Origin of the sequence: Pseudomonas sp. LAM2023 (assembly GCF_016620375.1) — a bacterium.
GTDB classification, from domain to species: domain Bacteria; phylum Pseudomonadota; class Gammaproteobacteria; order Pseudomonadales; family Pseudomonadaceae; genus Aquipseudomonas; species Aquipseudomonas anuradhapurensis.
The window spans coordinates 57,672-113,737 of sequence record NZ_JAENHV010000017.1 but is presented as its reverse complement, the minus strand read 5'-3'; the positions used below and the strand labels follow the sequence as shown (position 1 = coordinate 113,737).

Here is a 56,066-nt window from a genome sequence, read left to right as displayed (position 1 = left end):
CGCGATGCTGCGTATCAGCCAAGAAGCCCTGACCTTCGACGATATCCTCCTTGTACCTGGCTATTCCGAGGTACTGCCCAATGAAGTCAGTCTCAAGACCCGTTTGACCCGTGGCATCGAGCTGAACATTCCGCTGGTTTCCGCCGCCATGGATACCGTGACCGAAGCGCGCCTGGCCATTGCCATGGCCCAGGAAGGCGGTATCGGCATCATCCACAAGAACATGACCATCGAACAGCAGGCCAGCGAAGTCCGCAAGGTCAAGAAGTTCGAGGCTGGCGTGGTCAAGGACCCGATCACCATCGACGCCGACGCCACCGTGCGCGACCTGTTCGACCTGACCCGCCTGAACAACATCTCTGGTGTTCCGGTGCTGGCCAATGGCGACCTGGTCGGTATCGTCACCTCCCGTGACGTGCGCTTCGAAAGCCGCCTGGACGCCAAGGTGCGCGACGTGATGACCCCGAAAGAGCGTCTGGTCACTGTCCGCGAAGGCGCCGACAAGAACGAAGTCCGCGAGCTGCTGCACAAGCACCGCCTGGAAAAAGTCCTGATCGTCGACGACAAGTTCAACCTCAAGGGCATGATGACCGTCAAGGACATCGAAAAGGCCAAGGCCTACCCGCTGGCCAGCAAGGATGACCAGGGTCGCCTGCGCGTCGGCGCCGCCGTCGGTACCGGCAAGGACACCGGCGAGCGCGTTGCCGCCCTGGTTGCCGCTGGCGTTGACGTGGTGGTTGTCGACACTGCCCACGGCCACTCCAAAGGCGTTATCGACCGCGTTCGCTGGGTGAAGGAGAACTACCCGCAAGTGCAGGTGATCGGCGGCAACATCGCCACCGGCGCTGCGGCCAAGGCCCTGGCCGAAGCCGGTGCCGATGCCGTCAAGGTCGGTATCGGCCCAGGCTCGATCTGCACCACCCGTATCGTTGCCGGTGTCGGCGTGCCGCAAATCAGCGCCATCGCCAACGTTGCCGCAGCACTGGAAGGCACTGGCGTGCCGCTGATCGCCGATGGCGGCATCCGTTTCTCCGGTGACCTGTCCAAGGCCATCGTCGCCGGTGCTTCCTGCGTGATGATGGGTTCGATGTTCGCCGGTACCGAAGAGGCCCCGGGTGAAGTCGAACTGTTCCAGGGCCGTTCCTACAAGGCCTATCGCGGCATGGGCTCGCTGGGTGCCATGGCACAGGCGCAAGGCTCGTCCGACCGCTACTTCCAGGACTCCTCGGCCGGTGCCGAGAAGCTGGTACCGGAAGGCATCGAAGGCCGCGTTCCCTACAAGGGTGCCCTGGCGGCGATCATCCACCAGCTGATGGGCGGCCTGCGTTCGTCCATGGGCTACACCGGCAGCGCGACCATCGAAGAGATGCGTACCAAGCCGGAGTTCGTGCGCATCACCGGTGCCGGCATGGCCGAGTCCCACGTGCATGACGTGCAGATCACCAAAGAAGCCCCTAACTACCGCGTAGGCTGAGGCTTCCGGCAATACCTGTTAGCGGGGCTGTCACGACAGCCCCGCGTCGTTTCCGATTTCCACTGACGAGATTGAGTCATGGCCCTCGACATTCACGCTCACCGCATCCTGATCCTCGATTTCGGTTCCCAGTACACCCAGCTGATCGCCCGCCGCGTGCGCGAGATCGGCGTGTACTGCGAACTGCACCCGTTCGACATGGACGATGAAGCGATCCGTGCATTCAACCCGCGCGGCATCATCCTCGCCGGCGGCCCCGAGTCGGTCCACGAAGCCAACAGCCCACGTGCCCCGCAGGCGGTGTTCGACCTCAACGTACCGGTGCTGGGCATCTGCTACGGCATGCAGACCATGGCCGAGCAGATGGGCGGCAAGGTCGAAGGTTCCGACCTGCGTGAATTCGGTTATGCCCGCGTGGACGTGGTCGGCAAGAGCCGCCTGCTCGATGGCATCGAGGACCACATCGACGCCGACGGCCTGCTGGGCCTGGACGTGTGGATGAGCCACGGCGACAAGGTCACCCAGATGCCGAGCAACTTCCACGTGCTGGCCAGCACCCCGAGCTGCCCGATCGCCGGCATGTTCGACGACGCGCGTGGCTACTACGGCGTGCAGTTCCACCCGGAAGTGACCCACACCAAGCAGGGCGGTCGTATCCTGTCCCGTTTCGTGCAGGACATCTGCGGCTGCGAAGCCCTGTGGACGCCTTCCAACATCGTTGAAGACGCCATCGCCCAGGTACGTGAGCAAGTCGGTTCGGCCAACGTCCTGCTGGGCCTGTCCGGCGGTGTCGACAGCTCGGTGGTTGCCGCACTGCTGCACCGCGCCATCGGCGACCAGCTGACCTGCGTATTCGTCGACAACGGCCTGCTGCGCCTGCACGAAGGCGACCAGGTGATGGCCATGTTCAAGGAGAACATGGGCGTCAAGGTGATCCGCGCCGACGCTGAAAAGCAGTTCCTCGACAACCTGGCCGGCGAAGCCGACCCGGAGAAGAAGCGCAAGATCATCGGTCGCACCTTCATCGACGTGTTCGACGCCGAAGCCAGCAAGCTGGAAAACATCCAGTTCCTGGCCCAGGGCACCATCTACCCGGACGTGATCGAGTCGGCTGGCGCCAAGAGCGGCAAGGCCCACGTGATCAAGTCGCACCACAACGTGGGTGGCCTGCCAGAGGAAATGAACCTCAAGCTGGTCGAGCCCCTGCGTGAACTGTTCAAGGACGAAGTGCGCAAGATCGGCCTGGAGCTGGGCCTGCCGTACGACATGGTCTACCGCCACCCGTTCCCGGGCCCGGGCCTGGGCGTGCGTATCCTCGGTGAAGTGAAGAAGGAATACGCCGACATCCTGCGTCGCGCTGACCACATCTTCATCGAAGAGCTGCGCAAGGCCGACTGGTACCACAAGACCAGCCAGGCCTTCGTGGTGTTCCAGCCGGTCAAGTCGGTGGGTGTCGTCGGCGATGGCCGTCGCTACGCCTGGGTCGTGGCCCTGCGTGCCGTCGAAACCGTGGACTTCATGACCGCGCGCTGGGCGCACCTGCCATACGAGCTGCTGGAAACCGTCAGCGGCCGTATCATCAACGAAATCGACGGTATCTCGCGCGTGACCTACGACGTGTCGAGCAAGCCGCCGGCGACCATCGAGTGGGAATGATCCCGCCTCGCGGTTGAACGAAACGGGCCTGCATTGCAGGCCCGTTTTGTTTTATCCGGCAAACCTACTCGGCCCCGGGCGGATGCCCGAAATACGCCTTGTAGGCATGGCAGAAGTTAGCCGGGTTGGCGTAGCCGACGTGATAGGCAATTTGCGAAACCTGCCAGCGACGTTCCAGCAGCAGGGCACGGGCCAGTTCCAGGCGCTGTTGCCGCACGTATTGCAGGATCGAGCGGCCAAATTCCTGGCTGAATGCGCGGCGCAAGGTGGTCTCGCTCACGCCCAGCTGGCGGGCCAGGGTTGCAGCCGTCGGTGCGGCGCTCAGGTTGGCATCGAGCTGGCGGCGCGCTTCGATGGCCAGGTCGCGCCAACCCCGGTCCCGGGTTTTTCCGCTGAACCGGTGGCCGATGAGCTGGTTGGCCAGCTCCAGCACGATGGCCAGGCTCAAGCTTTCGCAATGCAGGCGCCGGAGCCCGCCGGTGTAGGGCGACAGATACAGCTGCTGGAACAGGCGACTGACCGTTGGCCACTGCGGCAACTGGTCGAAACGCATGCCATCCGCGGACAGCGCCAGCAATGGCTTGAGCTGCAGGTCGTCGCGGACCAGTTCGACCAGGTAATCACCAGCAAGACGGACCCCGGCCATGCGGGCGTGGCTGTTGGCGGGTAACTGGTCCTGCGCTTCCAGGCTTTCACCCAGGCACAGCATGTGCAACCGGCCAGGGGCATAGCTGTTGAGCTGGCCGTCGATCTTGTGCTGCCACGCGCCGTCGAAAACCTGCACGAAACACAGGCTTTGTGGCAGCACCTTGTCGATCCTCAGCGGTTCGGGGAACTGCAGGTTGCAGTCGAAGTACTGCAACCCGCCATGCACCGTCTGCGCCTGATAATGGCCGGTCGCGCTGCCCATCACCCGCGCGCTGCGTGCATCCAGCACCCCGGCCTCGGCAAGTGAGCCGGGGCTGTCGAAGGAAAAGGCGGTGTCGAGGTAAGGGCTGTTCGATCGCATGTGCGCTTCGCATCCTTGGCTGAGGGCGGCATGGCCGCAAATGGTAACGCGTGCACATATTCAGCGACAGCCATTGTGCGCAAGGCGTTGTCTGTTGTGCGAACCGGTCAGCGGGGTTGGCAGCGCGGACAAGGCTTATTTCAATGTGCGTTTGTTCCAATTCAGGATGAAAAGACATGCTCGCTTATCGCAAATTCGCAGCCCTGCTGGTGGCTTCGCTCACCCTGTGGCTGGGCCAGGCTCACGCTGAACAACGGCCGCAAGTGGCCGACCAGGTAGTGGCTTACACGAGCACGCAAGGGGCCAAGGTATGGACGCTGCGCATTGGTGAACGCGCCGCCAACGAGGCGCTGGTACAGGTTGAAGGCGTCGACCACGACTGGAACATGCGCATTCAGAAAATGCAGGTGGAGAAGACCAGCCGGGATACCCGTTATTCCACCACCGTGGATGGCAAGAAATTCGTCGTGCTGATCGTCCAGGGCAGCTGGGGTGGCGAACTCTACCTGCCGGGCGAGGCGCAAGCGCTGCAAGTCGGCTATTCGCAAGAGCTGTCGCAGCAGGGTAATGCGCAGGCATTCCTTACCGATTACCTGGCGGCACAGAACCAGGAGGGGCAATGACCATGGGCGAATTCACCGACCCGATGTCTGACCTGTCCGGTTCGCTCGGCCAGGACTACGAGCATAGCCGTGCCGCCCAGCGCGACCGGGTGATCGCCGAGCTCAAGCAAGTGATCGAGCGCGTGCCCGAGCAGAGCGAGTTCACCAACTCCCGACGTTACCGGGTGTGGGGGCCGATACTGTTGCTGGGGGCCCTGATTATCACGGCCGTCACCTTCAACCCAGAGCGCTTGGGGGCGGTGGCAGCGGGGGTCTTCATCACCCTGATTGCTGCAGCGGTAACCTGGCAACACCGCAATGCCGGCACCCAGGTATTCATGCGCCTGACCCGCCGGCAGTTGTTCGTCGATACGCTGGATGCGCCGGTAGACCTGGCGGAAGTGGAAGATGTTTCGGTCAAGGATGAAGGGCTGGTCACGGTGCAGACGCTGGAGATGAGCAGCGAAGCCGCCCTGCCGAAGCATCATGTGGTGAAACTGCAGTTCTTCGGCAACCAGGCCATGGTGCTGAAAAAACCGCGCCCGCAGATCCGCATCATGTCCGCAGGCCTGGCCAGCAACGGGCGCAAGCTGGACAACGAGGAAGTGCTTGCGGTGCTGGCGGCCTATCGCGATGCGGCACATGCACAACGGCAACTGGAGCTGCTGCAGGCTGATGGATAACGACGAACGCGAAGCTCACCTGACGTACCTGCAGGCGCAGGCCGACGGCCCCACCGACAGCTTCGAACTGCTGGAACACTCGCTCGGCAAGGCGCTGGCCTGCGCCGTGATTGGCCTGTTGCTCGGCGGACTGGGGGCCTGGCTGGTCGCCCTGGCGGTGCAGTTCAGTGCCAATGCCAGCCGCGGTGCCATCTGGCTGCTGGCTGGTTTCGGCCTCGCCTTGGTCGGTGCCGGGGTGGCGGCGCTGGCCTGCGCCGCCGTGCTCTACCGCCGGCACGGCAAGCGGGTGCTGAGCGTGACGCCCGATACGCTGTGCTTTGCCAACGCACAGGCACCGACACCCCTGCATGACTTTGACGGCTTCGAGGTCGAGCAGGGTTATTTCACCACCCGGCTGATCTTTACCGTGTCGGCGTTCAGCCACGCGCCCGCCCTGGCGCCGGCCTGTTTCAAGGCATTGGCCTCGCCTGACGCGGTGGCCATCGCGGGCGGCTTGCGGGTCAGGCTGTGGTTGTGCACGCCCGTGGTGGGCGGGCGCCGCCTGAGCCTGCAGGAACTGGTGGATTTGCTTTATGCCTATGTGCAGGCGGCCCAGGCCAGGCGGAGCTTGGCGCAGCTGTTTCCGGGCGTGGCGCGCCTGGGCGAAACGGCCAGATGAGCCGGGTCGGGACTAGCGGCGTGTGCTGGCGATGAGGCGCCTGGGTTGGGGCCTGGCCCTGCTGTTGCTGCCACTGGCGCTGTTCGGCTGGGGGCAGCTGCAACATTGGCGCGCCGACACGGCGCAGGAGCAGGCACGGATCATCCGCCAATGGCTGGCTGCACCCAGCGATGCCTTGCTGCAAAGCCTGCCTTGGGCCGCGCGCAAGCAGCTCAACGGGCGCCTCGACAGGCGCGAAGCGCTGCAGGCGCAGTTAGCCGTGCTCGACGCCGACCGTCACTGGCTGGGCGTGCGTAAATGGATGGCCAGCCTCAGCGGCTGGTTGGCACTGGGGGCTTTGTTCACCGGTATCGGCGCCTGGCTCAGGCTGAGGATCGACGCCTGGCGAGCGCTACGCTCAGCGCAGTACCTGCACGGCCACATGACCGCCAACTGGCTGGTGCTGGGCCGCTGGCTGAGTGCCTACCTGGTCCTGCTCGCCGGCTCGCTGAGCCTGTCATTGCTCTATGAGACCAGCCTCGGGCTGAGCCAAGCCGCGCAGGGCGGCCTGACCGTTCTGATCGTGGTGCTGCCGCTGACGTCTGTGCTCTTCGTCTGCATGCGCACCCTCTGGCGCTTGCGCCAACAGTGGCCGGGCATGGGCGCGCCGAGTGCGAGCTTTCTTGGCCGGCCACTCCACAGGCAGGCGGCGCCAGCGCTGTGGCGCTGGGTCGAGGGCCTGGCTGCGCAACTGCATGCGCCTGTGCCCGACCATATCGTGGTCGGGCTTGATCAAGGCTTTTTCGTCACCAGCGTGCCTGTCGTGCTGCAGCCCAGCGGCAGCCAGCTCAGCGGGCGGACCCTGTATCTGCCGCTGCCTTGCCTGACGGCCATGAGCCAGGCGGAGGCGGCTGCGCTGATCGGCCATGAGCTGGGCCATTTCCGCCGCCGTGACACTGAGCGAGGGAGTGAGATCTGCGCGCGTTTCAGCCTGATGTATGCGCACTATCAGGCCATGCTCGGCGCCGACAGCGCCCCGCCTTGGGCGGTGCGCCCGATCCTGTGGATGGCCGGGCAGTTCCTGCATCACTTCCAGGTTGCGGTGCACCATTGGGGGCGGGCGCAGGAATTGCTGGCCGACCGGGCGGGTGCCGAGGTCGGTGGGCCGAAGCTGTTCATCCAGGCGTTGCTGCGGGCGATTGCCCTGGGCCGGGTGATCGATGGGTTACTGCATGCTCGCGGTGGCGAAGGCCTGCCGCAGGCGTTGGCGTTGCACTTGCAACGCGCCCCGTTGCAACTGGGTGAAGAGGCGCTGGCGCTGACCATTACCCATCCGTTCGATACCCACCCCGACACCGCCACGCGCTTGCAGAACCTGAACGTCCTGCTCGACCCGCAATTGCTGCAGGCGGCCTTGCGCGCGCCGTCCAGCGATGACCAGCGGTGGTTCAACGAGCTTTGCCTGGCCCCCGATGGCAGTGCCGATGGCAAGGCTGCGGGCGGGGTTGCCAGAGACTTCACTTAATCTTTCCCATTTGCAGGTGTATCGTATTCGCCCTTCATCGCCAGCCATGCTGGCAGCTTGATTGCGCAGAACATGAGGTACCCGCACCGATGTCCTTCACCCGTCGACAAATGCTCAAAGGCCTGACCGGCCTGGTTGTGGTTGGCCTGGGCGCCGGTGGCGCGGCGCGTTACTGGCTGGGCCGGGTCGAGGACGACAATGCCGGGCATGATTACGAATTGATCGCCGCGCCGCTGGATGTCGAGCTGGTACCGGGGTTCAAGACCGAGGCCTGGGCGTTTGGCCCCTCGGCCCCGGGCACCGAGCTGCGGGTGCGCCAGGGTACCTGGCTGCGGGTGCGCTTCATCAACCACCTGCCGGTGGAAACCACCATCCATTGGCACGGCATTCGCCTGCCGCTGGAAATGGACGGCGTGCCTTATGTGTCGCAGCTGCCGGTCAAGCCGGGCGAGTACTTCGACTACAAGTTCCGCGTGCCGGATGCCGGCAGCTACTGGTACCACCCGCATGTCAGCAGCTCCGAGGAGCTGGGTCGCGGCCTGGTCGGCCCGCTGATCGTCGAGGAGCGCGAACCCACCGGGTTCCGCCATGAACGTACCCTGAGCCTGAAGAACTGGCACGTGGACGAGCAGGGCGCCTGGCTGCCGTTCAGCATCCCCCGCGAGGCCGCGCGCAACGGCACCGCCGGGCGGTTGATCACCATCAATGGCCAGGCCGATTCGGTCACCGAGCTGCCGGCCGGGCAAGTGGTGCGTGTGCGCCTGTTGAACCTGGACAACACCTGGACCTACCGCATCAACCTCAAGGGCAATTGTGAGGCAATGATCTATGCCCTGGACGGCAACCCGGTGACGCCACGGCCGCTGGACGACGACTACTGGCTTGGCCCAGGCATGCGGATCTGCCTGGCCATCCGCATTCCCCAGGCAGGCGAGGAGATCTCCCTGCGTGACGGCTTTGTCCGCCTGGGCACGCTGCGTTCGCTGCCCAGCAGCGATGCACCAAGCGACTGGCCGCCGGCGCTGCCGCCCAACCCGATTGCCGAACCGGATCTGGAGAACGCCGAAAAGCTCAACTTCAATTTCGAATGGGCGGCCAAGGTTTCTGTCAGCACAGACCAGGACAAACCCTCGAGCATGTGGCAGATCAACGGCCAGGCCTGGGACATCACCGACAAGACCTGCGCCGACCGGCCGATCGCCACGTTGAAGAAGGGCAAGAGCTACATCTTCGAGCTGAAGAACATGACCCAGTACCAGCACCCGATCCACCTGCATGGCATGAGTTTCAAGGTGATTGCCTCGAACCGCCACGACATCAAGGAGCCGTGGTTCACCGACACCTACCTGCTGGGCCGTAACGAGCGCGCCCAGGTGGCGCTGGTGGCGGATAACCCGGGCACCTGGATGTTCCACTGCCACGTCATCGACCACATGGAAACCGGCCTGATGGCCGCGATCGCGGTGGTCTGATGCGCCCGCAGATCATCGACCGCAGCCGCGATCAGGAATTCATGCGCCTGGCCCTGGCCCTGGCCGCCGAGGGCGCGGCCCTGGGCGAAGTGCCGGTGGGCGCGGTACTGGTACAGCATGGCCAGGTGATCGGCCAGGGTTTCAACCGGCCGATCATCGACAGTGACCCCAGCGCGCATGCCGAGATGGTGGCGATCAGGGCGGCGGCCAGGTCGGCCAGCAATTACCGCCTGCCTGGCAGCACCCTGTACGTGACCCTGGAACCCTGCAGCATGTGTGCAGGGCTGATCGTGCATTCGCGGGTCATGCGGGTGGTGTATGGCGCGCTGGAACCCAAGGCGGGGATCGTGCAAAGCCAGGGGCAGTTCTTCGGGCAGGGTTTTCTCAACCACCGGGTGATGGTGGAGGGCGGGGTGCTGGCCGAGGAGTGCGGGCAGATCCTGACTGAGTTCTTCAGGGCGCGCCGGGCAAAGGGCTGACCTGCACCGGCCGCTACAGGAATACCCTTCGTTGGGGCCTGTGGCTGCACCTGTGGGAGCGGGCACGCCCGCGAAAAGACCAGTACAGGCCTACATCGGTGGCGACTGTTCCGCCGGCTTGTCCTTGTTCACCCCCGGCACATGCAGGTTGCCCTCGGCCATCTGGCCTTCGAGCTGCGGCTGGGTCACCCAGGTGAGAATGTCGTAGTAACGGCGGATGTTGGCCACGAAATGCACCGGTTCGCCGCCACGGGCATAGCCGTACTTGGTCTGCCGATACCACTGCTTCTGCGACAGGCGCGGCAGCATCTTCTTCACGTCCAGCCACTTGTTCGGGTTGAGCTTCTCGCGCTTGGCCAGGGTGCGCGCGTCTTCCAGGTGGCCGGTGCCGACGTTGTAGGCGGCCAGGGCGAACCAGGTGCGGTCCGGCTCCTGGATGCTGTCGTCGAGTTCTTCCTTGATCTTCATGAAGTACTTAGCGCCGCCCTGGATGCTCTGCTTCGGGTCCAGGCGGTTGGACACGCCCATCGCCTGGGCGGTGCGCTGGGTCAGCATCATCAGGCCGCGTACGCCGGTCTTGGAGGTGACTTCCGGCTGCCACATCGACTCCTGGTAGCCGATGGCCGCGAGCAGGCGCCAGTCCACCTGCTCGACCTTGGCGTAGCTCTTGAAGTGCTTCTCGTACTTGGGCAGGCGCTGCTGCAGGTGCTGGGCGAAGGTGTAGGCGCCGACATAGCCCAGTACATCGACATGGCCGTAGTAGCGGTCTTTCAGGCGCTGCAGGGTGCCGTTCTTCTGCGCCTTGTCGAGGAATTCGTTGATCTCGTTGAGCAGGCTGTTGTCTTCGCCGGCGGCGACTGCCCAGCGCTGGTCGCGGGTGTCGCCCAGGTCGAAGGCCACCCGCACGTTGGGGAAGTACACCTGGTTCATTGCCAGCTCGTTGGAGTCGACCAGGGTCAGATCGATCTGCCCTTCGTCGACCATGCGCAGCAGGTCGACCACCTCGACGGCGTCGGATTCTTCGTATTCCAGGGCCGGATACTGCTTTTTCAGCTCGGCCAGCTGGTCGGCATGGCTGCTGCCCTTGAGTACCATGATCTTCTTGCCGATCAGGCCGTTGGCGTCGGTAGGGCGGGGGCGGCCGTTGCGGTAGATGACCTGGGGGGTCACGTCCAGGTAAGGGTGGGAATACCTGACCTGGGCCTTGCGCCGTTCGCTGCTGACCAGGCCGGCCGCCGCCAGCACCGGGCCGGAGGGCTTGCCGAGGGCGTCGTACAGTTCGTCTAGGTTGTCGGCGGTCTCGATCTGCAGCTTCACGCCGAGATCGTCGGCGAAGTGCTGGACCAGCTCATACTCGAAGCCGGTTTCGCCGTTGCGGTCCTGGAAGTAGGTGGCCGGGCTGTTGCGGGTGATCACGCGCAGCACGCCATCCTCCTTCACGCGCTCGAGGGTGCTGGGTTTTTCAACGCAGGCACCGAGCAGCAGAAAGAGTCCGGTTGCGAAAAGCCATCTGGCGCAACGCTGGCGCAAAGCAGTGTGGGCGAACATAGGTTGCAGTATACGCAAAGGACTGGCCCAACCATATCTCGACAACTGTTAGCTTGTCTGGTAGCGCATTGTGTGCTGCGGGTGTCGGCCTGAAGATGTGGAGTGCCGGTGAGATCGAGCGCCGCCCGCGCGGCGCTTCGCGAGCTGCGCGTGCGGCGCTCGATCTCACAGGCGCTGAATCTGTCATGCCGGGCCCCCTGGAAATCTGACCCCGAAGTCCGGTTCCACCGCCCGGCAGTCGTGGCTTAGAGCGGGTGCCGAAACCCTTCGAATTAGGCTAGAATGCACGGCCTCTAAGCACACCCCTTCCTGAGGCTGTCCCGACGATGTTGATCCTGCGCGGCGCTCCTGCCCTTTCTGCCTTTCGCCACGGTAAATTACTCGAGCAACTGAGCCAGAAAGTCCCCGCTGTTACTGGTTTGTATGCCGAATTCGCCCACTTCGCCGATGTTGACGGCGAGCTGACCGCCGACCAGCAGCAGGTGCTGGGCCGTCTGCTCAAGTACGGCCCGAGCGTGCCGGTACAGGAGCCGAGCGGCCGCCTGTTCCTGGTCGTACCGCGCCTGGGCACCATTTCGCCGTGGGCCAGCAAGGCCAGCGACATCGCCCACAACTGCGGCCTGCAGGCCATCCAGCGCCTGGAGCGCGGTATCGCCTACTACGTCGCCGGCGACCTGAGCGCCGCCGATGCCGAGCTGATCGCTGCCGAACTGCACGACCGCATGACCCAGCGCGTGCTCGGCCAGCTGGAGCAGGCCGCTGACATGTTCAGCCACGCCCAGCCCAAGCCGATGACCTCGGTGGACATCCTGGCCGGCGGCCGTGACGCCCTGGCCAAGGCCAACATCGACCTGGGCTTGGCCCTGGCCGAAGACGAGATCGACTACCTGGTCAACGCCTTCCAGGGCCTCAAGCGCAACCCGAACGACATCGAACTGATGATGTTCGCCCAGGCCAACTCCGAGCACTGCCGCCACAAGATCTTCAACGCCAGTTGGGACATCGACGGCCAGGCCCAGGAAAAAAGCCTGTTCGGCATGATCAAGAACACCTACCAGATGCACAGCGAAGGCGTGCTGTCTGCGTACAAGGACAACGCCTCGGTGATCGTCGGCAACGTGGCCGGCCGCTTCTTCCCGAACCCTGAAACCCGCCAGTACGGCGCGGTGCAGGAGCCGGTGCACATCCTGATGAAGGTGGAAACCCACAACCACCCGACCGCCATCGCGCCGTTCTCCGGTGCGTCCACCGGCTCGGGCGGCGAAATCCGCGACGAAGGCGCCACCGGCCGTGGTGCCAAGCCCAAGGCTGGCCTGACCGGTTTCACCGTGTCCAACCTGCGCATCCCGGGCTTCGAACAGCCGTGGGAGCAGAACTACGGCAAGCCCGGCCGCATTGTCGACGCCCTCGACATCATGGTCGAAGGCCCACTGGGTGGCGCCGCGTTCAACAACGAATTCGGTCGCCCGGCCCTGACCGGCTACTTCCGTACCTTCGAGCAGGCCATCAACACCCCGCGCGGTGAAGAAGTACGCGGCTACCACAAGCCGATCATGCTCGCCGGCGGCATGGGCAACATCCGTGAAGACCACGTTCAGAAGGGCGAGATCACCGTCGGCGCCAAGCTGATCGTGCTCGGTGGCCCGGCCATGCTGATCGGCCTGGGCGGCGGTGCCGCTTCGTCGGTGGCCACCGGTGCCAGCTCGGCCGATCTCGACTTCGCTTCGGTACAGCGCGAAAACCCTGAAATGGAACGCCGCTGCCAGGAGGTCATCGACCGTTGCTGGCAGCTGGGCGACAAGAACCCGATCGCCTTCATCCATGACGTTGGCGCTGGCGGTATCTCCAACGCCTTCCCCGAGCTGGTCAACGACGGTGGCCGTGGCGGCCGCTTCGAACTGCGCAACGTGCCCAATGACGAGCCGGGCATGGCCCCGCACGAAATCTGGAGCAACGAGTCGCAGGAACGTTACGTGCTGGCCGTCAGCGCCGAGGACTTCGAGCGCTTCCAGGCCATCTGCGAGCGCGAGCGCTGCCCGTTCGCGGTAGTCGGCGAAGCCACTGCAGAACCGCACCTGACCGTTACCGACAGCCACTTCGGCAACACCCCGGTGGACATGCCGCTGGACGTGCTGCTGGGCAAGCCGCCGCGCATGCACCGTTCGGTTACCCGCGAAGCCGAGCTGGGCGATGATTTCGACCCGAGCCAGCTGGACCTGGACACAGCCGTACAGCGCGTGCTCAGCCACCCGGCTGTGGCCAGCAAGAGCTTCCTGATCACCATCGGCGACCGCACCATCACCGGCCTGGTGGCCCGCGACCAGATGGTCGGCCCGTGGCAGGTACCGGTGGCCGACTGCGCCGTCACCGCCACCAGCTTCGACGTCTACACCGGTGAAGCCATGGCCATGGGCGAACGTACCCCGCTGGCCCTGCTGGACGCCCCGGCGTCGGGCCGCATGGCCATCGGCGAGGTGCTGACCAACCTGGCCGGCGCGCGTATCGAGAAACTTTCCGACATCAAGCTGTCGGCCAACTGGATGTCCGCTGCCGGCCACCCCGGTGAAGATGCCCGCCTGTACGACACCGTCAAGGCCGTCGGCATGGAGCTGTGCCCGGAGCTGGGCCTGACCATTCCGGTCGGCAAGGACTCCATGTCGATGAAGACCAAGTGGAGCGAGGACGGTGTCGAGAAGAGCGTCACCGCGCCGATGTCGCTGATCGTCAGCGGCTTCGCCCCGGTGGTCGACATCCGCAGCACCCTGACCCCGCAACTGCGCATGGACAAGGGCGAGACCGACCTGATCCTGATCGACCTGGGCCGCGGCAAGAACCGCATGGGCGCCTCGATCCTGGCCCAGACCTACGGCAAGCTCGGCGCCGAGGCTCCGGACGTCGACGATGCCGAAGACCTGAAGGCATTCTTCGCCGTGATCCAGGGCCTGAACGCCGACGGTCACCTGCTGGCCTACCACGACCGTTCCGATGGTGGCCTGATCACCACCGTGCTGGAAATGGCTTTCGCCGGCCACTGCGGCCTCGACCTGCACCTGGACCCGCTGACCGACAGCAAGGCCGACGTGGCGGCCATCCTCTTCAACGAAGAGCTGGGCGCGGTCATCCAGGTTCGCCAGGATGCCACCCCGGACGTGCTGGCACAGTTCAGCGCCGCTGGCCTGGGCGAAGAATGCGTTGCCGTGATCGGCAAGCCGGTCAACAACGGTGAGGTGTCCATCAGCCTGAACGGCGAAGTGCTGTTCGACGACGACCGCCGCATGCTGCAGCGCCAGTGGGCTGAAACCAGCTACCAGATCCAGCGCCTGCGCGACAACGCCGACTGCGCCGACCAGGAATTCGACCTGCTGCTCGAGGAAGACAACCCGGGCCTGTCGGTCAAGCTGGGCTTCGACGTCAACGACGACATCGCCGCACCGTACATCAAGAAAGGCATTCGCCCGCAAGTGGCGATCCTGCGCGAGCAGGGCGTCAACGGCCAGGTCGAGATGGCTGCCGCCTTCGACCGCGCCGGTTTCGCTGCCATCGACGTGCACATGAGCGACATCCTCGCTGGCCGGGTCGACTTCGAGGCGTTCAAGGGCCTGGTCGCCTGCGGCGGCTTCTCTTACGGCGACGTGCTGGGTGCCGGTGAAGGCTGGGCCAAGTCGGCGCTGTTCAACAGCCGCGCCCGCGATGCCTTCCAGGCCTTCTTCGCGCGTACCGACAGCTTTGCCCTGGGCGTGTGCAACGGTTGCCAGATGATGTCCAACCTGCACGAGCTGATCCCGGGCACCGAGCACTGGCCGCACTTCGTGCGCAACCGCTCGGAGCAGTTCGAGGCGCGTGTGGCCATGGTCGAGGTGCAGAAGTCCAACTCGATCTTCCTGCAGGGCATGGCCGGTTCGCGCATGCCGATCGCCATCGCCCACGGTGAAGGCCATGCCGAATTCGCCAGCGAAGAGGCCCTGCTGGCTGCGGACCTGTCCGGCTGCGTGGCCCTGCGCTACGTCGACAACCACGGCAAGGTCACCGAAGCCTATCCGGCCAACCCGAACGGCTCGCCGCGTGGTATCACCGGCCTGACCAGCCGCGACGGCCGCGTGACCATCATGATGCCGCACCCGGAGCGGGTGTTCCGCGCCGTGCAGAACTCCTGGCGCCCGGACGAGTGGCAGGAAGATGCCGCGCTGATGCGCATGTTCCGTAATGCCCGGGTGTGGGTGAACTAAGGCGTGTACAAGCTCGCCTTCTTCGTCCCCGCCAGCCACGTCGAAGTGGTCAAGGCTGCTGTGTTCGCCGCAGGTGGCGGGCGCATCGGCGACTATGACCACTGTGCCTGGCAGACCCTGGGCCAGGGCCAGTTCCGCCCGTTGGACGGCAGCCAGCCGTACCTCGGGCAAACCGGCCAGGTCGAGGTGGTGGAGGAGTGGAAGGTGGAGCTGGTGGTGGCCGACGAGCTGATTGCCCAGGTCGTCGCTGCGCTCAGGCAGAGCCACCCGTACGAGACGCCAGCCTACGAGGTCTGGCGGCTCGCCGAGTTCTAGGTCGCATCAAGGCTCTTCGCGGGTAAACCCGCTCCCACAGGGACCGCACAACCCTCGGAAATTGTGCGATCCCTGTGGGAGCGGGTTTACCCGCGAAGAGGCCCTACAATCCAGCCACAATCTCCTTGCCCTGCCCGGGGCGCTTCAGCCACCCACAAGCCAGCAACCCCACCTCGAACAGCAGCCACATCGGCACCGCCAACATCGTCTGCGAAAACACATCCGGCGGCGTCAGGATCATCCCCACCACAAAGCAGCCGACGATCACGTAGGGCCTGCTGCGCCGCAACGTGGCCACATCGGCCAACCCCACCCAGACCACGATGAAGGTCGCCACCGGGATCTCGAACGCCAGCCCGAACGCCAGGAACAGCGCCAGGATGAAGTCCAGGTACTGGCTGATGTCGGTCATCATCGCTACGCCTTCGGGCGTCACGCTGGCAAAGAAGCCGAACATCATCGGGAACACCAGGAAGAACGCGAAGGCCATGCCGGCATAGAACAGCACGATACTCGACACCAGCAACGGCAGGGCAATGCGCCGTTCGCGGCGATACAGCCCGGGCGCCATGAAACCCCAGGCCTGGTGCAGCAGCAGCGGCATGGCAACGAACAGCGCGCACATCGCGGTCAGCTTGAACGGCGTCAGAAACGGCGAGGTGACACTGGTGGCAATCATGCTGGCGCCTTCCGGCAGAAAGCGCCGCAGCGGTTCGGAAACCAGGGTGTACAGGGTTTGGGCGAAGGGGAACAGGCCGGCGAACAGCAGCGCGACCAGCCCCAGGCAGCGCACCAGGCGTTTGCGCAGGTCGCGCAGGTGCTCGGTCAGCGGCATGCCGGCAAGCGCTTCCGTGGCCATGCTCATCAGGCATTCTCCCTGGGCTGCGTTACCGTGGTCGCGCCTTGGCTGGGGGCTGCACTCAGGCGCACGCCTTGGCGAATTTCCTGTTCCAGGCGCTGCAACGGGGCGTTGTCGAAGCCAGGCAGTTCGATCTCCCGTTCCACCTGCGTGCGCAAGGCCTGCATCGCCCGGCGCGCCTGGCCCAGGCCACGCCCGAGCGTGCGTGCCGCCTGCGGCAGGCGCTCCGGGCCTAGCACCAACAATGCGACGATGCCGACCAGCAGCAGCTCGCTGAAGCCTACCTCGAACATCAGGCCTGGCGTTCCGCTTGTTGCTGCTGCGCCGCCTGGCCGGTCAGCGGGCATTGCTGCTGCACCTGCGGGTGGCCTGCGGCGTTGGCGCCATTGTCGCCGCCCATGGACTTGCGAAAGCCCTGGATCGCCTCGCCCACGTCGCTGCCCAGGCCCTTGAGGCGCTTGGTACCAAACAGCAGGAATACGATCAGCAGTACGATCACCAGTTGCCAGATTCCAATGCCACCCATTGCGACCACTCCTGTAAGGCCATGAAAAGGAAGGGCAATCGTGCCTTGTGTAGATGACGGGCACATGACGGATGGTGGCTGCCATCTCGCTGCAACACCCGAGGTGTTGACTGGCGTTTTCATTCGCGGGTGAGGTGCGCACGGATGGGTGGCAGACAACAGCAGGGGGCGGCCCTGCTGATGGTGATGGTGGTGCTGGCGATGCTGGCGGCGGGCATGGCCTGGCTGGTGGAAGATGGCCGGCGTCAGGTGGATGAGGTGCGCCTGTTGCATCAACGGGTGCAGGCACGGGCCATGGAACAGGCCGGCCTGGCCTATGCCGAGCAGGCCCTGCTTGATCCCGCCTGGCGGCTCAGCCCGTTGTTCTGGCAGGCCTTGCGCGGGCAGCCATTGAACTATGACTTTGGTGGCGGCCAGGCGCAGCTGCAGGTGCGCGACCAGCACAGCTGCTTCAATGTCAACGCGCTGCTCGGGGCGGATGGTGAGCGCGCCGAACGCCAGTTGCGCTACCTGCTGGGCGACGACATGGCGGCCGAACGCCTGGTCGATGCCTTGGCCGACTGGCTCGATGCGGATAGCGATGCCCGCCTGCAGGGCGCCGAGAGTGGCCAGTACCTGCGCCAGCAGCCCGCGCGGTTGGCGGCCAACCAACCGATGCTCGACACCAGCGAGCTGAACCTGTTGCTGGAGCCGGATGCCAGCCGTGAGGGGCGCTACCCGATGCTGTGTGCCTTGCCGCAGACCACGGGCTGGCGGCTGAATGCCAATGCCCTGGGGTTGGCGCATCTGCCTTTGCTGGAGGCGCTGTACGAAGGGCGTTACCCGCGTTCGCTGCTCAGCCGCATCATCAGCGGCCGACCGGCGTCTGGGTATGCGGATGCGGCGGCGCTGCGCCAGGCACTGGGGGCGGTGGATGATGAAACCTTCGAGCGGCTGAGCGAAGGGCTGCTGCTGAACAGCGGGTATTTCCTGTTGCAGCTGTCGTTCGCCGAGGAAGGGCGGGTGATACGTAGCGAGTTCCAGGTGGAGGCGCTGGGCGTTGTGCAATGGCATGCGCGGGTGCCTGCGCAGCAGGTGCGGGTGCGCAGCCGGGAGCCGATTGTTTGGTAATATTCGCCGGCCTCTTCGCGGGTAAACCCGCTCCCACAGAGACCGCACAGTTTTTGAACCCTGTGCAGTACCTGTGGGAGCGGGTTTACCCGCGAAGAGGCCGGCACAGCCAGCACAAGGCTGACTGACCGGCGCTCTTTCAGGCGGTGCCGATCTCGCCGCCATCGATACGCTGGATCACCACCGTCGCCGCTCGCGGCCTTACCGTGGTCCCCGCCGGGGTGGCATCGGTGGCCTTGTCGGTATACGGCCAGTTGTCCGGGTGCTGGATGTTGACGAACAGCGTCTTGTTGTCGGGGGTGAAGGTAATGCCGGTCACCTCGCAACCATTCGGGCCGACGAAAAAGCGGCGCAGGTCCACCTGGTTCTGCGCGTTCACCGGCACCTGCTTGCCGCTGGCATCGACCAGGTTGGTCGGGATCACTGCCAACAGCTGGTCATTGGTGTAGTCGGTCACCGTGCTCTCGCCGTTGTCGGTCTCGAACCACAGCACGCCACGGCTATCGAAGCTCATGCCGTCAGGGCTGGCGAACTGGTTCAGTTCGGTCAGGCCCGAGCGGTTGATGTCGGCGCTGCCGGCCGCGTTGGCGCCGAACACGAAGATGTCCCAGGTGAAGCTCAGCTGGTCGTCGCTGTCGTGCCAGCGAATGATATGGCCGTGACGGTTCGGGCCGCGCGGGTTGGCAGCATCGACCTTGTCCGGAGTGCGTGCGCTGTTGTTGGTCAGGGTCAGGTACACGTCGCCGTTCAGCGGGTTGACCGTGGTCCATTCCGGGCGATCCATCGGCGTGGCGCCTACGGCATCGGCGGCGCCGCGGGTGTTGAGGATGATCCCCGGCAGGTCGCCATACAGGGCGCCCAGGGTGCTGCCGGCAGTGGTCGTGGTGGCGACGTCCAGCAGCAACCATACCCCGCTGCCATCGGCATTGAAGCGCGCCACGTACAGCTTGCCCTGGTCGAGGTACTTGGCGCCGGTGGCCAGGCGGTCGGCCGGGTTGGCGTCGGCGGCATCCCACACGGCGTTGGACACCCACTTGTACAGGTACTCGTTGTTCGAGTCGTCACCCATGTACCACACCAGCGGCTTGCCGGCGACCGCCAGGCCCGGGGCGCAGCCCTCGTGACGGAAACGGCCCAGCGCGGTGCGCTTGGTGGCCAGGGTGGCGCTGTTGTACGGGTCGATCTCGACGATGTAGCCGTAGGTGCTGGCTTCGTTGCGATAGTCGTCGGTGGCGCTGGCACCTTTGACGGTGACGTCGAAACGGGCGAATTCGTCGGCTACCTCGCTGCTGTCACCCGCCGCGGTTTCCCATTTGTACTGGCCGCTGGAAGTGCTCACGCCAATACGGCGCTGGTCTTCGGGGCGGGTACCTTTGTTGACGAAAATACCTGGCCAGTTCTCTTCACAGGTCAGGTAGGTGCCCCACGGGGTGTAGCCGTTGCCGCAGTTGTTGTTGGTGCCGCGGCAGTGGGTGCCGTCCGGCGAATACTTGGTCTTCACGTGATCGGTGCCGCGCAGGGGGCCGGTGATTTCCATGCGCGAGGCCGTGGTGAAGCGGCGGTTGAGCGGGTCGTTGTCGACCACCTGCCAGCGCCCGCTGACCTTCTGCAAGCGCACTACACCGGCGCCGTGGGCGTTGATTTCCTTGCGTACTTCCTCGGCCGGGCGTTTGCCGTCGATATCGGTGGTCGGGCCGGCCGGGTGCAGGGCAGCGGTGTCGATGTACTCGAAGTTGATTGCCAGCAGGCCGTCTTCCGAGCTGCCGTTGATGGGGAAGAAGTGCATGCCGTCGTGGTGCATGCCCATGGCGTTGGCCTGGTCGGTCGAGGTATTGCTGCCGTCGGCCTTCCACGGGTTGCCGTTGCTGTTGATCGGCGTGCCCCATGGCGCCAGCACGTAGGCGCTGTAGCCAGCGGCAACCACGCAGGCATCGGTGCGCGAGCCGGGGATGGACTGGAAGCCCAGCGCCAGTTTTGGCACTTCCGGCTCGGTGATCGGATCATCATGATCCGAACCGCCACTGTCGAAGCAGCCTGTCAGGCCGGTACCGGCAATCATGGCGATGGCAGCGCCCAGGCTGCCGCGCATCACGCTGCGGCGGCTCAGGTAGGCGTCCATGACGCGGGCCATCGGCAGGTTGCCGCTGTGGTTCCGGTCCAGGTTGTCGCCGGTGTCTCGACTCATCAGGGTGTCCTTATGTTGGCTGAGTTGGAGGAAACCGCGACTTTAGTGGGCAAATATGATGATTCATTGGCAGAAATGTGAACGCGCCTTTAAAACACCGGGCGCTTAAAAACATGATCGACAGATCAGTTTGGAATAGTTGTCGGATTTCTGCCATCAAACTGTAATGCCAACGCCGCAACATCCGGTGCCCTGAATGAACATGGAAAAGGATGGCGGGTTCGATGGCAAGCAGTGTGCACAGGCGCGAAGTGATCGGCTGGATGGGTGTCGGTGCCTTGGCGCCGTTGCTCGGCGCCTGCTCCGCCTTTCCTGGGCAAGCGCGCGGTAATGCCGGCCTCGACCTGCTGTACGTGGCTGATACCCTCGATGCCCGCCAGCCTGGCCTGGCCGTGGTGCCGGCCACGCGCCTGGGGCCGGTCAGCCATCTGGGCCGCGCGCCATGGATGACCGGCAGCAACGCCAGCGTCGCCCACCCGCAACTGGCGTCACTGCTCGACGCCGGCCAGGCGGCGTCTGCCCAGCTGGGCGGCTATGCAGTGCTGGCGGCGTTGCTGGAGCAGTTGCGCGGCGAGGCCGGGGCGGGCAACAGCCTGACCCTGGAGAACGGCCAGGGTTGGAATGGCAGTGGCCTGGCCTACCTGACCCAGGGCGAAAGCGGTGTGCAGGGCAGCCAGCTGCTGGGAATCGACGCGCGGGTCAGCAGCGACGAGCGCGTGCTGTGGCCGCAACGTTGCCCAGGCCTGTATCGCCAGGCTAGCGCCATCACCCTGGGGGCCGGGCTGGCAGAGGGGCAACGCCAGGCCCTGGGCCTGGACAACTTGCATATCTTCGAGCGGGGCGGTGCCCGGGTCGCCGTGGTCGGTGTCACCGACCCCTACGCCCAGGACCAGAAAGCGTCGCTCAAGCAGTGGTACCAGGCGCTCCAGCCAGTGTTCGAGCAGGCCCGGCGCGACGCCGACCTGGTAGTGGCCCTGGCCGATGCGGGCACTGGCCCAGGGCTCTGGCTGGCCGAGCGGGTACCGCAGATCGACGTGCTGTTATCTGCCCGTGGCCAGGATTTGTGGCCGGCGCCGGTTGAAGTGACCCAAGCCAGCGGCCGCCGGGTACCGGTGCTGTTCGCCGGTTGCCGAGGGAGCGGCGCCTTCCGTCTACGTTGTCGGCGGGTGGCCGGGGCGTGGCAGTTCGACGGGCGATTCTTCCCAGCCTTCGAGCAGCAGTTGGCCCCCGCGGCGCAGCTGCGTGTCGCGCCATTGCAGGCCGAGCTGCGTCAACAGCGCGCCGGCCATGCGGCCTGGCTCGATCAACCGTTGGCCCGCGCGCCCCAGGCCCTGTGGCGCCGCGATACTCGGGGCGGCAGCTGGGACCGCCTGCTGCATCAAGCCCTGGCCGGCGACAGCGACATGCCGGTGCTGCTGCCCGGCCTGCGTTATGACTACCCGCTGCCAGCAGGGGCGGCCATTACCCGCGAACACTTGATCAGCCTCACCGGTGGCTACCCGGCCCCGGTGGTCGAAGCGCCAGCGCGGCAGGTCGAGCAGGTGCTGGAGAACGCGGCGGAGCAACTGTTCGGCGACCCGTTGCTGCTGGACAACAGCCAGGACCTGCCGCGCTGGCAGGGCCAGCCCTGGCGGGTCAGCTACAGCCCGCAAGGCAAGCGCATCAGCGACCTGGCACCGCTACCGGGCCTGTGCCGCACCTTCGGCCTGCAATTCCAGGCCCAGGCGGGTGAGCCCCTGTGGCAACGCGTTGAGGCCTGGCTCGCCCGCCAGCCTGCGGACTGGCAATTGGCGCCGCTGCAATTGCCCGAAGTGCGCTACGTACAGGGGCACCCGGGTTGGCACCCACGGCAGTTGGCCTCGTGATGCTCATCTCGCGCCTGCTCACTGGCGCTGGCCTGACCCTGGCCGGCTGGCTGGCCGCCCAGTGCGTGCTGCAACTGAGCCGCCAGCCGCAACCAGCGATTGCACCCGGCATGGCCGACACGCCGCTTCCCGGGTTGATGGTCGGCCACTGGCAGCTGCCCGTCGATGACGGCGCCATTGCCCTTACCCGCCTGCCGCTGCACTACCTCGGCGGCCTCAAGGCCCAGCCGTTGGCTGCCAGCGTGGTAGTGCTGCGCTATGGCGAGCAGGTGCGCACCCTGGCCCGTGGCCAGCGCCTGGCACCCGGGATCGTGCTGCAGGACATCGACAGCGATGGCCTGATTTTCAACAACCAGGGGCGGCGTGAACGCTTGCCCTGGCCGCCACGCCCCGTCGTGACCGGCTTCAAGCGGCAAGGATGAACGATGCCTGTCAGATATTGCCTAGCGGCCGCCTTGAGCCTGGCCTTGTCCATGGGCATGCCCGCCGCCAATGCCGAAGAGCCGGTATTCGACGACAACGGCACGCCCCTGTATGAGGTGAACTTTGTCGACACCGATCTGGGCGAGTTCATCGACAGCGTGTCGCGCATTACCGGCACCACCTTCATCGTCGACCCCCGGGTCAAAGGCAAGGTCACTGTGCGCACCGTCGACATGCACGACGCCGATGCGATCTACGACATCTTCCTGGCGCAGCTGCGCGCCCAGGGCTATGCCGCTGTCGACCTGCCCAACGGCAGCGTGAAGATCGTCCCCGACCAGGCGGCGCGCCTGGAACCGGTGCCGGTGGAGCCGGCCGGGCAGCAGGGGCAGGGCAGCGACAGCGTGGCTACCCGGGTTTTCAATGTGCGCAATGCTGCCAGCGAACAAGTGCTCGGTATTCTCAAGCCGCTGATCGATCCACGGGTGGGCGTGATCACCCCTTACCCCGCAGCGCAGCAACTGGTGGTGACCGACTGGCGCAGCAACCTGGATCGTATCGCCAGCTTGCTGCAGCACCTCGACCGCCCAGGCGAAGTGGCGGACAACACCGGCACCCAGGTGATCTACCTGCGCCACGCCAGTGCCAGCGAAGTGGTCAAGGTGCTGCGCGGCCTCAGCCAGGAGGGCATGGTGGCGGCGGAAGGCGCTGCTGGAGCCGAGGCCAAGGACCGGCCGTTGGTGGCTGCCGGTGGTGGCAGTGGTATCCGCCTGGAGTACGAGGAAGGCACCAACGCCGTGGTCATGGTCGGCCCCGACAGCGAGCTGGCGGCCTACCGCAGCATCGTCGAGAAATTGGACATCCGCCGCGCCCAGGTGGTGGTGGAGGCGATCATCGCCGAGGTCTCCGACAGCAGTGCCCAGGAGCTGGGCGTGCAGTGGCTGTTCGCCGATGAGAAGTTCGGTGCTGGCATCGTCAATTTCGGCAGCAACGGGGTCAACATCGCCAGTATCGCCGGGGCGGCCGCCAGCGGTGACAGCGAGGCGCTGGGCGAGCTGCTGTCGTCGACCAGCGGGGCGACGGCTGGCATCGGCCATTTCGGCGGTGGCTTCAATTTTGCCATGCTGGTCAATGCGCTGAAGGGCAAGAGTGGCTTCAACCTGCTGTCCACGCCCACCCTGCTGACCCTGGACAATGCCGAAGCGTCGATCCTGGTCGGCCAGGAAGTGCCCTTCGTCACCGGTTCGGTGACCCAGAACAACGCCAACCCGTACCAGACCATCGAGCGCAAGGAAGTCGGGGTGAAGCTGCGCATCAAGCCGCAGATCAACATCGACAACAGCGTGCGCCTGGACATCGTCCAGGAAGTGTCGTCGATCGCCGACTCCAGCGCGGCCAGCGACGTGATCACCAACAAGCGCGAGATCAAGACCAAGGTGATGGTCGAGGACAACGGCCTGGTCATTCTCGGCGGCCTGATCAGCGACGAGCTGAGCACCAGCAACCAGCGTGTGCCGCTGCTGGGCGACATCCCGTACCTGGGCCGGCTGTTCCGCTCCGATGCCAGCAAGAACACCAAGCAGAACCTGATGGTGTTCATTCGCCCGCGTATCCTGCGCGACGAGCCGAGCCTGGCCGGGCTCAGCGAGGGCAAGTACCGCACCTTGCAACAGACCACGCCGCTGCAACTGCCGGACCTGGCAGCCGGCAGCCCGCAGTTGCTGCAGGTATTCCCTGCCAGCCGCGCGCGCCTGGAAGGCGGTGACTGGTGATGCTGCCATATCGCCAGGCGCGCCAGAGCGGGGTAGCCATGGCCCCGGCCGAGCAAGGCTGGCAACTGTGGCTGCGGCCCGACGCCGACAGTGCGCAACTGCAGGAACTGTTGCGCGTGCATGGCCAGCCCAGCCTGCTCGAATACCTGGAACCCGCGCTGTTCGATGAACGCCTGGGCCAGCTGTACCAGGCAGGTGCCAACGCCACCGAGGCACTGATCGAAGGCATTGGCGAGCAGGTGGACCTGGACAGCCTGATGAACGAGATGCCGCGCATCGAGGACTTGCTGGAAAGCGACGACGAGGCCCCGGTGATCCGCCTGATCAACGGCCTGTTCGGCCAGGCCCTGCGCCTGCGTGCCTCGGATATCCACATCGAAACCTTCGAACAGAGCCTGGTGGTGCGCCTGCGGGTCGATGGCCACCTGCGCGAGGTGTTGCGCCCACCGCGTGCGCTGTCAGCCATGCTGGTGTCGCGGATCAAGGTGATGGCGCGCCTGGACATCGCCGAAAAGCGCCAGCCCCAGGATGGCCGGATCACCTTGCGTGCGGCCGGGCGCGAAGTGGACGTGCGGGTCTCGACCCTGCCTGGCATCCATGGCGAACGGGTGGTGATGCGCGTCCTCGACAAGCAGGCCAGCCTGCTGGCGCTGGGCAACCTGGGCATGCCGCCGGCGGTACTGCAGGGCCTGCGTGGCTGCCTGGCGCGGCCCAACGGCATCGTCCTGTCCACCGGCCCGACCGGTTCCGGCAAGACCACCACCCTGTACGCCAGCCTCAACAGCCTCAACGATGGCAGCCGCAATATCCTCACCGTCGAGGACCCGGTGGAGTACGCCATTGCCGGCATCGGCCAGACTGCCATCAACCCGCGCGCCGGGTTGACCTTCGCCAGCGGCCTGCGCGCGATACTGCGCCAGGACCCGGACGTGATCATGCTCGGCGAAATCCGCGACCAGGAAACCGCGCAGATCGCCGTACAGGCCAGCCTCACCGGCCACCTGGTGCTGTCCACCCTGCACACCAACAGTGCGCTGGGCGCGGTGACCCGCCTGCGCGACATGGGCATCGAACCGTTCCTGATCGCCTCGTGCCTGCGTGGCGTACTGGCCCAGCGCCTGGTGCGGCGCCTGTGCAGTTGCGCCGTGGCGCACCCGCTGCAGGCGGCAGAACGTGAGCTGTGGCCCGAGCTGGCGGCACTCGGCAGCAGTTACCACGCGGTGGGCTGCGAGCAGTGCCAGGGCAGCGGTTACCGCGGGCGCCTGGGCCTGTACGAATTCATCGAGCTGGACCCCGGGCTGGTCGGCCTGTTGTACGACGGGGCCAGCGAACTGGCCATGCACGACTACCTGGCCGGACGCCGGCAGAGCCTGCTGGCGATGGCCAGCGACTGCCTGGCGCGTGGCGAGACCAGCCTGGCCGAAGTGCTGCGCGTGGTGCAGGGCTGAGCATGCCGACCTACCGCTACCAGGCCGTCGACCTCGCCGGCAAGACCCGCAAGGCCAGCCTGCAAGCCGACAGCGAACGCCACGCGCGCCAGTTGTTGCGCGAGCAGGGGCTGTTCGCCCGCCAGCTGCAGCGCCATGAGGCCGGTGCCCGGCAACCCCGGCGCCAGCGCCTGAGCCGCGCCCAGCTGTGCGAACTGACCCGTCAGCTGGCCACCCTGACCGGTGCCGGCATCCCCCTGGTCGACGCCCTGGCCACCCTTGAACGTCAATTGCGCCAGCCCGCCCTGCACAGCGTGTTGGTGGCCTTGCGCGGCTCGCTTGCCGAAGGCCTGGGCCTGGCCCGCAGCCTGGCGCGCCAAGGCGCACCGTTCAGCGGCCTGTACTGCGCGCTGGTCGAGGCCGGCGAGCGCTCCGGGCGCCTGGCCCAGGTCCTGGCCCGCCTGGCCGATCACCTGGAACAGGTGCAACGGCAACAGCACAAGGCGCGCACTGCGCTGATCTACCCCACGGTGCTGATGGGCGTGTCGCTGGCGGTGGTCATCGGCCTGATGACCTTCGTCGTGCCCAAGCTCACCGAGCAATTCGCCCATGCCGGGCAGAGCCTGCCGCTGATCACCTCGCTGTTGATCGGCCTGAGCCAAGGGCTGGTCCAGGCCGGGCCTTGGCTGCTGGGGCTGGCCGTGGTGCTCGCGACGCTCGGCGGCTGGTTGCTGCGCAAGCCGCAGTGGTGCCTGCGCCGCGATCAGCTGCTGTTGCGCCTGCCACGTATCGGCAACCTGCTGCAGGTGCTGGAAAGCGCGCGCCTGGCACGCAGCCTGGCCATTCTCACTGGTAGCGGCGTGGCCCTGCTCGAAGCCCTGCACGTGGCCACCGAAACCGTCGGCAACCGGCGTATCCGCCAGGCCATGGAACAGGTGCGCCTGCAGGTGCAGGGCGGTACCAGCCTGCACCGCGCGCTGGATGCCAGCCAGCAGTTCCCGCCACTGCTGGTGAACATGGTCGGCAGTGGCGAGGCCAGCGGCACCCTGGCCGACATGCTCGAGCGTGTGGCCGACGACCAGGAGCGCGGCTTCGCCCGCCAGGTCGACACCGCCATGGCGCTGTTCGAACCACTGATGATCCTGGTGATGGGCGCCGTGGTGCTGTTCATCGTGCTGGCGGTGCTGCTGCCGATCATGCAACTCAACCAGGGCCTGCAACTGTGAACGCAAGGAGTATTGCCATGCAGCATCGACGCCACCGCCAGCGCGGTTTCACCCTCATGGAAATCATGGTGGTGATCTTCATCATCGGCCTGCTCATCGCCGTGGTCGCGCCCAGCGTGCTCGGTAACCAGGACAAGGCCATGAAACAGAAAGTCATGGCCGACCTGGCCACCCTGGAGCAGGCGCTGGACATGTACCGTCTGGACAACCTGCGCTTTCCCAGTAACGAGCAGGGCCTGGCCGCGCTGGTGAAAAAGCCGGCCCAGGAACCGCTGCCGCGGGCCTGGCGCAGTGACGGCTACGTGCGCCGCCTGCCTGAAGACCCCTGGGGCACCCCTTATCAGTACCGCATGCCCGGCGAGCACGGCCGGGTCGATGTTTACTCGCTAGGCGCCGACGGCCTGCCGGGGGGCGAAGGCCAGGATGCCGACCTGGGCAACTGGGAGCTGTAATCGGTGCGTCGGCAGCGGGGTTTCAGCCTGATCGAGTTGCTGGTGGTGCTGGCCATCGCCGGGCTGATGACTGGGCTGGCGGTGGCCAGTCTCGGCAACGGCCAGGCCGCGGTCGACCAGGCCTTGCAGCGGCTGGCGGCAGAGACCCGCAGCCAGGCCGTGCTGGCCCGGCATGCCGGGCAACTGCGCGGCTTGCGCTGGAACGGCCAGCGCCCGGAGTTCGTGCGTCGCCAAGGCGATGCCTGGGCGCTCGAGACGGTAACCCTGGGCGACTGGCCCAAGGGCCTGCAACCGGATTGGCCAGCCAGCTCGCAACCTCAGCTGCTGTTCACCCCGCACGGCTGGGCACAGCCGGGCAGCGTGCACTGGCGCTGGGCCGATGGTAGCCAACGCTGGGCCTGGAGCCGTGATGGCCGCTTGCACATAACGGTGGCGCCATGAAGCGGCATCAACGCGGCTTCACCTTGCTCGAGGTTAGCGTGGCCCTGGCGATCGCTGCCGTGCTGGCGGTAATCACCAGCCAGGTGTTGCGCCAGCGCCTGGCCGTGCAGGGCAACCTGCAGCAACACCGCCTCGGCCTGCTGTGCGCGCGCGAATTGCAGACCCGCTTTGCCGTCGAGCAGTACTGGCCTGCCAGCAACCAGGTGAGCGGTGAGCTGAGCCAGGGTGGCCAGGCGTGCCACTGGCAGTTGCAGCTGCGCCGCACTGGCGTGCGTGACTTGCGTCGCGGGGAACTACTGCTGTTCGCCGATCGCGACCAGCGCCTGCCGCTGGGCCAGTACACCGTATTCCTGGAGCGCCCATGAGCCGGCCAGCTTCAAAGGCGTGCCTGCCCCCTGTAGCAGCGGGGGACACCGGTCACCCGGGCGGCAAACCTGTAAAGCGCCGCCAGGCTGGCCTGACCCTGATCGAACTGATGGTCGCCCTGGCCCTGACCGCCGTGCTCGGCATTCTGCTCGCCGCCCTGGTCAATGGCTGGCTCAAGGTGCGCGAACGCTTGCAGGACACCACCCAGGAAACCTCGGTGCTGGAATTTTGCCTGGCCTTGGAACGGCGCTTCGACAGCCCGGTGATGCGCCGCATCTACGAGCAGCGCCTGCCCCTGGCCAGCCGCTGGCTCGACTGGCAACCAGCGAGCAACCAACTGCTATGGGTTGCAACCACCGGCCTGCCGCAAGCCGAAGGTGGCTCGCGTCTGCAACGCCAGCGCCTGCGCTTCGAGGCCCGCGAGCAGCGCCTGCTGCTGGAAAGCTCGGCCGACCTGTACGCCGCTGCCGCGCCGCGCTGGCTCGAGCGTGAACGGCTCGAGCGGGTCAGCGCCATGAATGTTCTGTATTACCAGGGCGGCCGCTGGCTGGCCTGGCCTTCTGACCAACCCGCGCACCCCGGCCGTGGCGTGCGCCTGGAATTGCAGCGTGACGGAGCCTCCTATGTCTGCACCTTCGCGCTCCCGTGGGGGCGCTCATGAAAATTGAATGGCGGCGGCGTACACCGGCCCGGCCCTGGTTGTTGCTGCGACCGGGTGCAACCTGGCACTGGGCGCTGGTCGCTGGCGGCCGTGTGCAAAGCCAGGGGCAGGGCGAGCCGCCGCTGAACCTGCAGGCGCGTGTCGCACTGATTCTGCCTGCCGAGGCCTGCAGCCATTTCCGCGTGCCGGCACCACCCGGGCTCAAACGAGAGGAATGGCCACTGTTGCTCGAAGATCGCCTGCTGCAGGCCGCGGACGAAGTGACCTGTGCCTGCCTGGCGCGTGGGCCCGGTTACCTTCGCTTGCTGGTGGTGGCGCGCCAGCAACTGGACAGTTGGCATCGGCAGTGTGCAGAGTGGGGTTTGCCAGCGCAGCGTTGCTGGGCGGAGCTGCAGCTACTGCCGACACCCGAGGCTGGCACTGCCTGGCATTGGCAGCGCACAGCCGATCTGCGCTTGTGCAAAGGGCTGGGCGAAGATGGCCAGGAGCATTGGCTGGCCTGGCCGGATGCATTGGGTGATGCGCCTCGCCAACCGTGGGCGGGGCTGCACAAGGTGCCGCTGAGCGGTGACTGGCCAACGGCGTTGCCGCCGCTGGATAAACTGCCCGGCCTGTTCGAGCATACCCGCAACAGGCGCGTGCTGGCGACGGTATCCCGGCCGCAGCAACGCCTGCTGGCCGCCTGCCTGGCATTGGCTGTGGTCTGGGCTGGGCTGTGGATGACCCAGCAATGGCGCCAGGCGCAACTCTGGCGCAGCCAGGTCATTGCCGTGACCGGCGCCCAGGCCAGCCCGCGTCACGCCGCGCAGGCGCTCAAGCGGCTGCGCGAAGGTGCGTTGCAACAGCAACTGCGCATGCGCCAGCTCGAAGACCTGCAAGCGGCATTGCAGGCCTGGCTGCGTGACCATCCCGGCTGGCACCTGGGCGCGGTGCGCTTCGATGGCCAGCGTTGGCAGGTGCGCCTGGCGGGTGAGGGCAGTGCACCGCCCTGGCAGGACATGGCCACCGCTGCCGGTGCGACTGTTCAGGTTCAAGCTGACCAGGTGCTGTTCGATCTGGGAGCGGCCTCATGAACCGGGACTGGATACAGCGTCATCGTTTCACCTTCGCCTGGGCACTGATTGCCCTGTTGCTGGCCGTGCTGGCCCTGCGCGCCGGCCTGGCGCAATGGCGCGAACTCAGCCAGTGGCGCGGGCTGGCCGAACAAGCCGCCAGCCTGCACAACGGCCCGGGGTTGAACCTGGAACGGCTACGCCAGTCAGCCCAGGCCCGGCGCATCGAACTGGCCGAAGTCGATGCGCAAGGCGAGGCCTGGCAATTGCGTGGCCAGGTCGGCGACGAGCTTCAGCTGCAGGGCTGGCTGCAGAGCCTGCGGGGCGAAGGCGTGCAGCTACGGCAATGGGGGCTGGAACGCCACGGCAAGGGGCTGCGCTTCGAGCTGGTGGTGCAGCCATGAGCCGAACAAGTGCGGCGTGTGTGCTGCTGGTTTTCGTCCTCACGCTATTGCTGGAGCTGCCGGCCAGCTGGGTGGCGCATGTATTCAAGCTGCCGCTGCGCGAGGCCAGTGGCAGCCTCTGGCAAGGCCAGGCACAGCAGCTGGGGCCGCTCGGGCCGCTGCGCTGGGCGCTACAGCCGTGGCGCTTGCAGGCGAGCGCGCAGGTTGGCTGGCAGGGCCAGGCCTGGCAACTGCGTGCTGAAGGCTGGCCCTGGCAGTGGCAGCTAACGGCGACGGCCCTGGGGCCGCAGCTGACGACAACGACGGATTACCGCCTGGCTGGGCAATGGCAGGGTGCATTGCGGGTCGAGGGCGCTGGGCGCCGATGCCAGGGCAGTGACGGCCGCCTGCAGGTGACCGACCTCGCCTTGAGCGAGCCGTGGTCGCTGGGCCTGGGGCAGGGCTGGCTGGAAATCGACTGCGGCAACGGCTGGCACCTGCGCGGGCAACTGGCACAACAGGGGCAGCATCACCTGGCAATGGAGGCAGACCTGCAGGGGCGTCGGACCCAGCTAGTGTACGAATTGCAGCCCGATGCGGCGCTCACGCCGTTGCTGCGTGGCGCACAGTGGCTCGGGCCCCAGGCGCTGGCCGGCCGGCGAGACCTGCGCTGGTAGGCAATCAGACGCTTGGCAGCCATGGGAGCGGGCAAGCCCGCTCCCACCGAGGACGCTTCACTTGTTCTTGCCCAGCACACTCGAAACCCACTGCTCGCTGCGACTATGCCCGCTGGTCCTCAACAACCCCAGGTCCAGCGCATTCTCCCCGTCCGCCGCGCCTTTGCCCTTGGCTATCTCGGCCAGCGCCGTGCCCAGGTCCACCGGTGAGTTGGACGCATCGATCGACACGTCCCGGCGATAGTCATTGCCGGCAAGCGTCTCGCGGGTCACCGATTGCGCGCCAAGGGCCACATCCCCTTGGGCCGACTGCAAGCGAGCGCCAACCAGTTGAACGCTGCCGCCGACCTGCAGCTCGATGCCTTCGCTGCCTTTGAGCGCAGTCTGTTGGCCGACGCTGTCGCGTTGCATATGGGATACGTCGAGGCTGAAGGTTGGCGAGAAGCCCGGGTCCGCCTTGGTCAGGGCCGAGCCGGCCTTTTCCTTGACCTTGCCGCCCAATGGCCCAGCCACCGCGGTCGCCGCGTTGACGTAGCCTTGCGGGTTTTTCTCCTGGCTCAAGCGGGCATCGCCCCTGACGCTCAGCGTGTTGACGTTGTCCTTGCGGCTGGCGATGTACAGGTCGCCATCGACTACCCCGGCGATGCGTCCTGCCTCCAGGCTGACACCTTCGATACGCGTGTCGCCGCGGCTTTGCAGGTCGATGCGCTCGGCACGCAGGTTGCCGGCGTTCCACTCCAGGTTGTCGCGCTTGTCCAGGTCGACCTTGAGGCGGCCATGCAGGCCACGGCTGTCCAGCTCGCCCTTGGCCATGTCGAAACCGGCGCCGGCGGTGATGTCGAGGTTGTTGCGTTGCTCCTGGTTGGCGGACGCTTCTATGTATATACCGCCGCTGGAGGCCTTGGCCATCAATTCCCGAGCCGAAGCCTGCAGGCCCTGCAAGTGCACTGCGGTGTCTTCCTGGGCGCTGCTGGCCAGGCTCAGCGTGCCCTTGCTGGCGAACTGGGCGTCGATGGCCTGACGCGCCTCTTCGTCCTGCTTGCCGTGGCCGAAGTGCCCGCCGATGGCGCCACCCCTGGTGTCGCCAGCCTTGGCTGCCAGCTCCAGGCCACCGCCCAGCTTGCTGCCGGTCGCTTGCCGGGTGTTGCTGGCCGCCTTGACCGCAAGCTGGCCGCCGCCCTGCAACAGGATGTCGCCAACCTTGGCCTCGCGGCTGCCGATACGGGTACCTTCGAGCAGCAGGTCGCCGCCACTGCTCAGCCGCACCTGGCCCTTGGCGTCGATCTGGGCCACCTGGGCGTTGCTGCTGGTGGCGTGCTGCTGCGCATTGTCGAGATAGCCGCGGCCATCGACACCGGTGCCACCGGGGCGGTTGCCCATCTTGGCCCAGGCGTTGCCTTCTAGCTGGCCGGCCTGCTGTTCGGCCCGGTCGGTCGCCTGCGGCACGGCCAGCGAGCCGGCACTGTCGATGACCACGTCGCCCTCGCCGCCGTCGATGCGCGTGCCTTCGTAGCGGCCTTCACTGCCCAGTTGCACCTGGACACCCTGTTGCCCATACAGGCTGGCGGTTACCGCCGTGCTGGTGGTGTCCCGGGTGGCCTGCGAGCCGCCTTTGCCGGCGGCACGTACATTGAGGTCACTTCCGCTGCTGGTGTCCACACGTGCATCACCGCTGAACGCCAGGCGCTGCACGGAGGTTTGCCGGGTGTCCTGCGCCGCGCGCATGCGGTGTTCCCGTGCCGCGATGCTGAGCGTGCCGGCATTGGCGTGCCAGTTGGTGCCCTGATCGTCAAGGGTATCGGCCTTGACTCGCACCTGGGCTCCGGACAGTTCACTCACCTGGACGAACCCGCGGCGTTGGTTCTCCAGGCGCTTGAGGTGGTCGATGGTCATGTCGCCGCCAACGCTGGGGGCCACCATGGCGTGTTCGGGCGAGGCCTGCTGGAAGCGTGCGGCTTCCTCGCCGAGCACCAGGCGTTCGATGGGGCGGGTGAGGTCACGGTATTCGACGCTGGCGCCCAGAGCGCCTGCCCAGTGGTTGCGGCGCTGTTCTTGCTCCTCGGTCTGTTCGACCGCACGGTTGTCGATGCGTTTGGCCTCCACCTGCAGGCTGTTGCCCGCCGCGACGCGCGCAGCTTCGGTCACCAGTGTGCCGCCTTGCAGCTTCAGGTCGCCGCTGGCCTGCAGGGTGCTGCGCTGTACCTCGCTGGCGCTATCTGTCAGTTGCTCGCGCTGGTGATGGCCTTCGAACAGGCTGCCCACTCGGTCGATGCCACCGGTCACCGTCAGCCCGCCACCGCTGCGGGTGGTGCGGGTGTCCTGGTCGCGCTCGTTGCGGGTAGCCCCCAGCGTGATGTCTCGTGCCTGAACATCAAGGTCGCCAGCGCTGGCGGTTACCGTGGAGCCGTTGACCTGCAGGTTGGCGCCGCTGCTCAGGCCCACCGAGGCCCCGCTGAGCACACTGGGCAGCTGGCTGCTGGTACGTTGCTGGCGAGTCGTGGTCAGCACCTCGTAAGCCACGCCTGCGGCGTATTGCCGGGACTCGGGCTTGCCGTCCTCGGCGTCCTGGGTCTGCCCGGCGCTGGCGCTGAAGTTGCGCTGCTGGTCGCGGGTTTCACGTTCATCGACCGTCTGCACACTGGTAACCAGCAGGTCGCCCTTGGCTTCGACCTGCAGTTGCCCGCCCGCCTCGACCTTGGCGCCCTGGATGCGCATTTCGTCGGCACTGGCCAGGCGCAGGTTGCTCGACGAACCTACATCGCTGACCAGTACCTGCTGTTTGTGCTCGGTGCTTTCATGGCTGCTGCCGATCAGTCCGAACAGCTTGCTGTCGCGGGTGCGGTCGGTCGAGGTGCTGCTGCCCTGGCCTGGCTCGATGGCCAGCGAGCCCTTTTCGCTGAACAGCACGGCGTCCTGCTTGCCATGGACGTTGCTGCCCTTGATGGCGAGCTGGTCGGCTGTGACGGTGAGCTCGCCGTCGCTGGCGATGGTGCTGCCGGCAACGGTCTGGCCTTCATTGTCATTGCCTTTGCGGTCGCCGAAGAAGGCACCGGAGACCAGGTCGCCGCGATAGCCGTCCTGGCTGCCGCGGTGCTTCAGGGTGGTGGTGCCGATGTCGGCCTGCCTGGCGCGAATGGCCAGGTCGCCGCGGCTGCGCAGGCTGCTGCCCTGAATGTCGAGGTTGCCACTGGCCTGGACGCTCACCTGGCCACCCTCGAGTGCGCTGCCCCGGGCATGTTCCTGGCGTACGTCGGTGTCGCTGTCACCACGCCACAAGTCCTTGCGATGGCGCACCTGCTCTTCGGTGCGCTGGCTGTCGATACCGGCGATGATGGTCAGGCCAGCACCGCTGTCCACTGTCAGCGCCTTGCCGGCGGTGACGGTGGCTGCGGTCATGTGCATGTCTTTGCCCGAGTGCAGACTTACGCTGTCGCTGGCAAGCAGTTGCGTGCTCTTCTGTTGTTGGCGGGTGGTGGTGGTGTCGCGGCTGTAGGTTTCGCGGGTAATGAACAGGAACTTGTTGTTCCAGCTGTCCTTGTCACGCTCGATGCTCTCGATCGCCTTGGCGCCGAGGGTGAGTTTCTGGCCGGCCTTGACTTCAATTTGTGGCGCGCGGCCTTCGACAGCTTCCAGGGTGATGTCGTCGGCTGCGCTGAGCCTCAGTATGCCCCGCCCGGCATGCAGTTCGCTGGGGTTGTCGGCGTTGCCGCTGACCTGCAGCCCCCCGGCCGACTGGATGTCGATCCCTTCGCTGCCGACCACCTGCGGCGCTGCCACGCGCACACCGGCGCCTTCGGCGGTGCTCACTATGCGGATACGCCCGGCGCGCATCGCACCGAGAAAGCTGGCATCGATGCTCGACGGCGTGGCTGGCAGGTGCTGGACGATTTCGCCGCTGGCCCGCTCGATACGGTTGCGCCCCACGGTGACATCGAGCGCCTGCCCCGCCATGAGCAGCCCTTTGCTATCGACTTGCGGCGCGATCAGCTCAAGGGCGCCGTTGCCGTTCCTCTGGCCGCGCTCCAGCACTTGCAGGCTGCCACTGGCATTGAGCGTATCGAGGTACTTGAGCTGTTGTTCGTCGAATTGCGGAGTACCCACCACGAAGCCGGCGCGGGTGGTGTTGATGAAACTGCCGCCATTCAGGGTTATGCCATTGGGGTTGGCCAGGATGTAGTCGGCAGGGCGGCCGAAGATTTCCTGTGGCCCTTCGATCAGCGAGGCGTTGCGGCTGACCACTTCGTTGAGGATGGTCGAGGCGGCCTGGCCCTGGAATTGCGGGTTGGCCGCAAGGGCTCCCGCCAGCTCCGAGCGCCCGGCCACGGTGGCGTTGTTCAGCACCACGCCAGGCTTGCCGACGTTGTAGTCGATGAACTGGTTGTGGGACAGCCCGCTGGCGTTGGGCGGCACGATGTCGATGACCGGTACCCCGTGGCCGTTGTTGATGATCGGGGTACCCCCCGGGCCCTGGGTTGCCTCCAGGCCGCCCTGGGCCAGTGCGGCACCGGACCCGAGCAATGCCAGGAAGATGGCCCAACGCAAGGTATCAGGGCGGATCGACGATAGCGGCGAGAGTGTGTGCATTTTCTCGTTCTCATTGTTGTGGGTGAATCAGATGTTCAGGGTCCAGTCCAGCACCCAGAAGCCGGGTTCCAGCAAGCCCTGGGGCAGGTCGCTGGTGTAGAGGGCGCGCTGGTAGTCCAGCCGCAGGCGGCTACTGCCGAGGCCCAGTTCCAGGCCGGCGGCGGCCCCGGCCAGGCGCTGTGACGGTCTGCCTTCGGCGGTGCGGGCCCAGCCCAGGTCCACGCCGATGTAGGGGCGTACCTGCCAGGGGGTGGTCCAGCTGCTAGGCAGTGCCTGGCTGAACGTGTTGCGCCAGGCAGCGGCGCTGGCGCCGGAGTAGGTACGCAGGCGAAAGCCGCGCACGGCCGAATCGTCACTGACCAGCAGTTGCTCCACGGCGGGCAGGGCGTCGCTGCTGTACTGCAGGCCCAGTTCGCTTTGCCAGCGCCATGGGGCGGTGGGCGGGCCCTGGCGCAGGTGCAGCAGGTTGGCGCGGTACTTGCGAAAGTCCGGACGCAAGCGTTCCGCACCGAGTGGCGAGCGGTCGGCGCCGAACGCGTCGAGACCCTGGCCGATCCCGAGGTAGCCATTCCACAGGCCGGCTTCGAGCCACAGCAAATTGATACCTGCTTCGACGCTGCTCAGGGTCGGGCTCTGCTGGATGATGACCGCGCCGGCGCTGCGATTGACCAGTTGCTTGCGGTCCAGCCGTAGACTGGCGCTGAGCATGCCTTGCTGGTTGCGCCACAACACCCGCTCGGCGCTCAGGGCCTGATAGCTGCTGCTGCCATCGGCGCGCTTGTCGCTGCCCGGCAGTGGTGCCTCGTAGCGCAGCTGGCTGGCGCTGAGGGCAAAGGTCCAGGCGCCGTAGGGCACGCTGTAGTACAACGACAGGCCTTGGCTTTCACCGGGGGCATGCAGCACGCTGTTGGTCAGCGCCAGGCGCAGGTCGTCATTCAGGCCCAGCGGGCTGTCCAGGCCGACGCCGAGGCTCAGGCGGTGCCGCCCGCTCAGCTCGCTGCCACGGTTGTCGAAGCGGCTGTCGACATGCCAGCGGGAGGCTACGCTGCGCGGCTGCACGATGACCCGCGTGCCGCCCTGCAGCTCGCCCGGCAGCAGGGCGGCGGTCAGATCGTAGGCGCGCAGGCGGTTGAGTTGGTCGAGGCCTTGCTCCACGTCCGGCAGGTACAGCGGGTGGCCGAGCAGCCCGGGGAAGGCACCCGCCAGCGACAGCGGCAAATCGGCGCCGGCAAGTTCGATGGATTCGACGAAGCCTTCGACGAGGGTGATATCCAGCGTCTCGCCGTCCTGCGGCGGTTGCCGCAGGTAGGGGCGGCTGGCCGGGTAGCCGGCTTGCAGGTACAGCCCGGTGATGGCCTTGAGCAGCTGGTTGATGTCGCTGACGCCCATGCAAGGCGAGACCAGCGCACGGAGGGTTGCTGTCAGCTCCGCGGTATCGAGCTGGCGGTTGCCTTCCACGCGTACGCCGTCGATAGCCCAGCAGTGGTTGTCCTCTGCAACGGGGGCGACAGCGGTGGGGCGTTCGGCCGGGGAGGGCGTACGCTGCCAACGCTCCAGCCGCTGTTGCCGCTCCAGCTGGCGGAGGCTGTGCTGCTGATCGCGCAGTTGTTGGCTGGCGGGGTCGTCGGCCAGTGCCAGGGGGCTGGACAATGCTGCGCCAAGGCAACCAGCTAGCGCCAGGACGGTGACATGGCGAATTCGGCACGGCATTCAGGCACCCCGCAAATGGTGTACGGCTTACGTACTCGTTTGCGTGGATGCTAAGAATTCGGGTGTTGGCCTGGATGCAGTACCCTGCCTAGGCGCCTGTCAGGCGAGTTCTCGGCTGTTTGAAAGATACTTCCTACAGAGTCGCGGCGAAGGCTCTAGATCAGGGGCGGATCTCGATCAGCGTGCCATCGCGCACCAGGTCCCAGACTTCCTGCATGTCGCGGTTACGCATGGCAATGCAGCCATCGGTCCAGTCCAGCGTATGGAAGTACCACTCCGGGTACTCGTCGTTGATCGGCGTGCCATGAATCATGATCATGCTGCCGGCACTCACCCCTTCACGGGTCGCGCGGGCGGCATCGCTGACATTCGGGTAGTTGATGTGGATGGCCAGGTTGAAGCGGTCGCTTTGCTTGCGCCAGTCCAGCCAGTAAAGGCCCTCGGGGGTTTTCTTGTCACCCTCGCGTTCCTTGGGCCCCTTGGGCTGCTTGCCCAGGGAGATGCGGTAGGTTTTCAGGGGTTCGCCACGGCTGATCAATTGCAGGCGCCGCTCGGACTTGATCACCAGCACCTTGTCGATCAGCGGCTGCATGGCCTGTTGCGAAGGCGACTGGGTTTGCGCTGCCGGCTGGGGTTTGCGGATGATCGTCTCGGTGAACGCCGCCTGGGACACCGAGGTAACGCAAAGGCAGAAAAGGGCAAGCAACCAGCGCATGTAACGGTTTCCCTGAAGGCTTCTAGGTAGTGGTCGAGACATGCATCGGCGGCAGGTATTCATGGCCTATGGGGTACTGCTGCCCAATGCGGTCGCGATAGTAGCATTCTAGTGTGCGTGTGACAGTGCGGAAAGCCAGCTCGCCCCACGGTATCTCGTGTTCCTCGAACAGCCGCACCTCCAGGCTTTCCACACCGATAGCGAAATCAAGGTCCGCCAGCTCGGCGCGAAAGAACACATGCACCTGGTTGATGTGCGGCAGGTCGAACAGCTGGTACAGGGTCATGCTGCCGAGGCGGGCGCAGGCTTCCTCGACGGTTTCACGACGGGCGGCCTGGTCGAGGGTTTCGCCATTTTCCATGAACCCGGCAGGCAGGGTCCAGAAGCCCCGGCGTGGCTCGATGGCGCGCCGGCACAGCAATACCTGGCTGCCCCAGGTCGGCAGTACGCCGGCAACGATATTGGGGTTCTGGTAGTGGATGGTCTGGCAGGATTCGCAGACATACCGCAAGCGGCTGTCGCCTGCAGGAATCCGCTGAGTGACCAGCTGGCCGCACGTGCTGCAGAATTTCATGTCGGTTTCCTTTCGCTCTGGCTTATCTTGGCGCGACGGCCGTGCCGCCGCAAGCGCGCGGGGCTTGGGTGCTGCGCGGCTTTGGTGCATCATGCAAGGCAGGCCTTGAATACGAGTGTGCGCAATGCTGGACGAGCTACTTCGCCGAATGAGCAACCACCAACCCGCCTCAATGGAAACCGACCGGCGGTTCCCTGAAGCGGCGGTCCTCTTGCCCATTACCCGTAGCGAAGCGCCCGAGCTGGTCCTCACCCTGCGTGCCCAGGGCTTGTCCACGCATGGCGGCGAAGTGGCCTTTCCCGGCGGCCGCCGCGACCCGGAAGACCCGGACCTGGTGTTCACGGCATTGCGCGAGGCCGAAGAGGAAATCGGCCTGCCGCCTGGCCTGGTGGAAGTGATCGGCCCGCTCAGCCCGCTGATTTCGCTGCATGGCCTGAAAGTGACGCCATTCGTCGGGCTTATCCCGGATTTTGTCGAATACCGCGCCAATGACGCCGAGATCGCGGCAGTATTCAGCGTGCCGCTGGAATTCTTCCGCCAGGACCCGCGCGAACATACCCACCGTATCGATTACCAGGGGCGCAGCTGGTATGTGCCCAGCTATCGCTACGGCGAATACAAGATCTGGGGCTTGTCGGCGATTATGATCGTCGAGCTGGTCAACCTGCTGTTCGATGCCGGCATCAGCCTGCACCAGCCGCCTGAGCGTTACATCGAAAACTGAGTGGGGGCCTACCCCGCCGTCTGCGTCGCAGCCTGAGGAGCAAGCATGAAATACCGCCTGGGCGACCTGCGGGTCGAAAGCCACCCCACCAGTTGGGCCGCACCCACCGCCACCCTGATCGGCAAGGTACGCCTGCAGGCCAATGCCAGCGTGTGGTTTGGCGCGGTGTTGCGCGGCGACAACGAGCTGATCGACATTGGCGAAGGCAGCAACGTGCAGGATGGCACGGTGATGCACACCGACATGGGCTCGCCGCTGACCCTGGGCAAGGGCGTGACCGTCGGCCACAACGCCATGCTGCATGGCTGCACGGTGGGCGATTACAGCCTGGTGGGCATCAACGCGGTCATCCTCAACGGCGCGCGGATTGGCAAGCACTGCATCATTGGCGCCAATGCGCTGATTGCCGAGGGCAAGGAAATTCCCGACGGCTCCCTGGTGATGGGCTCGCCGGGCAAGGTCGTGCGCGAGCTGACCGAGCAGCAGAAGCGCATGCTCGAAGCCAGTGCCGCGCATTACGTGGCCAATGCCCAGCGTTATGCGCGGGAGTTGGTGGTTGACGATGAGTGATGCCGTGGAACGGCCGGTGGCCTCGCCGTGCGTGAGCATTTGTGCGCTGGACGAGCAGGATATCTGCACCGGTTGCCAGCGCAGCGTGGCGGAAATCAGCCGCTGGGGGCGGATGGACAATGACGAGCGTCGTGCGGTGCTGAAGCTGTGTCATGAACGGGCGAAAGAGGCCGGCCTGGTTTTCCACAACTGAATGCCCTGCAGGCTCGCGTCGCCTGTAGGAGCGGCCTTGCGTCGCGATGGGCTGCGAAGCAGCCCCAATGTTTCGGTGCAGTTGCTAACGTTGCTGGGGCTGCTTTCGCAGCCCATCGCGACGCAAGGCCGCTCCTACAAGGAGTACCGTTGCCTGCTCGGGAAGCCAGCGGTAATCTGTGCGGCTTGCCCACAGACTAGCCGCCATGTTCTATCTGCTTGCCTACATCAGCAGCGTAGTGCTGATCAACTACGCCTTCTCCAGCGCGCCGCACCTGGACATCATCTGGTCCGCCTGGGGCGGCCTGGTGTTCATCCTGCGCGACATGGTGCAGACCCGCTTCGGCCATGGCGCCCTGGTCGCCATGCTGGTGGCGCTGGTGTTGTCCTATGTCACCTCGGAGCCGGCCATCGCGCTGGCCAGTGCCACCGCGTTCTTCATTTCCGAACTGATCGACTGGCTGGTATTCAGCATCACCCGCCGCCCCCTGCGCGACCGCCTGTGGCTGAGCTCGGCGTTGAGCATCCCGGTGGACACGTTCATCTTCTTCGGCATGATCGGTGCCCTGGCCCCGGCCGTGATCGGCACGGCCATGGCCTCGAAGTTCGCCGGGGTCACCGCCGTGTGGCTGGCCATGGCATTTCGCGCGCGGCGCGCTGCCGCCGTCGGTTGATGGTGTAGAATAGCGGTCCTTTTTCAGCGGGCGGCGCCATGCCTGGTGCGGCCCCGGACGCCTTCGAGGACCTGAAATGACCCGTATCGGAACCCCCTTGTCGCCCACCGCGACCCGTGTACTGCTGTGCGGCTGTGGCGAACTGGGCAAGGAAGTGGTGATCGAGCTGCAGCGCCTGGGCGTCGAAGTGATCGCCGTCGACCGCTACGCCAATGCCCCGGCGATGCAGGTGGCGCACCGCAGCCACGTGGTCAACATGCTCGATGGCGTTGCCCTGCGCGCCGTGATCGAGGCCGAGAAGCCGGACTACATCGTTCCCGAAATCGAAGCCATCGCCACCGCCACCCTGGTCGAACTGGAAAACGAAGGTTTCAACGTGGTGCCGACGGCCCGCGCCACCCAGCTGACCATGAACCGCGAAGGCATCCGCCGCCTGGCCGCCGAGGAGCTGGACCTGCCGACCTCGCCGTACCACTTCGCCGACACCTATGAAGACTATGCCAAGGCCGTGGCCGATGTCGGTTACCCGTGCGTGGTCAAGCCGGTGATGAGTTCGTCGGGCAAGGGCCAGAGCCTGTTGCGCAGCGATGCCGACCTGCAGCCGTCGTGGGCCTACGCCCAGGAGGGCGGTCGCGCCGGCAAGGGCCGGGTGATCGTCGAAGGCTTCATCGACTTCGAATACGAGATTACCCTGCTGACAGTGCGCCACGTGGGCGGCACCACTTTCCTCGAGCCGGTCGGCCATCGTCAGGAAAAAGGCGACTACCAGGAGTCGTGGCAGCCGCAGGCCATGAGCCCGAAAGCGCTGGCCGAGTCGCAGCGGGTGGCCAAGGCGGTCACCGATGCCCTGGGCGGTCGTGGCCTGTTCGGCGTGGAGCTGTTCGTGAAGGGGGACCAGGTGTGGTTCAGCGAAGTGTCGCCACGCCCGCATGACACTGGCCTGGTCACCCTGATTTCCCAGGACCTCTCGCAGTTTGCCCTGCATGCCCGGGCGATTCTTGGCCTGCCGATTCCGGCCGTGCGCCAGTTCGGCCCATCGGCCTCGGCGGTGATCCTGCCGCAAGGCCAGTCGCAGCAGACCAGCTTCGCCAATCTGGGCGCAGCGCTGAGCGAGCCGGATACCGCCATTCGCCTGTTCGGCAAGCCGGAAATCAACGGGACGCGGCGCATGGGCGTGTGCCTGGCGCGGGACGAGTCGGTCGAGCTGGCGCGGGCCAAGGCGACCCGTGCTGCGCAGGCGGTCAAGGTCGAGTTCTGATCCAGGCCGCATGGGGCCGCTTTGCGGCCCTGTCGCGCCACAAGGCCGTTCCTACAGGGAATCGCGCAAGCTGAAGCGGGGGCGATCTCCTGCAGGCGCGGCCTTGTGGCGCGATAGGGCTGCAAAGCAGCCCCAATCATTCAAAGCGCAGTATTGCGGGTCTCTTTCAGGCACAGCACGGCAAGCAGGCTGATCACTGCGGCCGCCGACACATAGCCGCCGACCCAGCTCAAGCCACCCATGCTCACCAGTTTCTGGGCAAAGAACGGTGCCGCCGAAGCCCCGACGATCCCGCCCAGGTTATACGCAGCCGACGCCCCGGTGTAACGCACATGGGTCGGGAACAGTTCCGGCAGCAGTGCCCCCATCGGCGCAAAGGTCACGCCCATCAGGAACAATTCGATGGCCAGGAACAGCGCCACGCCTGCGGTCGACCCCGAGGTCAGCAGCGGTTCCATGGTAAAGCCCGAGAGCACCGCCAGCAGGCCGCCGACGACCAGCACCGGCTTGCGTCCGTAGCGGTCGCTGAGCCAGGCCGACAGGGGCGTGGCCAGGGCCATGAACACCACTGCGAAGCACAGCAGGCCGAGGAACGTTTCGCGGCTGTAGCCCAGCGTGGTCACGCCGTAGCTCAGCGAGAACACCGTCGAGATGTAGAACAGTGCGTAGCACACCACCATGGCCGCCGCGCCCAGCAGGGTAGGCCGCCAGTGTTTGGCAAACAGGTCGACCACCGGCATTTTCACCCGTTCCTGGCGCGCGACTGCCTTGGCGAACACCGGGCTTTCCTCGAGTTTCAGCCGCACATACAGGCCGACCAGCACCAGCGCCGCGCTGAGCAGGAACGGAATGCGCCAGCCCCAGGCGCGGAACTGCTCGTCGCTGAGCACCAGCGCCAGGGTCAGGAACAGGCCGTTGGCGGCGAGGAAGCCAATCGACGGCCCCAACTGCGGGAACATGCCGAACCAGGCGCGTTTGCCTTGCGGCGCGTTCTCGGTGGCCAGCAACGCCGCGCCACCCCATTCGCCACCCAGGCCCAGGCCTTGGCCGAAGCGCAACAGGCAGAGGATGACCGGCGCCCACACGCCAATGCTGTCATAGCCCGGCAACACCCCGATGGCGGTGGTGGACACGCCCATCAGCAACAGTGAGGCGACCAGGGTCGATTTGCGGCCGATGCGGTCGCCAAAATGGCCGAACAGTGCCGAGCCCAGCGGGCGCGCCAGGAAAGCGATGCCGAAGGTGAGGAAGGCCGCCAGCATCTGCGCGGTACCCGACCCGGAAGGGAAGAACACCGGGCCGATCACCAGGGCGGCGGCAGTGGCGTAGACGTAGAAATCATAGAACTCGATGGCGGTGCCGATGAAGCTGGCAGTGGCTACCCGCGCGGGCGAATTGACCGGCGCGGCAGGCGCTTCGGCATAAGTGCTGCTGGTTGTCATTTGGAAGGTCCCTGACAGTCTGATCCGGCTCCATGGGCGTGGCCTGCGACAGCGTGCTAAGCGAAAGAGCCAGGCACGGCCATGCGGGCGCCGGAGTTTTGTTGTTGTGCGCGCCAGACTGACGATAGCCCAAGGGGGATAGGGGCGGGGGCGGGCACTGTTCGGGGTATTGAAGCAGGACCGCAGGGCGTGTCAGTGGGGCGGACTGGCCGTGGAGCGCCGAGTGCGGATAGCAGGCGGGACGGCTAGGCTGGGTAAGCGTGGCCCGAGTATAGCTAGCGGGTCACGGTCCATACCAGTACCTTGCTGGCACAATTGTCCTCTGTTTCGAGGATTTCCAGGCGATAGCGGCCGATCTTCAGGCAAACGGCGCTTTCCGGGATGCTTTCCAGCGCTTCGGTGACCAGCCCGTTGAGGGTTTTCGGCCCGCCGTCGCAGGGCAGGTGCCAGCCCAGGGTGCGATTGATTTCGCGCAGCGAAGCGGTGCCGTCGATGACGAAGGTGCCATCTGGCTGCGGGTGGACGTGGGGGTTGTCCAGGGTGTGCTCGTCCTCGAATTCGCCAACGATTTCCTCGAGGATATCTTCCAGGGTGACGATGCCCAGTACTTCACCGTACTCGTCCACCACCACGCCCAGGCGGCGTTGCTGTTTGTGGAAGTTCAACAGCTGCATCTGCAGGGGCGTGCTTTCCGGCACGAAATAGGGCTCGTAGCAGGCGCTGTGGAGTTTCTCCAGGGTCAGCTCGGCCTTGGGCAGCAGGTGGCTGATCAGCTTGGTGTTGAGGATCGCTTCAACCTGGTTGATGTCGCTGTGGTACACCGGCAGGCGGGTGTGGCGGCTGACGATCAGTTGCTCGATGATGCGCTCGATCGGATCGTCGAGGTTGATGCCGTCCACTTCGTTGCGCGGCACCAGAATGTCGTTGACGGTGATCTTGTCCAGTGATTGCAGGCCGTCGAGCAGGCCATGGCGCGGCGCTTCGTGCTCGTCGTCCTCATCGAAGTCATCCGCTTCCGGCGGATGCACGGCCACAGCCGTGGGTTGCACGCGGAATGGGCGCAGGATCAACCTGGCAATGCCATCCAGCAGGCAGGCCAGTGGTTGCAACAGGGTCAGCGGCACTTTCAGCAGGCTGACACCGAGGCTGACCAAGGCCTGCGGGTTGCGCCGCGCCAGGCGTCGTGGCAGGTACTCGGCGAACACCAGCAAGCTGAGGGTGGCGGCCAGGCCGGCCAGCCAGAAACCGTGCTCGCCACTGTGGCGCTGGCCGATCAGGCAGGCCAGGCCCAGCACCAGCAACTTGCCCAGGCTGGCACACAGCACCAGGGCCTGGGCGGGCAGCGCGGGGCTGTCCTCGCCGGTGCGCGCACCATTGAGCAGCTGGCGGGCGGCATCCACGGCGGTGAACAGTGCCGACCACAACAGCGCCAGTGCCAGGGTGCCGAATAGCGGTGCGTACGGCAGGGTATCCATGGGCGGCCGTCAGATATGCAGGATGAATTCGCGAACCAGCTTGCTGCCGAAATAGGCCAGCATCAGCAGGCAGAAACCGGCCAGCGTCCAGCGGATGGCCTTGTGGCCACGCCAGCCCAGGCGGGTACGGCCCCACAGCAGCACGCTGAACACCACCCAGGCGACACAGGCCAGCAAGGTCTTGTGCACCAGGTGCTGGGCGAACAGGTTGTCGAGGAACAGCCAGCCGGAGATCAGCGACAGCGACAGCAGGCACCAGCCGGCCCAGAGGAAGCCGAACAGCAGGCTTTCCATGGTTTGCAGGGGCGGGAAGTTGCGGATCAGCCCGGACGGGTGCTTGTTTTTCAACTGGCGGTCCTGCAGCAGCAACAGCAGCGCCTGGAACACCGCGATGGTGAACAGGCCGTAGGCCAGGATCGACAGCAGGATATGCGCGAGGATGCCCGGTTCCTCGTTGATCAGCGGCACCGTGCCGGGGGGCGCGAACTGCGCCAGCAGCGCGGTCACCGCGCCCAGCGGGAACAGCAGCACCAGCAGGTTTTCCACTGGTATGCGCAGGCAGGCCAGCAGGGTCAGGGCGATGACTGCCACGGCGATCAGGCTGGCGGCGCTGAAGAAGTCCAGGCTCAGGCCCAGCGGAGTGATCAGCTGGAAGAACAGCGCGCCGCCCTGGGCGAGCACCGCGAAGGCGCCCAGCAGGGCGAGCAGGCGCTTGTCGGCCTTGCGGTTGCGGGCCAGGAACGAGCCCTGGTAGATGGCCGCAGCTATATAGAGGACGGCGGCGATCAGGTTGGGGATGAGGCTGGGTGAGGAGAACATAAGTCCTGGGTGGCGAGCCTTAAAGAGACGGAGTTTGGCATAGATCGCGCTGGTCTAGGAAGACTGGCAGACCGCGGTGCGGCTTTCGCGGCTGAACCCGCTCTTACAGGTGCGGCGCCGGTCTTGAACGTGGTGCAGACCCTGTGGGAGCGGGTTCACCCGCGAAGAGGCCGGCACAGCCACCGAATATCTATCAGGCCGCCAGCAAGGTGTGCGCCGCCGCCGCACTTCGCTATAATCGCCGCCTTGCTGTGCCTGGCGGGTATGCATTCCCCCTGGGCGCCTGACAAACCTCGGCTTTTACTGGGCCTGAAAGGATCACCATGTTCGAAAACCTGACCGACCGCCTGTCACAGACGCTGCGCCATGTCACCGGCAAGGCCAAGCTGACCGAAGACAACATCAAGGACACGCTGCGCGAAGTGCGCATGGCCCTGCTCGAGGCCGACGTCGCCCTGCCGGTGGTCAAGGATTTCGTCAACAGCGTCAAGGAGCGTGCGGTCGGCACCGAAGTGTCGCGCAGCCTGACCCCGGGCCAGGCCTTCGTGAAGATCGTCCAGGCCGAGCTGGAAAGCCTGATGGGCGCGGCCAACGAAGACCTCGCGCTGAACGCTGCGCCACCTGCCGTGGTGCTGATGGCCGGCCTGCAGGGCGCGGGCAAGACCACCACCGCCGGCAAGCTGGCGCGCTTCCTCAAGGAGCGCAAGAAGAAGAGCGTGATGGTGGTGTCTGCCGACGTCTACCGCCCGGCGGCGATCAAGCAGCTGGAAACCCTGGCCAACGACATCGGTGTCACCTTCTTCCCCTCCGACATCAGCCAGAAGCCCGTGGCCATCGCCGAAGCGGCCATTCGTGAAGCCAAGCTGAAGTTCATCGACGTGGTCATCGTCGATACCGCCGGCCGTCTGCACATCGATGCCGACATGATGGACGAGATCAAGGCGTTGCACGCTGCGGTCAAGCCGATCGAGACCCTGTTCGTGGTCGACGCCATGACCGGCCAGGACGCCGCCAACACCGCCAAGGCATTTGGCGAGGCGCTGCCGCTGACCGGCGTGGTACTGACCAAGGTCGACGGTGACGCGCGTGGCGGTGCCGCCCTGTCGGTGCGGGCCATCACCGGCAAGCCGATCAAGTTCATCGGTATGGGCGAGAAGACCGAAGCGCTCGAGCCGTTCCACCCCGACCGCGTCGCCTCGCGCATCCTCGGCATGGGCGACGTGCTCAGCCTGATCGAGCAGGCCGAGCAGAACATCGACAAGGCCAAGGCCGACAAGCTGGCCAAGAAGCTGAAGAAGGGCAAGGGCTTCGACCTCGAAGACTTCCGCGACCAGTTGCAGCAGATGAAGAACATGGGCGGCCTGGGCGGGCTGATGGACAAGCTGCCGAGCATCGGCGGGGTCAACCTGTCGCAGATGGGCAATGCCCAGGGCGCGGCCGAGAAGCAGTTCAAGCAGATGGAAGCGATCATCAACTCCATGACCCCGGCCGAACGCCGTGATCCGGAGCTGATCAGCGGCTCGCGCAAGCGCCGTATCGCCATCGGTTCTGGCACCCAGGTGCAGGACGTCGGCCGCCTGATCAAGCAGCACAAGCAGATGCAGAAGATGATGAAGAAGTTTTCCGCCAAGGGCGGCATGGCCAAGATGATGCGTGGCCTGGGCGGGATGCTGCCAGGTGGCGGCATGCCCAAGCTGTAACCCCTATTCCGGGTGCCTGCCGTTTGTCCGGCCGGCGCCCTGAACCCCCGCCTTGGTGGGGCAACGGCCGCGAATTTTGCGGCGCAACCGGCGAATCTGGACGGCAGGGCGGGGCCTTGCCGAAAAAGTCATTTGCAAATGTCCGTGTATTCCCCGAGAATATGCGGCCTTTTGGGCACCCGTGTGCCTATTTGGCATTCAGATTTGCAGTACCAGCTGCTGTATCAACTGCAGCACCGACTATAGGAACGATGTTCACATGGTAACCATTCGTCTGGCCCGTGGCGGCTCGAAAAAGCGCCCATTCTACCACCTGACCGTGACCAACTCGCGTAACGCCCGTGACGGCCGTTTCGTTGAGCGCGTAGGTTTCTTCAACCCGATCGCTGCTGGCGCCGAAGTCAAGCTGTCGGTCAACCAAGAGCGCGTCAACTACTGGCTGAGCCAGGGTGCACAGCCGTCTGAGCGCGTTGCTCAGCTGCTGAAGGACGCTGCCAAGGCTGCTGCCTGAGCAGTATGAACGCGACGCCAGAAAAGGCTGACGACCTCATCGTCGTTGGCAAGATTTTTTCGGTTCACGGCGTTCGCGGCGAGGTGAAGGTGTATTCCTTTACCGATCCGATTGAAAACCTGTTGGATTATCCGCGCTGGACGCTTCGGCACGAAGGCAAGGTAAAGCAGGTCGAGCTGGTCAACGGTCGTGGCTCCCAAAAGGGCCTGGTCGTGAAACTGAAAGGCCTCGATGACCGTGATGAAGCTCGTCTTCTGAGTGGTTACGAAATCTGCATTCCGCGGAGCCTTTTGCCCAGCCTGGCGGCCGACGAGTACTACTGGTACCAGTTGGTAGGCCTGAAGGTCATCAACCAGGACGAACAGCTGTTCGGCAAGGTCGATCACCTGCTGGAGACCGGTGCGAACGATGTCATGGTGGTCAAGCCCTGCGCAGGCAGCCTGGATGATCGCGAGCGTCTGTTGCCCTATACGGCGCAATGCGTGCTCGATATCGACCTGGAAGCAGGCGTGATGCGGGTTGAGTGGGACGCGGACTTCTAGACGATGGGTAACCTTCGCGTAGACGTCATCACGTTGTTCCCCGAGATGTTCTCGGCCATCACGGAGTACGGCATTACCAGCCGCGCGGTGAAACAGGGGTTGCTTCAGGTGACTTGCTGGAACCCGCGGGACTACACCACAGATCGTCACCACACGGTGGATGATCGGCCGTTTGGCGGTGGTCCGGGCATGGTGATGAAAATCAAGCCTCTGGAAGACGCCCTGGTTAGCGCCAGGCAGGCGACCGGAGCAGCGGCGAAGGTGATCTACCTTTCGCCACAAGGCCGCAAGCTGACACAGCAGGCGGTCAAAGGCCTGGCCGAACAGGAATCGTTGATCCTGATCGCCGGTCGTTATGAAGGCATCGACGAGCGCTTTATCGAGGCTCATGTCGATGAGGAGTGGTCGATTGGCGACTATGTGCTTTCCGGTGGCGAGCTGCCGGCCATGGTACTGATCGATGCGGTTACACGGCTGCTGCCCGGAGCTTTAGGGCATGTGGACTCGGCGGAAGAAGATTCCTTCACCGACGGTCTGCTCGACTGCCCGCACTACACCCGACCTGAGGTGTATGCGGATCAGCGTGTTCCCGACGTGTTGCTAAGTGGCAACCATGCACACATCCGGCGTTGGAGAATGAAGCAGTCCCTTGGTAGGACCTTCGAACGACGCGCCGATCTTCTGGAAAGTCGCTCGCTTTCTGGAGAAGAGAAGAAGCTGCTCGAGGAATATCTCCGCGAGCGGGACGATAGTTAAACGTATCGATGGTGGATCGCGTATCCATCTTAGGAGCACAGCATGACCAACAAGATCATCCAGCAGCTCGAAGCCGAGCAGATGAGCAAGGAAATCCCGACCTTCGCACCAGGCGACACCGTTGTCGTCCAGGTTAAAGTGAAGGAAGGTGAGCGTTCCCGTCTGCAGGCGTTCGAAGGCGTCGTTATCGCCAAGCGTAACCGCGGTCTGAACAGCGCCTTCACCGTGCGCAAGATCTCCAGCGGCGTTGGCGTAGAGCGTACCTTCCAGACCTACAGCCCGCAGATCGACAGCCTGGCCGTGAAACGTCGTGGTGACGTGCGTAAAGCCAAGCTGTACTACCTGCGCGACCTGTCCGGCAAAGCCGCTCGCATCAAGGAAAAACTGTCCTGAGTGCAGTTTGCCCGGTGGCCGCGGCCGCCTAGCGAGAAAAAAGCAGCCTTCGGGCTGCTTTTTTGCGTTTTGAAACCCGTAGATGTGATTGTCATGACCCCCCGAGACCAGGAAATCCAGCGCCGCACCGAACTGTCGGTGACCCGCGTGACCAAGGCGGTGTTCCCCAACACCACCAACCACCACAACACCTTGTTCGGCGGCACTGCCCTGGCGTGGATGGACGAAGTGTCGTTCATCGCCGCCACGCGCTTCTGCCGTCTGCCACTGGTGACCGTGTCCACCGACCGTATCGACTTCAAGCACCCGATCCCGGCAGGTTCGATCGTCGAACTGGTGGGTTCGGTGATCAAGGTCGGCAATACCAGCTTGCAGGTGCAGGTGGATGTGTTCGTCGAGAACATGTACCTGGACGGACGCGAGCGGGCGATTCATGGGGTATTCAGCTTCGTCGCCATCGACGAGGACAAGCGCCCGGTGCCGGTCTTGCCTCAGGTTTGAGCACATCCTGGGCCTGACCTGGGCCTTGTAGGAGCGGCCTTGTGTCGCGATGGGCTGCGCAGCAGCCCCCAGGATTTTCCGCAGCGCTGTACCATCTGGGGGCCGCTGCGCAGCCCATCGCGACACAAGGTCGCTCCTACAAGGCCCGCGACAACGGGCTGGATGCTGTGAAACACTAGCCCTATCTCAAGCATCCAGCAGCCCCGCATGCCCGCCCTCGACCACCCCCTGATCGACCAGTTCCTCGACGCCCTGTGGCTTGAAAAAGGCCTGTCCGACAACACCCGCGTGTCCTACCGCAGCGACCTGGCCCTGTTCAACGGCTGGCTGCAGGAACGTTCCGTCAGCCTGCCCGACGCCGGCCGCGAGCTGATTCTCGACCACCTGGCCTGGCGCCTCGACCAGGGTTACAAGCCACGTTCCACGGCACGCTTCCTGTCCGGCCTGCGCGGTTTCTTCCGCTACTTGCTGCGGGAAAAGCTGGTGGCCATCGACCCGACCCTGCAAGTGGACATGCCGCAACTGGGCAAGCCCCTGCCCAAGTCGCTGTCCGAAGCCGACGTCGAGGCCTTGCTGCAGGCCCCGGAGCTGGGCGAAGCCATCGGCCAGCGTGACCGCGCCATGCTCGAAGTGCTCTACGCCTGCGGCCTGCGCGTTACCGAACTGGTCAGCCTGACCCTCGACCAGGTCAACCTGCGCCAGGGCGTGCTGCGGGTAATGGGCAAGGGCAGCAAGGAGCGCCTGGTGCCCATGGGCGAAGAAGCGGTGGTGTGGCTGCAGCGCTACCTGCGCGATGGCCGCGCCGAACTGCTCAATGGCCGCCCCAGCGACGTGCTGTTCCCCAGCCAGCGTGGCGAGCAGATGACCCGCCAGACGTTCTGGCACCGCATCAAGCACCACGCCCGGGTGGCCGGCATCGACAAACCCTTGTCGCCGCACACCCTGCGCCATGCCTTCGCCACACACTTGCTCAACCACGGCGCCGACCTGCGTGTGGTGCAGATGCTGCTGGGCCACAGCGACCTGTCGACCACGCAGATCTACACCCATGTCGCCAAGGCCCGCCTGCAGCAGTTGCACGCCCAGCATCACCCGCGTGGATGAATGTTTTTCATGTTCCGCCGACCGGTCCTTGCAGGGCCCTTCATTGGCAGTGTGATGTGGTAGGCTTGAGCGGTTTGCACCAAGGGCCGCATTGTCAGCGCGCATTTTGCGCAGCTGACGCCCTCCGGCCCCTGTCCGCCTTCAGGAGTTCCCATGCGCGTGACCCAGTTTTTCGCCGCCGCCGCGTTGGCGCTGGCCAGTACCCTTGCCGTTGCCGCGGCAACCGATAGCCCTGCCGGCGCCGAGCAGGCCATCCGTAAATCATTGCAGAACCTCGAGCTGGAAGTGCCGGTAGAAAGCGTGGCCAGCAGCCCGGTCAGCGGCCTGTATGAAGTCAAGCTGCAGGGTGGTCGCGTGCTGTATGCCAGCGCTGACGGGCAGTTCGTGATGCAGGGCTACCTGTTCCAGATCCAGGACGGCAAGCCGGTCAACCTGACCGAGAAGGCCGAGCGCCTGGGTATCGCCAAGCTCATCAACGGCATTCCAGCCGCCGAGATGGTGGTTTATCCTGCCAAGGGCGAGACCAAATCGCACATCACCGTGTTTACCGACACCACCTGCCCGTACTGCCACAAGCTGCACGCCGAAGTGCCCGAGCTCAACCGCCGCGGTATCGAAGTGCGTTATGTCGCCTTCCCGCGCCAGGGCCTCGGCTCGCCGGGTGACCAGCAGTTGCAGGCCGTGTGGTGCTCCAGCGACCGCCGTGCAGCGATGGACAAGATGGTCGAGGGTGAGGAAATCAAGGCTGCCAAGTGCGCCAACCCGGTCAGCAAGCAGTTCCAACTGGGCCAGTCGATCGGTGTCAACGGCACGCCGGCGATCGTGCTAGAAAGTGGCCAGGTCATTCCGGGCTACCAGCCGGCACCGCAGGTGGCCAAGCTGGCACTGGCCAAGTAATCCAATTCAGTACGCCGTCGTCATGGGGTGACGGCATGTTTCACGGCCGGCAAAGGTGTCGGCCGTTCAATGGGGAGTTCACAGTGAAACCGGTCAAAGTAGGCATCTGTGGGTTGGGGACCGTCGGTGGCGGAACCTTCAATGTACTTCAGCGCAACGCCGAGGAGATTGCCCGCCGTGCCGGGCGCGGTATTGAAGTGGCACAGATCGCCATGCGCTCGCAGAACCCGAACTGCCAGATTACCGGTACCCCCATTACCGCTGACGTGTTCGAAGTTGCCAGCAACCCGGAGATCGACATTGTCATCGAGCTGATCGGTGGCTACACCGTGGCCCGCGACCTGGTGCTCAAGGCCATCGAAAACGGCAAGCACGTGGTCACCGCCAACAAGGCGCTGATTGCCGTGCACGGCAACGAAATCTTTGCCAAGGCGCGCGAGAAGGGCGTCATCGTCGCCTTCGAAGCCGCCGTGGCCGGTGGCATTCCGGTGATCAAGGCCATCCGCGAAGGGCTGTCGGCCAACCGTATCAACTGGCTGGCCGGCATCATCAACGGTACCGGCAACTTCATCCTTACCGAAATGCGTGAGAAGGGCCGGGCCTTCCCTGACGTTCTGGCCGAAGCCCAGGCGCTGGGTTACGCCGAAGCCGACCCGACCTTCGACGTCGAAGGCATCGATGCCGCACACAAGCTGACCATCCTCGCCTCGATCGCGTTCGGCATCCCGCTGCAGTTCGACAAGGCCTACACCGAGGGCATCACCCAGCTGACCACCGCTGACGTGAACTACGCCGAGGCCCTGGGCTACCGCATCAAGCACCTCGGTGTGGCACGCCGCACCGCCGACGGCATCGAGCTGCGGGTACACCCGACGCTGATCCCGGCCGACCGCCTGATCGCCAACGTCAATGGCGTGATGAACGCCGTCATGGTCAATGGTGACGCTGCCGGTTCCACCCTGTACTACGGCGCCGGTGCCGGCATGGAGCCTACCGCTTCGTCGGTGGTCGCTGACCTGGTCGACGTGGTGCGGGCGATGACTTCCGACCCGGAAAACCGCGTACCGCACCTGGCCTTCCAGCCGGACTCGCTGTCGGCCCACCCGATCCTGCCGATCGAAGCCTGCAAAAGCGCCTACTACCTGCGCATCCAGGCCAAGGACCACCCGGGCGTACTGGCCCAGGTGGCCAGCATCCTCTCGGCGCGCGGCATCAACATCGAGTCGATCATGCAGAAGGAAGCCGAGGAGCAGGACGGCCTGGTACCGATGATCCTGCTGACCCATGGTGTGGTCGAGCAGCACATCAACGATGCCATCGTCGCCCTGGAAGCCCTGCAGGACGTGGTCGGCAAGGTCGTGCGCATTCGCGTCGAACAGCTCAATTAATTTTGCCGTCGGGCCGCCTGCGCGGCTCCGGCCCCAGTATCGAAGGTTTGCACCCATGCGCTATATCAGCACCCGCGGCCAGGCACCGGCCTTGAATTTCGAAGACGTCCTGCTGGCCGGTCTGGCCAGCGATGGCGGCCTGTACGTGCCAGAAAACCTGCCACGCTTCACCCAGGAAGAAATCGCCTCGTGGGCCGGCCTGCCGTACCACGAGCTGGCCTTCCGGGTAATGCGCCCGTTCGTCGAAGGCAGCATCGCCGATGCCGACTTCAAGAAGATCCTCGAAGAAACCTATGGTGAGTTCGCCCATGCCGCCGTGGCGCCGCTGCGCCAGCTGAACAGCAACGAGTGGGTGCTCGAGCTGTTCCACGGCCCGACCCTGGCGTTCAAGGACTTCGCCCTGCAACTGCTGGGGCGGCTGCTCGACCACGTACTGGCCAAGCGCAACGAGCGCGTGGTGATCATCGGTGCCACCAGCGGTGACACTGGCTCCGCCGCCATCGAAGGTTGCCGCCGTTGCGACAACGTCGACATCTTCATCCTGCACCCGCACCAGCGCGTGTCGGAAGTGCAGCGTCGGCAGATGACCACCATCTTCGGCGACAACATCCACAACATCGCCATCGAAGGCAACTTCGATGACTGCCAGGAAATGGTCAAGGCCAGCTTCGCCGACCAGTCGTTCCTCAAGGGCACCCGCCTGGTTGCGGTGAACTCGATCAACTGGGCGCGGATCATGGCCCAGATCGTCTACTACTTCCACGCCGCCCTGCAGCTGGGTGGCCCGGCCCGTTCGGTCGCGTTCTCGGTACCTACCGGCAACTTCGGCGACATTTTCGCCGGCTACCTGGCGCGCAACATGGGCCTGCCGGTCAGCCAGCTGATCGTCGCCACCAACCGCAACGACATCCTGCACCGCTTCATGAGCGGCAATCAGTACGTCAAGGAAACCCTGCATGCGACCCTGTCGCCGTCGATGGACATCATGGTGTCGTCCAACTTCGAGCGCCTGCTGTTCGACCTGCACGGTCGCAATGGTGGCGCGATTGCCGAGCTGATGGCGAACTTCAAGCAGGGTGGTGGTTTCAGCGTCGAACAGGACCGCTGGACCGAAGCCCGCAAACTGTTCGATTCGCTGGCTGTGACTGACGAGCAGACCTGCGAAACCATCGCCGAGGTATTCGCTGCCACCGGCGAGGTGCTCGACCCGCACACCGCGATTGGCGTCAAGGCCGCGCGCGAGTGCCGGCGCAGCCTCGACACGCCGATGGTGGTCCTGGGTACCGCGCATCCGGTGAAGTTCCCGGAAGCGGTGGAGAAGGCCGGTGTGGGCAAGGCGCTGGAACTGCCTGCGCACCTCAGCGACCTGTTCAGCCGTGAAGAACGCTGCACGGTGCTGGCCAATGACCTGAAGGCTGTGCAGGGCTTTGTCAGCCAGCACGGTAACCGCGGCAAGCCGCTGTAATCACCTTGCATCGGGCTGCGCCGCAGCCCATTGCGCCCCAAGGCCACTCCTGCAGAACATCGCGTTGCGTGCAGGCGCGGCCTTGGGTCCCGATAGGCCGCAAAGCGGCCGTAGCACCTCAGCCTTTTCCTTCGCCCCTCTCAGAAACATCCTATTCAGGTCGACCTTCACAACACCTAAATTAGCCGGCTCTCCCTTCAGGAGCGGCTCATGCACCAGCCCTACGTGTTGATCCACCAGGCTCGCCCGTCTCACCAGATTCTCCTGCACCAGGCCCTCAACGCCCAGGGCATCTTCGACGTTCGCGTCAGCGCAAACACCACTGAACTCGATGCGTGCCTTGGCGCCGAGCGTCGTCCCGACCTGCTGATTCTCGACCACGCCATGCCGACCCTGGCCGGCCTTGCCCTGTTCGAGCAGCGGTACCCCGCACGTGCGTTGCTATTCGTCGGCCAGGCTACCGGCAAGCACCATGACCTTGCCCAGGAGGCCAGAAGCCGTGGCCTGTGGGTGCTCGCCGAGCTGCCCTGGCCGCTGTCGATGCCACGCCTGCAGCATGCCTTGCAGGCACTGCAAATGCGCCCCTGGCGGCGTATTCAAACTGTCACCTGCACCCCGCATGCTCACTGACGAAGGCGCGGTGTGACGAACTTTCCGCTGCGTCTGTTGGTCAGTTCCTCTATATCCCACCACGCAGCGAGTGATCCGGATGGAAAGAATCTGCAGACTGCTCAACGAAGCCCTGACCCCTTACCAGGCCCACCTTGGCGTCGCCGATGCCCAGGGTAATCGCCAGTTGACCGTGCGTGACCCGCTCGGCGATATAACCTTGCGGCGTACGGTCAGCGAACGCCAGTTGCAGGAGCAACGCCTGCTGGTCGACCTGGTGGATGGTTTGCACCGTGACTTGCAGATCGCCGAGGGGCGATTGCAGCCCTGCGTAATCGCAGCACTGCAGCAGCGCCAGCAGCCCCCTGGAACCTTTGCCTGAGTGGCTGATCAGACACTGTAGGGCAGCCAG

General features: G+C 65.3%; 53 protein-coding genes. 40 read left to right on the top strand and 13 right to left on the bottom strand.

Annotated features, from left to right (window positions below; translation table 11 throughout):
• Positions 1-4 precede the first annotated feature (4 nt).
• Both guaB and guaA read left to right on the top strand, forming a co-directional pair.
• Positions 5-1,474 carry an IMP dehydrogenase gene (gene guaB, locus JKP78_RS10485; protein ID WP_085624113.1) on the top strand — a complete coding sequence of 490 codons (1,470 nt, stop codon included), beginning with the start codon at positions 5-7 and terminating at the stop codon, positions 1,472-1,474.
• Between the two features lie 78 nt (positions 1,475-1,552).
• Positions 1,553-3,130, top strand: coding sequence for a glutamine-hydrolyzing GMP synthase (guaA, locus tag JKP78_RS10480; RefSeq protein ID WP_170028471.1), 1,578 nt, complete (start codon positions 1,553-1,555; stop codon positions 3,128-3,130).
• A gap of 64 nt (positions 3,131-3,194) precedes the next feature.
• Here the strand turns inward: guaA and JKP78_RS10475 are convergent, their stop codons facing one another.
• On the bottom strand, positions 3,195-4,139 hold the full coding sequence (locus JKP78_RS10475) for a helix-turn-helix transcriptional regulator (RefSeq protein ID WP_200626635.1): 945 nt from the start codon (positions 4,137-4,139) through the stop codon (positions 3,195-3,197).
• Between the two features lie 176 nt (positions 4,140-4,315).
• Between JKP78_RS10475 and JKP78_RS10470 the strand changes: the two genes are divergently transcribed.
• From JKP78_RS10470 to tadA, 6 genes are all read left to right on the top strand, one after another.
• Positions 4,316-4,762 (top strand): hypothetical protein, encoded by a 447-nt coding sequence (locus tag JKP78_RS10470; RefSeq protein ID WP_186686089.1) that lies wholly within the window; start codon positions 4,316-4,318, stop codon positions 4,760-4,762.
• Positions 4,759-5,424, top strand: coding sequence for a hypothetical protein (locus JKP78_RS10465; RefSeq protein WP_325166789.1), 666 nt, complete (start codon positions 4,759-4,761; stop codon positions 5,422-5,424). The genes JKP78_RS10470 and JKP78_RS10465 overlap by 4 nt, the downstream gene beginning before the upstream one ends.
• On the top strand, positions 5,417-6,082 hold the full coding sequence (locus JKP78_RS10460; protein ID WP_186686087.1) for a hypothetical protein: 666 nt from the start codon (positions 5,417-5,419) through the stop codon (positions 6,080-6,082). The genes JKP78_RS10465 and JKP78_RS10460 overlap by 8 nt, the downstream gene beginning before the upstream one ends.
• Before the next feature lie 31 nt (positions 6,083-6,113).
• Complete coding sequence (locus JKP78_RS10455) at positions 6,114-7,586, top strand: M48 family metallopeptidase (RefSeq protein WP_200626754.1); 1,473 nt, start codon at positions 6,114-6,116, stop codon at positions 7,584-7,586.
• Between the two features lie 89 nt (positions 7,587-7,675).
• Positions 7,676-9,058, top strand: a complete 1,383-nt coding sequence (locus JKP78_RS10450) for a multicopper oxidase family protein (RefSeq protein WP_186686085.1) — start codon at positions 7,676-7,678, stop codon at positions 9,056-9,058.
• Positions 9,058-9,537, top strand: coding sequence for a tRNA adenosine(34) deaminase TadA (gene tadA, locus JKP78_RS10445; protein WP_170028477.1), 480 nt, complete (start codon positions 9,058-9,060; stop codon positions 9,535-9,537). The genes JKP78_RS10450 and tadA overlap by 1 nt, the downstream gene beginning before the upstream one ends.
• 90 nt (positions 9,538-9,627) lie before the next feature.
• Here tadA and mltF read toward each other — a convergent pair whose 3' ends face one another.
• Complete coding sequence (mltF, locus tag JKP78_RS10440) at positions 9,628-11,085, bottom strand: membrane-bound lytic murein transglycosylase MltF (protein WP_170028478.1); 1,458 nt, start codon at positions 11,083-11,085, stop codon at positions 9,628-9,630.
• A 326-nt stretch (positions 11,086-11,411) separates the two neighbouring features.
• Between mltF and purL the strand changes: the two genes are divergently transcribed.
• Positions 11,412-15,311 carry a phosphoribosylformylglycinamidine synthase gene (gene purL / locus JKP78_RS10435; protein ID WP_186686083.1) on the top strand — a complete coding sequence of 1,300 codons (3,900 nt, stop codon included), beginning with the start codon at positions 11,412-11,414 and terminating at the stop codon, positions 15,309-15,311.
• Positions 15,312-15,314: 3 nt separating this feature from the next.
• A complete protein-coding gene (locus tag JKP78_RS10430; protein ID WP_170028480.1) occupies positions 15,315-15,626 on the top strand; it encodes an NGG1p interacting factor NIF3 in 312 nt (103 codons plus the stop codon).
• A gap of 103 nt (positions 15,627-15,729) precedes the next feature.
• Here the strand turns inward: JKP78_RS10430 and tatC are convergent, their stop codons facing one another.
• The 3 genes from tatC to tatA are packed head-to-tail and all read right to left on the bottom strand — an operon-like array spanning position 15,730 to position 17,011.
• Entirely contained in the window at positions 15,730-16,491 is a 762-nt protein-coding gene (gene tatC, locus JKP78_RS10425) for a twin-arginine translocase subunit TatC (protein ID WP_186686080.1), read from the bottom strand.
• A complete protein-coding gene (gene tatB, locus JKP78_RS10420; RefSeq protein ID WP_186686077.1) occupies positions 16,491-16,778 on the bottom strand; it encodes a Sec-independent protein translocase protein TatB in 288 nt (95 codons plus the stop codon). Before tatB ends, tatC begins: the two co-directional genes overlap by 1 nt.
• Complete coding sequence (gene tatA, locus JKP78_RS25425; RefSeq protein WP_170028483.1) at positions 16,778-17,011, bottom strand: twin-arginine translocase TatA/TatE family subunit; 234 nt, start codon at positions 17,009-17,011, stop codon at positions 16,778-16,780. The genes tatB and tatA overlap by 1 nt, the downstream gene beginning before the upstream one ends.
• 144 nt (positions 17,012-17,155) lie before the next feature.
• Here tatA and gspK point away from each other — a divergent pair, with 144 nt between their 5' ends.
• Positions 17,156-18,121 (top strand): type II secretion system minor pseudopilin GspK, encoded by a 966-nt coding sequence (gene gspK / locus JKP78_RS10410; protein WP_186686074.1) that lies wholly within the window; start codon positions 17,156-17,158, stop codon positions 18,119-18,121.
• A gap of 139 nt (positions 18,122-18,260) precedes the next feature.
• On the opposite strand, the gene JKP78_RS10405 is transcribed toward gspK, so the two are convergent.
• Complete coding sequence (locus JKP78_RS10405) at positions 18,261-20,306, bottom strand: PhoX family protein (RefSeq protein WP_186686072.1); 2,046 nt, start codon at positions 20,304-20,306, stop codon at positions 18,261-18,263.
• A gap of 224 nt (positions 20,307-20,530) precedes the next feature.
• On the opposite strand from JKP78_RS10405, the gene JKP78_RS10400 reads away from it, so the two are divergent.
• From JKP78_RS10400 to JKP78_RS10345, 12 genes are read left to right on the top strand one after another with little or no spacing between them, the layout of a single operon-like run.
• A complete protein-coding gene (locus tag JKP78_RS10400) occupies positions 20,531-22,171 on the top strand; it encodes a lipoprotein UxpA (RefSeq protein ID WP_186686070.1) in 1,641 nt (546 codons plus the stop codon).
• Positions 22,171-22,593, top strand: coding sequence for a pilus assembly protein PilZ (locus tag JKP78_RS10395; protein ID WP_189665758.1), 423 nt, complete (start codon positions 22,171-22,173; stop codon positions 22,591-22,593). Before JKP78_RS10400 ends, JKP78_RS10395 begins: the two co-directional genes overlap by 1 nt.
• A 3-nt stretch (positions 22,594-22,596) precedes the next feature.
• Positions 22,597-24,366 (top strand): type II secretion system secretin GspD, encoded by a 1,770-nt coding sequence (gene gspD, locus JKP78_RS10390; RefSeq protein WP_186686068.1) that lies wholly within the window; start codon positions 22,597-22,599, stop codon positions 24,364-24,366.
• A complete protein-coding gene (locus JKP78_RS10385; protein ID WP_200626753.1) occupies positions 24,366-25,814 on the top strand; it encodes a GspE/PulE family protein in 1,449 nt (482 codons plus the stop codon). Before gspD ends, JKP78_RS10385 begins: the two co-directional genes overlap by 1 nt.
• 2 nt (positions 25,815-25,816) lie before the next feature.
• Positions 25,817-27,019: a type II secretion system inner membrane protein GspF gene (gene gspF, locus JKP78_RS10380; protein ID WP_200626634.1), complete on the top strand. Its 1,203-nt coding sequence runs from the start codon at positions 25,817-25,819 to the stop codon at positions 27,017-27,019.
• Positions 27,020-27,036: 17 nt separating this feature from the next.
• The gene (gspG, locus tag JKP78_RS10375; protein ID WP_170028490.1) at positions 27,037-27,471 is read left to right on the top strand and encodes a type II secretion system major pseudopilin GspG; all 435 of its coding nucleotides are present in this window, start codon (positions 27,037-27,039) and stop codon (positions 27,469-27,471) included.
• A gap of 3 nt (positions 27,472-27,474) precedes the next feature.
• A complete protein-coding gene (gspH, locus tag JKP78_RS10370; RefSeq protein WP_200626633.1) occupies positions 27,475-27,912 on the top strand; it encodes a type II secretion system minor pseudopilin GspH in 438 nt (145 codons plus the stop codon).
• The gene (locus JKP78_RS10365) at positions 27,909-28,277 is read left to right on the top strand and encodes a type II secretion system protein GspI (RefSeq protein ID WP_200626632.1); all 369 of its coding nucleotides are present in this window, start codon (positions 27,909-27,911) and stop codon (positions 28,275-28,277) included. The genes gspH and JKP78_RS10365 overlap by 4 nt, the downstream gene beginning before the upstream one ends.
• The gene (locus tag JKP78_RS10360) at positions 28,274-28,939 is read left to right on the top strand and encodes a type II secretion system protein (protein WP_225931927.1); all 666 of its coding nucleotides are present in this window, start codon (positions 28,274-28,276) and stop codon (positions 28,937-28,939) included. Before JKP78_RS10365 ends, JKP78_RS10360 begins: the two co-directional genes overlap by 4 nt.
• Positions 28,936-30,012 carry a type II secretion system protein GspL gene (gene gspL / locus JKP78_RS10355; protein ID WP_186686059.1) on the top strand — a complete coding sequence of 359 codons (1,077 nt, stop codon included), beginning with the start codon at positions 28,936-28,938 and terminating at the stop codon, positions 30,010-30,012. Before JKP78_RS10360 ends, gspL begins: the two co-directional genes overlap by 4 nt.
• Positions 30,009-30,395: a type II secretion system protein GspM gene (gene gspM / locus JKP78_RS10350; protein WP_200626631.1), complete on the top strand. Its 387-nt coding sequence runs from the start codon at positions 30,009-30,011 to the stop codon at positions 30,393-30,395. The genes gspL and gspM overlap by 4 nt, the downstream gene beginning before the upstream one ends.
• Positions 30,392-31,051, top strand: a complete 660-nt coding sequence (locus tag JKP78_RS10345; RefSeq protein WP_200626630.1) for a general secretion pathway protein GspN — start codon at positions 30,392-30,394, stop codon at positions 31,049-31,051. Before gspM ends, JKP78_RS10345 begins: the two co-directional genes overlap by 4 nt.
• A 57-nt stretch (positions 31,052-31,108) precedes the next feature.
• On the opposite strand, the gene JKP78_RS10340 is transcribed toward JKP78_RS10345, so the two are convergent.
• The 4 genes from JKP78_RS10340 to JKP78_RS10325 all read right to left on the bottom strand — a co-directional run bounded on the left by JKP78_RS10340 (position 31,109) and on the right by JKP78_RS10325 (position 38,634).
• Entirely contained in the window at positions 31,109-35,635 is a 4,527-nt protein-coding gene (locus tag JKP78_RS10340; protein ID WP_200626629.1) for a hemagglutinin repeat-containing protein, read from the bottom strand.
• Positions 35,636-35,662: 27 nt separating this feature from the next.
• Positions 35,663-37,345: a ShlB/FhaC/HecB family hemolysin secretion/activation protein gene (locus JKP78_RS10335; RefSeq protein ID WP_186686054.1), complete on the bottom strand. Its 1,683-nt coding sequence runs from the start codon at positions 37,343-37,345 to the stop codon at positions 35,663-35,665.
• Between the two features lie 160 nt (positions 37,346-37,505).
• Positions 37,506-38,060, bottom strand: a complete 555-nt coding sequence (locus tag JKP78_RS10330) for a L,D-transpeptidase family protein (RefSeq protein ID WP_170028497.1) — start codon at positions 38,058-38,060, stop codon at positions 37,506-37,508.
• Between the two features lie 22 nt (positions 38,061-38,082).
• A complete protein-coding gene (locus tag JKP78_RS10325; RefSeq protein ID WP_186686053.1) occupies positions 38,083-38,634 on the bottom strand; it encodes an NUDIX hydrolase in 552 nt (183 codons plus the stop codon).
• 124 nt (positions 38,635-38,758) lie between these two features.
• Here JKP78_RS10325 and JKP78_RS10320 point away from each other — a divergent pair, with 124 nt between their 5' ends.
• The 5 genes from JKP78_RS10320 to purT all read left to right on the top strand — a co-directional run bounded on the left by JKP78_RS10320 (position 38,759) and on the right by purT (position 42,052).
• Positions 38,759-39,358, top strand: a complete 600-nt coding sequence (locus JKP78_RS10320) for a CoA pyrophosphatase (RefSeq protein ID WP_186686051.1) — start codon at positions 38,759-38,761, stop codon at positions 39,356-39,358.
• Between the two features lie 45 nt (positions 39,359-39,403).
• Positions 39,404-39,928 carry a gamma carbonic anhydrase family protein gene (locus tag JKP78_RS10315; protein ID WP_170028500.1) on the top strand — a complete coding sequence of 175 codons (525 nt, stop codon included), beginning with the start codon at positions 39,404-39,406 and terminating at the stop codon, positions 39,926-39,928.
• On the top strand, positions 39,921-40,121 hold the full coding sequence (locus JKP78_RS10310; protein ID WP_186686049.1) for a DUF1289 domain-containing protein: 201 nt from the start codon (positions 39,921-39,923) through the stop codon (positions 40,119-40,121). Before JKP78_RS10315 ends, JKP78_RS10310 begins: the two co-directional genes overlap by 8 nt.
• A gap of 205 nt (positions 40,122-40,326) precedes the next feature.
• On the top strand, positions 40,327-40,794 hold the full coding sequence (locus tag JKP78_RS10305) for a VUT family protein (protein ID WP_170028502.1): 468 nt from the start codon (positions 40,327-40,329) through the stop codon (positions 40,792-40,794).
• A 76-nt stretch (positions 40,795-40,870) separates the two neighbouring features.
• The gene (purT, locus tag JKP78_RS10300) at positions 40,871-42,052 is read left to right on the top strand and encodes a formate-dependent phosphoribosylglycinamide formyltransferase (RefSeq protein ID WP_186686044.1); all 1,182 of its coding nucleotides are present in this window, start codon (positions 40,871-40,873) and stop codon (positions 42,050-42,052) included.
• A 140-nt stretch (positions 42,053-42,192) separates the two neighbouring features.
• On the opposite strand, the gene JKP78_RS10295 is transcribed toward purT, so the two are convergent.
• The 3 genes from JKP78_RS10295 to JKP78_RS10285 form a co-directional block, all read right to left on the bottom strand.
• Positions 42,193-43,494, bottom strand: coding sequence for an MFS transporter (locus JKP78_RS10295; RefSeq protein ID WP_170028504.1), 1,302 nt, complete (start codon positions 43,492-43,494; stop codon positions 42,193-42,195).
• A gap of 275 nt (positions 43,495-43,769) precedes the next feature.
• Positions 43,770-44,969: a transporter associated domain-containing protein gene (locus JKP78_RS10290; RefSeq protein WP_186686042.1), complete on the bottom strand. Its 1,200-nt coding sequence runs from the start codon at positions 44,967-44,969 to the stop codon at positions 43,770-43,772.
• A gap of 9 nt (positions 44,970-44,978) precedes the next feature.
• Complete coding sequence (locus JKP78_RS10285; protein ID WP_186686040.1) at positions 44,979-45,788, bottom strand: cytochrome C assembly family protein; 810 nt, start codon at positions 45,786-45,788, stop codon at positions 44,979-44,981.
• Positions 45,789-46,111: 323 nt separating this feature from the next.
• Between JKP78_RS10285 and ffh the strand changes: the two genes are divergently transcribed.
• From ffh to JKP78_RS10225, 12 genes are all read left to right on the top strand, one after another.
• Complete coding sequence (gene ffh, locus JKP78_RS10280; protein WP_170028509.1) at positions 46,112-47,488, top strand: signal recognition particle protein; 1,377 nt, start codon at positions 46,112-46,114, stop codon at positions 47,486-47,488.
• 259 nt (positions 47,489-47,747) lie between these two features.
• A complete protein-coding gene (rpsP, locus tag JKP78_RS10275) occupies positions 47,748-47,999 on the top strand; it encodes a 30S ribosomal protein S16 (RefSeq protein ID WP_003259424.1) in 252 nt (83 codons plus the stop codon).
• 5 nt (positions 48,000-48,004) lie between these two features.
• Positions 48,005-48,541 carry a ribosome maturation factor RimM gene (gene rimM, locus JKP78_RS10270; RefSeq protein ID WP_170028510.1) on the top strand — a complete coding sequence of 179 codons (537 nt, stop codon included), beginning with the start codon at positions 48,005-48,007 and terminating at the stop codon, positions 48,539-48,541.
• 3 nt (positions 48,542-48,544) lie between these two features.
• Positions 48,545-49,297, top strand: a complete 753-nt coding sequence (gene trmD, locus JKP78_RS10265; protein WP_003252146.1) for a tRNA (guanosine(37)-N1)-methyltransferase TrmD — start codon at positions 48,545-48,547, stop codon at positions 49,295-49,297.
• A 42-nt stretch (positions 49,298-49,339) separates the two neighbouring features.
• Entirely contained in the window at positions 49,340-49,690 is a 351-nt protein-coding gene (rplS, locus tag JKP78_RS10260; protein ID WP_003252148.1) for a 50S ribosomal protein L19, read from the top strand.
• 93 nt (positions 49,691-49,783) lie between these two features.
• On the top strand, positions 49,784-50,191 hold the full coding sequence (locus JKP78_RS10255) for an acyl-CoA thioesterase (protein WP_170028512.1): 408 nt from the start codon (positions 49,784-49,786) through the stop codon (positions 50,189-50,191).
• Positions 50,192-50,398: 207 nt separating this feature from the next.
• Positions 50,399-51,295, top strand: coding sequence for a site-specific tyrosine recombinase XerD (xerD, locus tag JKP78_RS10250; RefSeq protein WP_186687238.1), 897 nt, complete (start codon positions 50,399-50,401; stop codon positions 51,293-51,295).
• Between the two features lie 153 nt (positions 51,296-51,448).
• Positions 51,449-52,192, top strand: coding sequence for a DsbC family protein (locus tag JKP78_RS10245; protein WP_186687236.1), 744 nt, complete (start codon positions 51,449-51,451; stop codon positions 52,190-52,192).
• An 83-nt stretch (positions 52,193-52,275) separates the two neighbouring features.
• Positions 52,276-53,580: a homoserine dehydrogenase gene (locus tag JKP78_RS10240; protein WP_170028519.1), complete on the top strand. Its 1,305-nt coding sequence runs from the start codon at positions 52,276-52,278 to the stop codon at positions 53,578-53,580.
• Positions 53,581-53,635: 55 nt separating this feature from the next.
• Positions 53,636-55,045, top strand: coding sequence for a threonine synthase (gene thrC / locus JKP78_RS10235; protein WP_186687233.1), 1,410 nt, complete (start codon positions 53,636-53,638; stop codon positions 55,043-55,045).
• Between the two features lie 210 nt (positions 55,046-55,255).
• Positions 55,256-55,675 (top strand): histidine kinase, encoded by a 420-nt coding sequence (locus tag JKP78_RS10230; protein WP_186687230.1) that lies wholly within the window; start codon positions 55,256-55,258, stop codon positions 55,673-55,675.
• Positions 55,676-55,754: 79 nt separating this feature from the next.
• Positions 55,755-56,036, top strand: coding sequence for a DUF3509 domain-containing protein (locus tag JKP78_RS10225; protein ID WP_170028525.1), 282 nt, complete (start codon positions 55,755-55,757; stop codon positions 56,034-56,036).
• The last annotated feature ends 30 nt before the right edge of the window (positions 56,037-56,066 follow it).

Coding starts and splice junctions, on each gene's coding strand:
- guaB (WP_085624113.1), top strand. CDS start 5: ATGCTGCGTATCAGCCAAGAAGCCCTGACCTTCGACGATATCCTCCTT.
- guaA (WP_170028471.1), top strand. CDS start 1,553: ATGGCCCTCGACATTCACGCTCACCGCATCCTGATCCTCGATTTCGGT.
- JKP78_RS10475 (WP_200626635.1), bottom strand. CDS start 4,139: ATGCGATCGAACAGCCCTTACCTCGACACCGCCTTTTCCTTCGACAGC.
- JKP78_RS10470 (WP_186686089.1), top strand. CDS start 4,316: ATGCTCGCTTATCGCAAATTCGCAGCCCTGCTGGTGGCTTCGCTCACC.
- JKP78_RS10465 (WP_325166789.1), top strand. CDS start 4,759: ATGACCATGGGCGAATTCACCGACCCGATGTCTGACCTGTCCGGTTCG.
- JKP78_RS10460 (WP_186686087.1), top strand. CDS start 5,417: ATGGATAACGACGAACGCGAAGCTCACCTGACGTACCTGCAGGCGCAG.
- JKP78_RS10455 (WP_200626754.1), top strand. CDS start 6,114: ATGAGGCGCCTGGGTTGGGGCCTGGCCCTGCTGTTGCTGCCACTGGCG.
- JKP78_RS10450 (WP_186686085.1), top strand. CDS start 7,676: ATGTCCTTCACCCGTCGACAAATGCTCAAAGGCCTGACCGGCCTGGTT.
- tadA (WP_170028477.1), top strand. CDS start 9,058: ATGCGCCCGCAGATCATCGACCGCAGCCGCGATCAGGAATTCATGCGC.
- mltF (WP_170028478.1), bottom strand. CDS start 11,085: ATGTTCGCCCACACTGCTTTGCGCCAGCGTTGCGCCAGATGGCTTTTC.
- purL (WP_186686083.1), top strand. CDS start 11,412: ATGTTGATCCTGCGCGGCGCTCCTGCCCTTTCTGCCTTTCGCCACGGT.
- tatC (WP_186686080.1), bottom strand. CDS start 16,491: ATGAGCATGGCCACGGAAGCGCTTGCCGGCATGCCGCTGACCGAGCAC.
- tatB (WP_186686077.1), bottom strand. CDS start 16,778: ATGTTCGAGGTAGGCTTCAGCGAGCTGCTGCTGGTCGGCATCGTCGCA.
- tatA (WP_170028483.1), bottom strand. CDS start 17,011: ATGGGTGGCATTGGAATCTGGCAACTGGTGATCGTACTGCTGATCGTA.
- gspK (WP_186686074.1), top strand. CDS start 17,156: ATGGGTGGCAGACAACAGCAGGGGGCGGCCCTGCTGATGGTGATGGTG.
- JKP78_RS10405 (WP_186686072.1), bottom strand. CDS start 20,306: ATGAGTCGAGACACCGGCGACAACCTGGACCGGAACCACAGCGGCAAC.
- JKP78_RS10400 (WP_186686070.1), top strand. CDS start 20,531: ATGGCAAGCAGTGTGCACAGGCGCGAAGTGATCGGCTGGATGGGTGTC.
- JKP78_RS10395 (WP_189665758.1), top strand. CDS start 22,171: ATGCTCATCTCGCGCCTGCTCACTGGCGCTGGCCTGACCCTGGCCGGC.
- gspD (WP_186686068.1), top strand. CDS start 22,597: ATGCCTGTCAGATATTGCCTAGCGGCCGCCTTGAGCCTGGCCTTGTCC.
- JKP78_RS10385 (WP_200626753.1), top strand. CDS start 24,366: ATGCTGCCATATCGCCAGGCGCGCCAGAGCGGGGTAGCCATGGCCCCG.
- gspF (WP_200626634.1), top strand. CDS start 25,817: ATGCCGACCTACCGCTACCAGGCCGTCGACCTCGCCGGCAAGACCCGC.
- gspG (WP_170028490.1), top strand. CDS start 27,037: ATGCAGCATCGACGCCACCGCCAGCGCGGTTTCACCCTCATGGAAATC.
- JKP78_RS10365 (WP_200626632.1), top strand. CDS start 27,909: ATGAAGCGGCATCAACGCGGCTTCACCTTGCTCGAGGTTAGCGTGGCC.
- JKP78_RS10360 (WP_225931927.1), top strand. CDS start 28,274: ATGAGCCGGCCAGCTTCAAAGGCGTGCCTGCCCCCTGTAGCAGCGGGG.
- gspL (WP_186686059.1), top strand. CDS start 28,936: ATGAAAATTGAATGGCGGCGGCGTACACCGGCCCGGCCCTGGTTGTTG.
- gspM (WP_200626631.1), top strand. CDS start 30,009: ATGAACCGGGACTGGATACAGCGTCATCGTTTCACCTTCGCCTGGGCA.
- JKP78_RS10345 (WP_200626630.1), top strand. CDS start 30,392: ATGAGCCGAACAAGTGCGGCGTGTGTGCTGCTGGTTTTCGTCCTCACG.
- JKP78_RS10340 (WP_200626629.1), bottom strand. CDS start 35,635: ATGCACACACTCTCGCCGCTATCGTCGATCCGCCCTGATACCTTGCGT.
- JKP78_RS10335 (WP_186686054.1), bottom strand. CDS start 37,345: ATGCCGTGCCGAATTCGCCATGTCACCGTCCTGGCGCTAGCTGGTTGC.
- JKP78_RS10330 (WP_170028497.1), bottom strand. CDS start 38,060: ATGCGCTGGTTGCTTGCCCTTTTCTGCCTTTGCGTTACCTCGGTGTCC.
- JKP78_RS10325 (WP_186686053.1), bottom strand. CDS start 38,634: ATGAAATTCTGCAGCACGTGCGGCCAGCTGGTCACTCAGCGGATTCCT.
- JKP78_RS10320 (WP_186686051.1), top strand. CDS start 38,759: ATGCTGGACGAGCTACTTCGCCGAATGAGCAACCACCAACCCGCCTCA.
- JKP78_RS10315 (WP_170028500.1), top strand. CDS start 39,404: ATGAAATACCGCCTGGGCGACCTGCGGGTCGAAAGCCACCCCACCAGT.
- JKP78_RS10310 (WP_186686049.1), top strand. CDS start 39,921: ATGAGTGATGCCGTGGAACGGCCGGTGGCCTCGCCGTGCGTGAGCATT.
- JKP78_RS10305 (WP_170028502.1), top strand. CDS start 40,327: ATGTTCTATCTGCTTGCCTACATCAGCAGCGTAGTGCTGATCAACTAC.
- purT (WP_186686044.1), top strand. CDS start 40,871: ATGACCCGTATCGGAACCCCCTTGTCGCCCACCGCGACCCGTGTACTG.
- JKP78_RS10295 (WP_170028504.1), bottom strand. CDS start 43,494: ATGACAACCAGCAGCACTTATGCCGAAGCGCCTGCCGCGCCGGTCAAT.
- JKP78_RS10290 (WP_186686042.1), bottom strand. CDS start 44,969: ATGGATACCCTGCCGTACGCACCGCTATTCGGCACCCTGGCACTGGCG.
- JKP78_RS10285 (WP_186686040.1), bottom strand. CDS start 45,788: ATGTTCTCCTCACCCAGCCTCATCCCCAACCTGATCGCCGCCGTCCTC.
- ffh (WP_170028509.1), top strand. CDS start 46,112: ATGTTCGAAAACCTGACCGACCGCCTGTCACAGACGCTGCGCCATGTC.
- rpsP (WP_003259424.1), top strand. CDS start 47,748: ATGGTAACCATTCGTCTGGCCCGTGGCGGCTCGAAAAAGCGCCCATTC.
- rimM (WP_170028510.1), top strand. CDS start 48,005: ATGAACGCGACGCCAGAAAAGGCTGACGACCTCATCGTCGTTGGCAAG.
- trmD (WP_003252146.1), top strand. CDS start 48,545: ATGGGTAACCTTCGCGTAGACGTCATCACGTTGTTCCCCGAGATGTTC.
- rplS (WP_003252148.1), top strand. CDS start 49,340: ATGACCAACAAGATCATCCAGCAGCTCGAAGCCGAGCAGATGAGCAAG.
- JKP78_RS10255 (WP_170028512.1), top strand. CDS start 49,784: ATGACCCCCCGAGACCAGGAAATCCAGCGCCGCACCGAACTGTCGGTG.
- xerD (WP_186687238.1), top strand. CDS start 50,399: ATGCCCGCCCTCGACCACCCCCTGATCGACCAGTTCCTCGACGCCCTG.
- JKP78_RS10245 (WP_186687236.1), top strand. CDS start 51,449: ATGCGCGTGACCCAGTTTTTCGCCGCCGCCGCGTTGGCGCTGGCCAGT.
- thrC (WP_186687233.1), top strand. CDS start 53,636: ATGCGCTATATCAGCACCCGCGGCCAGGCACCGGCCTTGAATTTCGAA.
- JKP78_RS10230 (WP_186687230.1), top strand. CDS start 55,256: ATGCACCAGCCCTACGTGTTGATCCACCAGGCTCGCCCGTCTCACCAG.
- JKP78_RS10225 (WP_170028525.1), top strand. CDS start 55,755: ATGGAAAGAATCTGCAGACTGCTCAACGAAGCCCTGACCCCTTACCAG.